The following is a 54,762-nucleotide window of genomic DNA, read 5'->3' on the forward strand; positions in this document are numbered from 1 at the left end:
GAAGGTCGCGGAAGCGGGTCAGCCAGCCGGCCAGTTCCTCGAACCCAGCCTTGTGGGCGGTCGGGTGCATCAGGGCGCGGAAGGACAGATAGCCCTTAAGCGACTGGTCCTGGATCTCGGCGGCGGTGAGCTCGGCGCCCAGGAAATCGCCCTGGTCCACGGCCTCAAAGGCGGCGGCATAGGCGCGGGCGTCGGATTCGGAGAGGGCCTTCAACGACCCGGCGGCAGCGGTGCTGGCGACCGAGGCGGCGGCGACGAGGGACAATACCCCGACGCGCAGGCGCTGTTTTAGCGTCATGCGGCCTTCTTCGCGCACCAGGACTAACGCCAGGTTGAGCGCGATCCCTTTTCTCAAAGTCCCACGAACGGCGAGGCTAGTGGGGTCGCTCGGGGCGATCAAGCCTTTCGGTGAGAGTCAGAAGGTCGCTCCAGGCCCGCTTCTTGGCTCCCGGCTGCCGCAGCAGGAAGGCCGGGTGAAGCGTCGGCATGGCTGGCAGCTCAAGGGATTCGTCGGCTGAACGCCACTCGAACCAGCGGCCGCGAAGCGACAGGATGCCCTCCTCGCGCTTCAGCAGGGACTTCGCCGAGGCGCCGCCCACGAGCAGCAGCATCTTGGGGTCAACCAGCGCGATCATGCGCTCGAGGAAGGGCGCGCATATGGCCTGCTCCGCGGGCGTCGGCGTCCGGTTGCCGGGGGGGCGCCAGAACACGGTGTTGGTGATCAGGACGCGGTCCGTTAGCCCGGCGGCGGCAAGCATCTTGTCCAGCAGCTTGCCGGCGCGGCCGACGAAGGGCGCGCCCTGGGCGTCCTCGTCGGCGCCGGGCCCTTCGCCGATCACCATCAGAGGCGCTGCGGGATCGCCTCGGAACACCACGGCCTTCGTCGCCGCGCCCTCGAACCTCAGCGGGCAGCCCTCGAAGGCGGAGATGGCGGCGACCAGGGCGACGAGGTCCTGTGCGCCCGCGGCGAGCTGCCGCGCGGCCGCGACGGCGGAGGAGATATCGATGGGCGCGGCGCCGGCTCGCGGCGGTGCGACCACGGCCACGGGGGGCGGCTTGACGGGTGGCAGGATCCGCCCGGCCTCGATCCGGTCGACCGGCTCGTCCAGCAGCATGGCGTCGACGCCCGCGTCGGCCCAGAAGGCGAGCAGGCTTTCGGCGATGCGGCTCAGCGACTGGTCGGCGGGCGCCGTCATTCGGGATGTTCACTCCGGCAATGGCTTGCGCCACTCTTCGCGCGAAGCGGCGGACTTGTCAGCCGCGAAGGCGCGAGGAGGGACGATGTTGCGGCGGATCGGGGCGGGACTGGCGCTCGCGCTGCTGCTGGCCGGCCCGGCGCCCGCGCAGACCTCCTACGCCGAGCGGGCGCAGCACGAGGCGATCCTTGCCGAGGTAGGTGGTCGGTACGCGGGGCCCCAGGCGGACTACGTCGCCGCGGTGGGAGAGCGCGTCGCCACCGGCGCGGGTCTGGCCGGCCGGTGCGAGTTCGTCCTGGTGGACAGCAAGGTGGTCAACGCCTTCACCGCCCCGCCAGGCTGCCACGTCTATGTCACCCGCGGGCTGCTCGCGATCATGAATTCGGAGGCCGAGCTGGCCGCCGTGCTGGGGCACGAGCTGGGCCATGTCACGGCGCGGCATGCGGCCCGGCAGCGAAATCAGGAGGTCGTGACCAGTCTGGCGGCGGCGCTGGTCGGCGCGGTTTCGAAGTCGGACATGGTGGGCGGCATCGCCAAGCAGGCGGCGAAGCTCACCAACCTCGGCTACTCGCGGGCCCAGGAGCACGAGGCGGACACGCTTTCGCTGCGCTATCTGCCGGCGGCCGGGTATCCGGTCCGAGGTCTCGCGGATGTGCTTGGCGATCTGCAGCGCGAGGATGCGTACTCGGCCCGCGCGACCGGCCGCGACCCGCGGGCTCTCCCGGCCTGGGCCAGCACCCATCCGCTGACCGCTGACCGCATCCGTCGGGTGCGCCAGCAGGCCGCAGACATGCCAGACGAAGGTGACCTCGCCGGCGACGCCTACCTCGCCGCCCTCGACGGCCTCACCTATGGCGACAGTGCTGATCAGGGGGTTGTGGCGGGGCGGACCTTCACTCATCCGCGCCTGGGGATCGCCTTCGAGGCGCCGGCCGGGTTCCGGCTTACGGACCAGCCGCAGGGCGTGCGTATCGACGGGCCGGACGGAATGCGGGGGGAGTTCGCCGCCGGGCGGGCCACGCCCGATCGTCTGCAAGACTACGCGGTCCAGGTCCTGGGCGCTGTGGCGGGCGGCGCGGCGATCCGGGTGGGGCGGCCGGCGAGGACGCTCGTCAACGGCGTGGACGCGGTCGTGCTACCGGCCCAGGCGGCGACGCGAGCAGGCCCGGTCGAGGTCGTCGTGGCCGCCTATGGCGTCGGCGGTGGGCGCGCCTACCACTTCGCCACCATCGCCCCCGCGGGCCGCGCCAGCCTCTTCGAGCCGATGTACGGATCGTTCCGCCGCCTGAGCGAAAGCGAGGCGGCCGCCCTGGGGCCGACCCGAATCCGAACCGTCACGGTCCGCCGGGGCGACACGATCGAGAGCCTCTCCCAGCGCATGGTCGGCGACGATCCGCTCGGCAGGTTCCTGATGCTGAACGCGCTGTCCGAAGGGGAGGGGCTTACGCCCGGACGGCGTGTGAAGATTGTCACGGCCGGCGCGCCCTGACGCGTAACCGCGCTTCGCGCTTGACCGCCGCTGTGTGACGTCCTGATAAGACGCGCAATCTTGAGGGCAAGGGGACCACGATGAGCGAGCCGATCCAGCGCGAGGCCATGGAGTACGACGTCGTCGTCGTGGGCGCCGGTCCGTCGGGCCTGGCCGCCGCCATCCGGCTGAAGCAGCTTTCCGCCGATCTCACCGTCGCGGTGGTGGAGAAGGGCGCCGAAGTCGGCGCGCACATCCTGTCGGGCGCGGTGATCGATCCGAAGGCCCTCTCGGAACTCATCCCCGACTGGAAGGCCAAGGGCGCGCCGCTGGAGACGCCGGTCACCAAGGACCGGTTCCTGGTGCTGGGTCCGCAAGGCTCCATCGAGCTGCCGATGTGGGCGATGCCGCCCTTCATGGACAACCACGGAAACTACATCGCCAGCCTCGGCAACGTGTGCCGCTGGCTCGCCACCCAGGCCGAGGAACTGGGGGTCGAGATCTATCCGGGCATGGCCGCGTCGGCCCCGATCTTTGAGGGCGACAAGCTGGTCGGCGTCGTCGTCGGCGAGTTCGGCATCGGCAAGGATGGCCAGCCGGGTCCGAACTACGAGCCGGGCATGGAGCTGCGCGGCAAGTATGTGTTCATCGGCGAGGGCGTGCGCGGCTCGCTCGCCAAGGTGCTGAAGGCCAAGTACGACCTGGGCAAGGGCGCCGAGCCCGAGAAGTACGGCATCGGCATCAAGGAGCTGTGGCAGATCCCGGCCGAGAACCACCAGCCGGGTCTGGTGGTGCACACCACGGGCTGGCCGTTGGACATGAACACCGGCGGTGGCAGCTTCCTCTACCACTTCGGAGACAACTACGTGGCCATCGGCTACGTGGTGCACCTGAACTACAAGAACCCCTGGCTGTCGCCCTTCGACGAATTCCAGCGGTACAAGCACCATCCCGAGATCTCGAAGTACCTGGAGGGCGGCAAGCGGATCGCCTACGGCGCGCGGGCCATCAGCGAGGGCGGCCTGCAGTCGATCCCGAAGCTCTACTTCCCGGGTGGCGTCCTGCTGGGCGATTCCGCCGGCTTCGTGAACGTCCCGCGGATCAAGGGCAGCCATGCGGCGATCAAGAGCGGCATGATGGCCGCCGAGGCCGCCTTCGAGGCGATCCAGGCCGGCCGCTCGGGCGACGAACTGAGCGGGTACAAGCAGAAGTTCGACGGCTCGTGGCTGCGCAAGGAACTGCATGTCGTCCGCAACGCCAAGCCGATCCTGTCGAAGTACGGCACCGTTCTGGGCGGCGCGCTGGGCATGTTCGACCTGTGGACCAACCACTTGTTCGGCGGCCTGTCGATCTTCGGCACCATGAAGCATGGCAAGTCCGACTCCGCCTCCACCGGCCTCGCGAAGGACTACAAGCCGATCGTCTATCCGAAGCCCGACGGCGTGATCAGCTTCGACAAACTGTCCAGCGTGTTCCTGGCCAGCACGAACCACGACGAGAATCAGCCGGCCCACCTGAAGCTGCGCGACCCGTCGGTGCCGATCGACGTGAACCTCGCCAAGTACGGCGAGCCGGCGCGGCTCTACTGCCCGGCGGGCGTCTACGAGGTGCTCTACGACGAGCAGGGCCAGAACCCGAAGTTCCAGATCAACTTCCAGAACTGCGTCCACTGCAAGACCTGCGATATCAAGGATCCGTCGCAGAACATCGACTGGACGACGCCGCAGGGCGGGGACGGGCCGAACTACCCGAATATGTGAGCCGGCCGGACTCATGTGACGTCTGGGCGCTTGCGGCCGACCGTCGGCGCGCCCAGAGTCATATGATGCGTCTTGCCCTGCTTGCCTTCGCCGCCCCGCTAGTTCTTCTCGGCGGGTGCGCCACGTCATCCCGCGACGACGCAGCCGCGCCGCCTGCGGCCGCGGCGGCCGACAGCGCCTATGGCATGTTCCTGGCGGGCAACGCCGCGTTGAGCGAGGGGCGCAGCGGCGAGGCGGCGCGGTTCCTGGATTTAGCGCGCGCCGAAAGTGGCGGTGATCCGGCCGTGGCCGAGCGCGCCTTCCAGGCAGCCCTGATGGCGGGAGAGATCGGCAAGGCCGCAGCGCTGGCTCCGGACGGCCCGGCCGCATCGGAGCCCGGCAAGCGGCTCGGCCGGCTGGCCAAGGTCGTGGACGCGCTGTCGCGCGGTCGGGGAAAGGTCGCCAAGGAAGAGTTGGCGGCGGACGGTATCGGCTTCCCGCATCGCAGCGCTGCGGCGCTGCTAGGGCCCTGGGTGGCGGCGGCGGCCGGCGACACCGAGGGCGCCGTCGTGCGTCCCCAGGTCCGCGGCGACGGTGGTGTCGACTACTTCGGTCAGATCGGCCAGGCGCACCTCTTCGAGCGGTATCGCCGCTACGATGAGGCCGAGACGAACTTCAAGGCGCTGACAGGTGTGGCTCGCCCGAGCGAGATCGCGGTCATCGCCCATGGGGCCTTTCTTGAGCGGCGCGGCCGCAGGGCCGAGGCGCAGGCCCTCTATGACGAGGCCCTGCAGCGCAATCCCGCGAATCTCAGCCTGAAGTCGGCGCGGGCTCGGCTGGCCTCGGGCAAGCCGGCTCCCGCCATGCCGACGGTCAAGGAGGGTGCGGCGTTCGCCCTTCTGGCGCCGGCGGCCGCCATGATCAGCGCCAAGCAGGAGCAGGTCGGGCTCGCCTACCTGCGCCTCGCCTTGCACCTGGACCCGACCCGCAACGACGCGTGGCTGATGCTGGGGGATGTCCTCCAGGAGGGCGGCGACGTCGAGGGCGCACGCGCGGCCTACGCCAGGCCGAAGGCAGTCGCAGCCGAGTTTCCCGCCGCCCAGGCCAAGCTGGCGTGGAGCTACCATAACGATGGCGACAAGGAAGGCGCAATCCGCCTGGCCCGGGCGGGCGCGGAGACGGGCGACCGCGAGGCGCGCCTCACGCTGTCCGATCTTCTTCGGGCCAACGAACGCTACGAGGAGGCCATCGGCCTGCTGGACGGCCTGATCGCCGAGACGAAGACTCCTGATTGGACCCTACACTACGCCCGCGGGCAGGCGCTGGAGCGCAGCGGGCGCTGGAAGGAGGCCGAGACCGACCTCAGCCTCGCCCTCAAGCTACGGCCCGACGAGCCGGAACTGCTCAACTACCTCGGCTACGCCTGGATCGACCGGGGGGAGCGGCTTGAGGAAGCCCTCGCGATGGTCGAGAAGGCGGTCGCCGCCAATCCACGCTCGGGCGCCATCGTCGACAGCCTGGGCTGGGCCCACTACCGGCTCGGGAACTACAAGAAGGCGGTCGAGGTGCTGGAGGAAGCGGTCGAACTCGAGGCCGGCGATCCCGAGATCAACAATCACCTTGGCGACGCCTACTGGATGGTCGGCCGCAAGGACGAGGCGGGTTTCCAGTGGCGGCGGGTCCTGACGCTCGACCCGGACGACAAGATCAAGACGGACGCCGAGAAGAAGCTGGCCTCCGGCCTTGGCCCCCAGCCTAAGCTGGCCGGGCAATAGGCGATGGCCGAGGCGTTCGCGCCGGCGAAGGTGAACCTGTTCCTGCACGTCGGCGCGCCGGCGGCGGACGGCTATCACCCGCTCTGCAGCCTGATGGTCTTCGCGGACATGGGTGACCGGGTCCGGATCGAACTGGGCGAGGGCAGCCTCGTCATCGGCGGTCCCTTCGCCCGCGCGCTAGTGGGGCACGAGGCCGACAACCTCATGGTGCGCGCGGTCCGGGCCTTCGTCGAGGAACTCGGCCGGCCGATGGCGGAACTGTCGATGTCCCTCGACAAGCAACTGCCGATCGCCAGCGGCCTGGGCGGCGGGTCCAGTGACGCCGGCGCGTTGCTCCGCCTGATCCGGGATGTCTTCGCGCCTCAGATCGACGATGCGCGGCTGGAGCGGGTGGCGGGTCGGCTAGGCGCGGACGGCGCGGCCTGTCTGTGGGGCCGGCCCGTGCTGGCGGAGGGCTATGGGGAACGCCTGTCGCCCGCGCCGGGGCTGCCTGAGATCCACGCCGTGCTGGTGAACCCCGCGGTGGCGGTCTCGACCCCGGATGTCTATCGGCGTCTCGACGCGTCGGAAGGGTTTGGAGACATCGCGCCGCCGCCGATGCCCGATGCCTTCGAGAGCGTGGCCGAGCTGGCGGGTTGGCTGTCGATCCAGCGCAACGACCTGGAGGCGCCGGCCGTGGCCGCCGCGCCCGAGGTCGGTGCTGTGCTCGAGACCCTGCGCGCGGAGCCCGAGGTCCTGTTGGCCCGGGTGTCGGGGTCGGGCGGCACCTGTTTCGCGCTCTGCGCCGACGACCTGGCCGCCGAGAGCCTGGCCGAACGGGTCGAGGCGCTGGCGCCGCGCTGGTGGGTCCGCCGCTGCCGGTTGGGCGGCCCCTGGGGCTGACGTTGGTCTGATCTGAACGAAGAGGGGGCCCCGCAGGGCCCCCTCGCACTCCATTGCCGCCCGGCGGTGTGTGGCCGGGCGACTGTCTCTCCCCCGAGATCAGGAGTGGTAGGCGCGTTCACCGTGCTCGACGATGTCGATGCCTTCTTCCTCGGTCTCCGGAGAGACCCGAAGGCCGACGGTGAACTTGATGATGTAGAAGACGATCGCCGAGGCGACGGCCGACCAGCTGATGGCGACCAGGACAGCCTTGATCTGGGCCATCAGCTGCACGCCCATGACGTAGGCGGCCGTGTCGCAGGTCGAGATGTCCCCGTCAGCCGCGCAGGTGGTGTAGTCCACCACGCCCGCGCCACCCCATTCCGGATTGACGAGCAGGCCGGTGGCCAGGGCGCCGACGATGCCGCCAACCGCGTGGATGCCGAAGGCGTCCAGGCTGTCGTCGTACTTCAGCGCGTTCTTGATGGTCGAGCAGAAGATCACGCAGATCGGCGACACGATGAGACCGAGGATCATCGCGCCCACCGGACCGGCGAAGCCGGCGGCGGGGGTCACCGCCACAAGGCCAGCGATCAGGCCCGAGGCCAGGCCCAGCATCGAGGCCTTCTTGCGCGTCACCCACTCAGTCATGGTCCACGAGAAGCCGGCCGCCGCGGTGGCGATCAGCGTGTTGACCACGGCGAGCGCCGCATAGCCGTTGGCTTCCAGGTTCGAGCCGGCGTTGAAGCCGAACCAGCCCACCCACAGCAGGCCGGCGCCGACCAGGGTCAGCGTCAGGCTGTGCGGCGGCATCGGCTCGGTGCGATAGCCCTTCCGCGCGCCGAGGATCAGAGCGCCCACCAGGGCGGCGATACCCGCGTTGATGTGGACGACCGTGCCGCCGGCGAAGTCGAGGGCGCCGAAGCTCCACAGCAGACCCGACTGGATCGGAGCCGTCGGATTGGCGGCGACCGAGTCCGGACCGGCCCACCACCACACCATGTGAGCCATGGGATAGTAAGAGAGGATCGGCCACAGGATGGCGAAGATCACGACCGCGGCGAACTTCATCCGTTCGGCGACGCCGCCGAGGACCAGCGCGGCGGTGATGCAGGCGAAGGTCATCTGGAAGGCGATGAAGGCCAGTTCCGGAATGACGACGCCCGTCGAGAACGTCGCGACGTTGCTGGCCGGCGTCACGTCCTTCAGGAACAGCCGCCCGAAGCCGCCGACGAACTTGTCCAGGCCGCCGCCGTCGGTGAAGGCGAGGCTGTAGCCGTAGACCAGCCAGGCCATCATCCCGATCACGGTGACCGTCGAGACCTGCATCAGCATCGACAGCATGTTCTTCTGGCGGACGAGGCCGCCGTAGAACAGCGCCAGGCCAGGCAGGATCATCAGCAGCACGAGGATCGTCGACACGAGCATCCAGCTCACGTCGCCCTTGTCCGGCACGGGCGCCGGCGCCTCGGCGGCGGGCGCCTCAGCCGGAGCGGCTTCGGCCGCAGCCGGCGCTGCGGGCGCGGCTTCAGGCGCAGGGGCCGCGGCCTCTGCGGCCGCTGGCGCGGCAGCGGCCGGGGCCGCCTCCTGGGCGAAGGCTGTCGACGCCAATGGCGCCCCAGCCATCGCGGCGGCGAGCATCAGCCCCGCCAGCCGCTTCTTTCCAAAGAAGTTCATAAGCATATCCCCTTGTCCCCTTAGAGCGCCGCCGCCCCGGTCTCGCCCGTCCGGATGCGCACCGCTTCCGAGACGTCGAGCACGAAGATCTTCCCGTCGCCGATCTTGCCGGTCGCGGCCGCAGCCTTGATGGCTTCCACCGCCTTGCCCGCCGCCGCGTCGTCCACGACCGCTTCAAGCTTCACCTTCGGCAGGAAATTGATCTGGTATTCCGCGCCCCGGTAGATCTCGGTCTGGCCCTTCTGCCGGCCGTACCCCTTGACCTCCGAGACCGTCAGACCCTCCACGCCGGCCGACACGAGCGCTTCGCGCACGTCGTCCAGCTTGAACGGTTTGACGATCGCCATGATGAGTTTCATCCGCTCGCTCCCGCGTCCGGCCCTGTGGGCGGGCCAACCCCTCTCGTTCGTTCGATGACCGCCGCAGACGAAGATCCCCGAGCGACGATCGGCTCGACGCTAAGTCGGGGGAGGGCGGGGGGCTGACCGCTGCCGTAACCGTTCGGTGAAGAAGGGAGTAGGCGCCGAATTGTTGGGCGCTGCGATGTGCGGGCGCCGCGAAAATGGGCAGATATGGAGCCCGGGCGGCGTTTGGACACGCTTGACGCCCCCGCCTGTGGTCGTAAATCCGGCGCCATCAAGGCCTATAGTTTTCATGACGCCGCAGTGCAGCGGCTGATCGCCATTCCAAGGATTCCTGATGTCGCCGACCCGCTTCCTTCTCGCCGCCGCCGCCGTCGCCGCTCTGGCTTCGGCTCCGTTCGCCGCCCAGGCGCAAGACGCCGCTCCGGCGGCCGCCGCCGTCACGGTCCAGGGCGACATGATCGACACCCTGAAGCTCAACGGCGGATTCACGACCTTCGTCGCGGGCCTCGACTCCACGAATCTCTCCGGCCTCGTGAAGGGCCAGAAGGCGTTGACCGTGTTCGCGCCCTCCGACGCAGCCTTCGCCGCCATGCCGGCCGAAGACCTGGCTAAGCTGAAGTCCGACAAGGCCGCGATGCAGAAGTTCCTCCTGCATCATCTGATCAACGCCCCGGTGGACTCCACGAAGATCAAGGGCGCGCGCGGCGAGTGGCCGACCGTCGCCGGCGACAAGGTTCTGCTCGACGGCAGCGAGGATGTGCTGAAGGCCGATGGCGCGACGATCGCCCAGGCCGACATCAAGACCGTGAACGGCGTGCTGCACATCGTCGACAAGCCGCTCGTGGCGGGCCAGGGCGCGCCGGCTCCGACCGCCGCGGCCGACGCACCCACCGCCAACTGAAACTGGAGGGCGAGGCGGAACCAACCGCCCGCCTGAGCCGTACTGCGTCAGCACATCGAGATCGGGCCGTTTTCGCGCGATCGAAGGAGTCCTGACGATGAAGCTCACTCACCTGATGACCGCGACGGCTGCTATCGCCCTTATGGGCGGCGCGGCCGTCGCGCAGACCAAGAACGACATGCCCAAGGGGCCGACCCCCGGGTCGGTGACAGGCGACTGGAACGGCGCCCACGCGCCGTCGGACGACAAGCAGTATCAGGAGAAGGTCGTCGTGCCGGTTGGCTCGGCGTCGTCCGCGGCGGCGGCGCCAGCGCAGTCGGCTGCGGTCAATCCTCCTGTTCCGTCCACCGGTGACGCCACGGTCGCGGCCGACGCCAGCACGACGGCGCCCGCGGCCACCTACACCACCACCATGGTCACCAACGGACCGGTGCCCGACACCGCGGAAAACCGCGCCAAGTACGGGCAACCGCTCTCGCGAGCCGGCAAGAGGACCGCCGCGCGCGGCAACTGACGTGCTGAAAATTCGCGCTCTTTGAGCGTTGAAGCGAAGGTCGGCGGGCCCTATGGTCCGCCGACTTTTTTGCGCCTGCGAACAAATCCATCCGATGCACGACAAGCCGCTCTCGTTTCAGGGCCTGATCCTGAAGCTCCACGACTATTGGAGCCGGCAGGGCTGCGCCATCCTGCAGCCGTACGACGTCGAGATCGGCGCGGGGACGCTGTCGCCCATGACGGTGCTGCGCACGCTGGGGCCGAAGCCGTGGAAGGTGGCCTATGTGCAGCCTTCGCGCCGGCCGGCGGATGGCCGCTATGGCGAGAACCCCAACCGCCTTCACCAGCATCACCAGTACCAGGTGATCCTGAAGCCGAACCCGGAGAACCTTCAGGAGCTGTACCTCGGCTGCCTTGAGGCGATCGGCATTGACCCGGGTCTGCACGACATCCGCTTCGTCGAGGATGACTGGGAGAACCCCACGGTTGGCGCCTGGGGCCTCGGCTGGGAGGTCTGGTGCGACGGCATGGAGATCACCCAGTACACCTACTTCCAGCAGGTGGGCGGCCTGGACGTGTTCCCGGTGGCCGGCGAGCTGACCATCGGCCTCGAACGCCTGTCGCTGTATCTGCAGAACAAAGAGAACGTCTACGACCTGCAGTTCAACGACGAGTTCACCTACGGCGACATCTACCTCGCCAACGAGCAGCAGTTCTCGGCCTTCGAGCTCGAGACCGCCGACGTCGAGACCTGCAAGCGCCAGTTCGCGGACATGGAGCGCGAGGTGCCGCGGATCCTCGCCGCGCGCGGACGGCAGGGCCAGCCGCTGGCCTTGCCGGCCTACGATCATGTGCTGAAGGCCAGCCACCTGTTCAACATCATGGACGCCCGCGGCGCGATCGCCGTGGCCGAGCGCCAGAGCTACATCGGCCGCATCCGCGACCTCTGTAAGATGTGCGCCGAGGCCTGGGTGGCCAGCCAGGGTGGGAACGCGTGATGTTCCGGCGAATTGCCGACCTGTTCAAAGACCGGTCCCCGCTCGATGAACTTGTAGTGGTGGAGGCTGTCGACCAAGCGATGAACGCCGCCATCGACCAAGCGAGGGCGACGCTGGACGTGTTCTGGACGAAGTTCGACGCCGGCGAGGCCGATGAGTTCCAGCTGAAGGCAGGCCTTACGACTCCCAATGGTGCGATCGAGCACGTCTGGCTGAGGGTCTCGGGCCGCCAGAACGGCCGGATTGTCGGCCGACTGGGCAACCAGCCCGTCGACCTTGTGGACGTGAACATCGGCGACGAGATTCAAGTTGAGCCCGATCGGGTTTCGGATTGGGCCTACTTCAAAGCAGGGCGCCAGTATGGGGCGTTCACGCAGCGCGCCATGCTTGATCGGGCAGACCCCCGCACACGACGGCAGATCGAAGCTGTCCTTTCACCGAACCCGCTCGAAACCGACGCCTGATGCCCCAGCTTCTACTCGAACTGCTCTCCGAAGAGATTCCGGCGCGTATGCAGGCGAACGCCGCGCGCGATCTGGAACGCATGGCCCGGGAGCGCCTCCTGGCCGAGGGCCTGCTGCCCGAGGCGCTGAAGACGTTCGGCGGCGCGCGGCGCCTGACGCTGGTCGCCGAAGGCTTGCCCGAGCGCCAGCCGGACCGTCACGAGGAGCTCAAGGGCCCCAAGACCAGTGCGCCCGACCAGGCCCTGGAAGGCTTCCTGCGCAAGACGGGCTTGTCGAAGGATCAGCTCGTCGAGAAGGACGGGGTCTGGTTCGCCACGGTGCACCGGCATGGCCGGGCCACGGCCGAGATCGTCGCCGAGATGGTGCAGGGGATCGTCCGCGACTTCCCCTGGCCAAAGTCGATGGTGTCAGGCGTTTCGAAGCTGCGCTGGGTGCGGCCCCTGCGTCGCATCGTCTGCGTCTTCGACGGCGAGATCGTGCCCTTCCAAATCGAGGGCATCCCGAGCGGCGACGTCACTCAGGGCCACCGGTTCATGGGCTCGGCCCAGCCGTTCCGGGTGAAGGACTTCGACGACTACGCCGAGAAGCTTCAGAAGCATCACGTCGTGCTCGATCCCGAGGAGCGCAAGGCGAAGATCCTGGAGGAGGCGCGCACGCTCTGCTTCGCGCGCAACCTGGAACTGGTCGATGACGCGGGTCTGCTGGACGAGGTGGCCGGCCTGGTCGAGTGGCCGGTTCCCGTGCTGGGTGACATGGACCCAGCCTTCCTGGACCTGCCGCCGGAAGTGATCCGCACCTCGATGCGGGTTCACCAGCGCTATTTCGCCGTCCGAAACCCGGCGACCGGAAAGCTCGCGCCGCACTTCGTGACGATCGCCAACATCGCGGCCAAGGATGGCGGCCGGACCATCGCCACCGGCAACGCCAAGGTGCTGTCGGCGCGCCTGTCCGACGCCCGGTTCTTCTGGAACGAAGACCGCAAGGTCCGCCTGGAGGACCGCCTCGAGAAGCTGAAGGGTGTGACCTTCCACGCCAAGCTCGGCTCGATGTACGACCGCGTGCAGCGGATCGTGTCGATGGCCGAGGCCATCGCGCCGTTCGTGCGCGACGACGACGCGACCCGCTCCAAGGCTGCCGAGGCGGCCAGCCTCTGCAAGGCCGATCTCGTCTCGGGCGTGGTGGGCGAGTTCCCCGAGCTGCAGGGGATCATGGGCGGCTACTACGCCGAGGCCGAGGGGCTGGATCCCGAGGTCGTGGACGCCATCCGCCACCACTACAAACCGCAGGGACCGAACGACGACGTGCCGGTCCAGTCGGTCGCCGCGACGGTGGCCCTGGCCGACAAGCTCGACACCCTGGTCAGCTTCTTCGGCATCGGCGAGAAGCCTACCGGCTCGCGCGATCCGTTCGCCCTGCGCCGCGCGGCCCTCGGCGTCATCCGGATCGTCCTGTCGACGCGCACGCGCCTGCCGCTGAAGCAGTTCGGCTCTGACGACCTGCTCGCTTTCTTCGCCGATCGCCTGAAGGTCCAACTCCGCGATGAGGGACAGCGGCACGATCTCGTGGACGCCGCCTTCGCCCTGGGCGACGACGACCTCGTGCGGATCGTGGCGCGGGTGCAGGCGCTGGGAGAATTCCTGGCTACCGACGACGGCGCCAACCTGCTGGCCGGCTACAAGCGCGCCGTGAACATCCTGCGGGCCGAGGAGAAGAAGGGCCCGCTGCCGACGGGCGTAGCCGCGGCCATGACCGGCCAGCCGGCGGAAGAAGCGGCGCTGATCGCCGCCCGCGACGCCGCCGGCGCGTCGCTCTCCGCGGCCCTCGGCAACGAGGACTTCGTCGGCGCGATGCAGGCCCTCGCGGCGCTACGTGGGCCGGTCGATGCGTTTTTCGACAAGGTGTTAGTGAATTCCGATGTAGAGGCCGAGCGGGAGAACCGCCTGCGGCTTCTGGCGAACGTGCGCGACCTGATGGGTCAGGTGGCGGACTTCTCGCAGGTGACTGGCTAGTAGGGAACGACTGCAAATGGCCGATACGATGGTGAAGACGCGTTGGGTCTATGCCTTCGGCGGCGGCTCGGCCGACGGCGACGCCTCCATGAAGAACCTGCTCGGCGGCAAGGGCGCCAACCTCGCCGAGATGTCTTCGCTGGGCCTCCCGGTGCCGCCGGGCTTCACCATTACGACCGAGGCCTGCGTCCACTATTACGCCAACGAGCGCAGCTATCCGGCCGAGCTCAAGGACCAGGTCGCCGCCGGCCTGAAGAAGGTTGAGGAGATCACCGGCAAGCGGTTCGGCGATCCGTCAAACCCGCTGCTGGTCTCGGTCCGCTCGGGCGCCCGCGCCTCGATGCCGGGGATGATGGACACGGTCCTGAATCTGGGCCTGAACGACCAGACGGTGGAGGGCCTGGCCAAGCTGTCGGGCGACCGCCGCTTCGCCTTCGACAGCTACCGCCGCTTCATCCAGATGTATTCGAACGTGGTCCTCGACCTGGATCACCACATGTTCGAGGAGATCCTCGACGACCATAAGGACCGCCTCGACATACACGTCGACACGGGCCTCTCTGCCGAGGACTGGGAAGCGGTCGTCGCCGACTACAAGCGCGCCGTCGAGGATGAGCGGGGCGAGCCGTTCCCGCAGGATCCGAACGAACAGCTCTGGGGCGCCGTCGGCGCCGTGTTCGCCAGCTGGATGAACGACCGGGCCAAGTTCTACCGCCGCATGCACGACATCCCTGAGAGCTGGGGCACAGCGGTGAACATCCAGTCGATGGTGTTCGGCAACATGGGCGACAAGTCGGCCACCGGCGTCGCCTTCACCCGCAATCCCTCCACCGGCGACAACCGCCTGTACGGAGAGTTCCTGATCAACGCCCAGGGCGAGGACGTCGTCGCCGGCATCCGCACGCCGCAGCCGCTGACCAAGGTGGCGCGCGAGGAGATGGGCGATGTGAACCCCTCGATGGAAGAGGCGATGCCGGAGGTGTTCGCCCAGTTCAAGGGGGTCGTGGAGAAGCTGGAGAAGCACTACCGCGACATGCAGGACATCGAGTTCACGGTGGAGCAGGGCCAGCTCTACATGCTGCAGACCCGCAACGGGAAGCGCACCGCCAAGGCGGCGCTGAAGGTTGCGGTGGACCTGGCCAGCGAGGGCCTGATCGACAAGGCCGAGGCGGTGATGCGCGTCGAGCCCGCCTCGCTCGACCAGCTGCTGCACCCGACCATCGATCCAGCCAGCCCGCGCGACGTGGTCGCCACCGGCCTGCCCGCCAGTCCCGGCGCGGCCACCGGCAAGGTGGTCTTCACCGCCGAGGAAGCCGAGAAGCTGGGCAACGCCGGCGAGGCTGTGATCCTGGTCCGCGAGGAGACGAGTCCCGAGGACATCCGTGGCATGGATGCGGCGCGAGGCATCGTCACCGCCCGCGGCGGCATGACCAGCCACGCGGCCGTGGTGGCGCGCGGCATGGGCCGTCCCTGCGTCTCGGGCGCAGGCGAGATCCATATCGACAACCGCGCGCAGGAGTTCCACGCCCGCGGCCAGACGATCCGGGCCTACGACATCATCACCATCGACGGTTCGACCGGCGAGGTGCTGAAGGGCGCGGTGAAGATGGTCGAGCCCGAGCTGTCGGGCGACTTCGCCAACCTGATGGCCTGGGCCGACGAGGTCCGCCGCCTGAAGGTCCGCGCCAACGCCGAGACCGCGCTCGACGCCCAGACGGCTCGCCAGTTCGGCGCCGAAGGCATCGGCCTCTGCCGCACCGAGCACATGTTCTTCGACCCGGCGCGGATCGCCGCCGTGCGCGAGATGATCCTCGCCGACGACGTCGCCGGCCGGAAGGCGGCGCTGGGCAAGATCCTGCCGATGCAGCGCCAGGACTTCGTCGAGCTGTTCAAGATCATGGAAGGGCTGCCGGTCACCATCCGACTGCTCGACCCGCCGCTGCACGAGTTCCTGCCGCACACGGAAGAGGACGTGCAGGCCGTCGCCGAGGCCACGGGCCTGGACGCCGCCAAGCTGCTGCGCCGGGCGCAGGAGCTGCACGAGGTGAACCCGATGCTCGGCCACCGCGGCTGCCGCCTGGGTGTCTCGTACCCCGAGATCTACGAGATGCAGGTCCGCGCCATCATCGAGGCGGCCTGCGAAATCGTCGCCTCCGGCCGCCCGGCGCCGATCCCCGAGATCATGCACCCGCTGGTGGCCAAGGGCGAGGAGATGCGATTCCTTCGCACGCTCACCGACCGCACCGCCAAGGAAGTGATCGCCGAGAAGGGCGTCACGATCGAATACATGGTCGGGACCATGGTCGAGCTGCCCCGCGCCGCGATCCGCGCCGGCGACCTGGCCGAGCACGCCGAATTCTTCTCGTTCGGCACCAACGACCTGACCCAGACCACCTTCGGCATCAGCCGCGACGACTCGGGTCGGTTCCTGAACGCCTACATCGAGAAGGGCATCTTCGAGAAAGACCCATTCGTCAGCCTCGACCAGGACGGCGTCGGCGACCTGATCAAGATCGCCGCCGAGCGCGGCCGGGCCGCGCGCCCGAACGTCAAGCTCGGCATCTGCGGCGAGCACGGGGGCGACCCGGCCTCGATCCAGTTCTGCGAGAGCGTCGGCCTGGATTACGTGAGCTGCTCGCCCTACCGCGTGCCGATCGCCCGCCTGGCGGCGGCGCAGGCCGCGATCGGCGAGCGCGAGAAGGACCGGTAGGGCCTACCAGCTCCAGTCCTTCGCCGAGGTCCGGCAGCCGCCGTCCTTCCAGCCCGTCCAGCCGCGGCCGCGCACCACCTGGCCGGGGCGGGCGGCCGTGGGCTCGCCGTTCGCCAGGGCGAGTTGGCCGTTGACCACCACCTCGCTGACGCCGGTGGCGAACTGGTGCGGCTTCTCGAAGGTGGCGTGGTCCTGGATCGTGGCGGGATCGAACACCACCGCATCCGCGTAGTAGCCCGCCTTCAGCAGGCCGCGGTCGCGCAGGCCGAGGTTATGCGCCGGCAGGGCCGAGAGCTTTCGCACGGCTTCGGCGAGCGTCAGCCGCTTTTCCTCGCGCACGTACTTGGCCAGCAGGCGCGCGAAATTGCCGTAGGCGCGCGGGTGGGTGGACGAGAGGGTGAAGGGCGGCTCCGGCGCCTGGCTGGCGGCATCCGAGCCGAAGCTCATCCAGGGCAGGGCGACCTGGCGGGCGACATTGGCCTCCAGCATCGAGAAGTAGACCACCTGCACGCGGCTGCCGTCCTCGATCACGAGGTCGATGGCGGCGTCCTCTGGGCTGACGCCGCGGTCCTTGGCGACCTCGGCCAGGGTCTTGCCGGTGAGGGGCTTGAGCTTCGGGTTCTTGAATCCGACCAGCAGCGTGCCCTCGGCGCCGGCGCCGCGCTGGAGGTTCTCGAACGTGGGCGTGCCCGAGCGCATCTCGCCGATGACCTTGGCGCGCGTGGCCGGGTCCTTCAGACGGGTGATCCACTGTTCGACACCTCCCGCCTGGACCCAGGTCGGCATAGCCGCGTCCAGGCCGGTGGAGCTGGCGGGATAGGTGTACATGTCGGCGGTGATCCGCAGGCCTGAGGCGCGGGCGGCCTCGATGCGGGCGAGGGCGGCGTCCAGCTTGCCCCAGTTCTCCTTGCCCGAGGCCTTGAGGTGGTAGATCTCGGCCGGCGCGCCCGAACGGCGGGAGATCTCGATCAGCTCGTCGATCGCCTCAATCAGGCGGCTGCCTTCCGAACGAATGTGACTGATGTAGATGCCGCCGCAACGGCCGGCCTCGCCGACCAGGGCCGCCAGCTCGTCGGTCTCCGCGAAGGTCCCAGGGGCATAGATCAGAGACGAACCGACGCCCAGAGCGCCGTCTTCCATCGCCTTCACGACGAGCGCCCGCATCTCGGCGAGCTGGGCCGGCGTGGGATCGACGTCGCCTTCGCCCAGGACGTTCTCGCGGACGGTGGCCGAGCCGATGAATGAGGCGACGTTCACCGAGACGCCCTTCTCCTCGAGGAAGCGCAGGTATTCGTCCAGGGTGGTCCAGGTGATCGGATACTTGATATCGCCTTGGCGCTGCGTCTCCGTCTGCTTCATCCGCGGCGACATCGGGCCCATGGAGCTGCCTTCGCCCATGACCTGCAGCGTCACCCCCTGGCGCAGCTCGGACTGGCCGCGACCGTCCTCGATCAGGCTCTCGGTGGACCAGGACAGCATGTTGATGAAGCCAGGCGAGATGGCCTTGCCCGTGGCGTTCACAGTCTTCGCGGCCGCACCCGCAGGGCAAGAGCCCACGCAGACGATCCGCTCGCCCTTGATCCCGACGTCGCCCTTCAGAGCCAGACCGCCCGAGCCGTCGTAGATCTCGCCGTCCCGGATCAGCAGGTCGTAGGCGGCAGGCTGAGCCTGGCCGGGACCGCCCAGGGCGACGGCCAGGGCTGCGGCGGCGAACAGAACGCGTTTCATCGGAGACTCTCCACTTGTGGAAGAGCCTAGCCTCAGCGCTTGCGGACGAACACCGTGCCGGCGGAGTAGCCCGCGCCGAATGAGCAGATCAGGCCAGTTTCGCCCGCCTGGAAGTCGTCGTTGGCTTTGTGGAAGGCGATGATCGAGCCCGCCGACGAGGTGTTCGCGTACTCGTCGAGGATGATGACGTTCTCGCCCGGCGCCGGATCGCGGCCCAGGACGCGGCGGCCGATCATCTCGTTCATGTTGATGTTGGCCTGGTGCAGCCACATGCGCTTAAGGCCCGTCGGGTCGATGCCCAGTTCGCCCGCATGCTCGACGATCATCTCCGAGACCATCGGCACCACTTCGCGGAAGACCTTGCGGCCCTCCTGCACGAACAGCTTGTCAGGCTGGCCGATCCCTTCGGGAGCGCAGCGGTTCAGGAAGCCGAAGTTGTTGCGGATGTTGTTCGAGAACTGGGTCTTGAGGCGTGTGCCTAGGATCTCCCAGCCGCCGTCGGCGTCTTCGGTCCGCTCCACGATCACGGCGGTGGCCACGTCGCCGAAGATGAAGTGGCTGTCCCGGTCGCGGAAGTTCAGGTGGCCCGAGCAGATCTCCGGATTGACCATCAGCACCGCCCGGGCCGAGCCGGAGGTCACGAAGTCGGCGGCGGTCTTGATCCCGAAGGTGGCGGACGAGCAGGCCACGTTCATGTCAAAGGCGAAGCCGTCGATCCCCAGCGCCTGCTGCACCTCGATCGCCATGGCGGGATAGGCGCGCTGCATGTTGGAGGCGGCGCAGATCACCGCGTCGATCTGGCTGACATCCTTGCCCCAGCGGGCGATCGCCTGCTTCGCCGCCTCGACGGCGATCTCGGCCAGCACCGAGATCTGGTCGTTGGGCCGCTCCGGGATGTTGGGCGTCATCCGCTCGGGGTCGACCAGACCGGTCTTGTCGATGACGAAGCGCGATTTGATCCCCGAGGCCTTCTCGATGAATTCCGCGGAGGAGGGGGTCAGCGCCTGGAGCTCGCCCTTCGCGATCGAGTCGGCGTTGGCGGCGTTGAACCGTTCAACATAGGCGTTGAAGGTCTCGACCAGCTCGGCGTTGGAGAGGCTGTTCGGCGGCGTATAGAGCCCCGTCGCCGCGATCACCGCTCCCGTCATCTGTCATCTCCGCGAAATAAGAGGCGGGACTGATAGCACGTCCGGCGGGGGCGTCAGCGGCCATTGTGGCCGCAGGGCCACAGATACCGAACGAACACTTCTTGGCCACAGAACCGACCGGGCCCGGTCGCGTTTGGAGGCGACATCGACCGGGCTGGGCGGGCTGTTCAGCAGAGTACGGAGTCACCTCCCCAAAATGAAAAACGCTCTCATCGCCGCGGCCTCGCTGGCCGCGATCGCCACCGTCGTCCCCGCCGCCGCCATGGCCCAGGATACGGCCCCGACCAACACGGGCGCCTATGTGAACCTGCACGCCGGCGCCGTGGACGCCGACAATATCGACCCGAAGGTCATCGGCGGCCGCCTCGGCTACCGCTTCAACGACTGGATCGGCGTCGAGGGCGAACTGGCCACGGGCCTCAAGAGCGACAAGGACACGGTCGCGGGCGTCGACGTCTCTTACAAGCTGAAGCACTCGGCGGACGCCTACCTCGTGGGCTTCGCCCCGATCGCGCCGAACACCGACCTGATCGCCCGCATCGGCTACGGCACGTCGAAGATCCGCGCCAAGGCGGCCGGCGTTTCGGCGTCCGATTCCGAAGAATCGTTCAACTTCGGCGTGGGCGCCCAGCACCACTTCGACGGCATGAACGGCGTGCGCGTCGACTACACCCGCAAGGAGTTCGGTAACGGCGCGCCGGACGCCAACGTCTGGACCGTGGGCTATTCCCGCCGCTTCTAAGGGGCTGACGTCCTAAGGGACTTCGATCGCCAGATGGAGAGGCCGCCGTTGTCGCAACGGCGGCCTTTTCCTTGACCCGGTATCTGGCGCGGACCACGCTGAAAGAAAACGCGGCGGGAGAAGCGTCATGGGCGACGAGGCCCTCATCCAGTTCGCCCTGTCGGCGGCGGCCGTGGCGGCGCTCATCGCGCTGGCGGCCTGGGCGAAAATCGCGCGGCCGGTCGGCCCACTGGACGACGCGCGGGCGCGCGCCCTGCTGGCCGAGGAGTTTCCGGGGCGGTCGGTGGATGCGGTGTGGATCGCCTCCGACGGTGCGGGCGCCCTGGCCCGCTCTGGCGGCATGGCGCTCGTCATCTGCCGGTTCGGCGACGGTTTCGTGGCGCGCCAGATCCCCTGGGCGCAGGCCGTTTCCTCCAGCTTCCGGGACGGCCGCCTGTCCGTGGACCTCGCCGACATCGCCGCCCCGCGCGCGACCCTCTCGCTGCCGTCCTGGCCGCCCAAGAACCTGGCCGCCTGATGAAGCTGGATCCCGTTACGCTCGCGACGCCGCTGTTCATCATCACGATCATCCTGGAGATCGTGGCCGCGCGGCTCGGCAAGGCCCGGGCGAACTACGAACCCCGCGACACCGCCGTGTCGCTGGTCATGGGGCTGGGCTCCACCATGTCGGGCGTGTTCACGGCCGGCGTCGTCGCGGCGTCCACCGTCTGGGTCTACCAGCACCGGCTGTTCGACATTCCCATGACCGCCGTATGGGCCTGGGCGGCGATCTTCGTGCTGGAGGATCTCGTCTACTACTGGTTCCACCGGATCAGCCATGAGCGGCGGTTCTGGTGGGCGGCGCACGTGAACCACCATACGAGCCAGCACTACAACCTCTCCACGGCCCTGCGGCAGACATGGACCGGCGGCATCGCCGGCACCTGGTCTCTGTGGCTGGCTCTGGCCTTTCTCGGCTTTCCGCCGGCGATGATCGCGACGCAGAAGGGGATCAGCCTCGTCTATCAGTACTGGATTCATACCGAGGTGATCGGGCGGATGCCGCGCTGGTTCGAGGCGGTGTTCAACACGCCCTCGCATCACCGGGTGCACCATGCGCGGAACGCCGTGTACCTGGATCGCAACTACGCCGGCATCCTGATCGTGTGGGACAAGCTGTTCGGCACCTTCCAGCCCGAGCTGGACGACGTCCCGTGCAAGTATGGCGTGGTGAAGAACCTCGGCACCTTCAACATCCTGCGCGTGGCCTTCCACGAGTGGATCGCCATGGGCGCGGACGTGCTGAAGCATCCCCGACATGCGCTGGGGTACGTCTTCGGTCCTCCCGGCTGGAGCCATGATGGCAGCCGGGAGACCAGCGCCACGCTGAAGGCGCGCGCGAACGTTTCGGCGGGCGTCGGCGCAAACGCACTGGATGCGGGCGCAGGCGGGCAGGGGGCGGAAGCCCTTTCCTGAGGCGGGTTCAGTCCCTTAGGAGGGGCAGGGCCAGGCCACCCACCGGCCGGGCGCCGAGGACCTCGCGCCGGAAGCGGAACAGTTCGGCCGGGCGGCCGCCGGTGTCGGCGTCGAGGCGGCCCAGGCCTTCGACCAGGTCGGTGCGTTCGAGGCCCCGGCGGAAATTCTGCTTGTGCAGGGGCACGCCGGCGATCGCCTCGACGGTCCGCTGCAGGGCGGAGAGGGTGAAGGCGTCGGGCATCAGTTCGAACACGACCGGCCGGTACTTCAGCTTGCCACGCAGCCGGCCGAGGGCGGTGGCCAGGATGCGCCGGTGGTCCGAGATCATGGGCTCGCCGAGGGCCGCGGTCAGCGCGTCGGTCCGGGTCGGCGCGGCCTCGCCGCGGTCGCGGGCCGCCTCCGGGGCCAGGCCGGCCTCGTAGAGCAACTCGTACCGCTCCAGTACCCGTTCCTCGTTCCAGGGCGCGCCGTCGAGGGCGAACAGGTAGCGTACGCGCGCCAGCCGTTGCGGGTCGTTGCCGGCCCAGGCGCGGAGGGCCGACTCGACCGCGTCGAAGGCCGGGGGGCGGCCGGCGCGCCAGTCCTCCCAGGGGAATATCCGCGACCAGGGCCGCCACTCGCTGCCGGCGAAGTGGGTGTCGACCGCGGCCGGGGCCAGGGCGAGGTAGCCGACCGAGATGACCCGCGCGGCGCCGTCGCCGCCGCCAAGGTCGGCGAGCGGGGCGTCGCGGCCCTTGTCGCCGAAGGTGTAGAGCTGTTCCACGTAGCCGAGGTCGAAGCGCGTCTGCTCGGTCACGAAGGCGCGAAGGGCGAGTTCGAACGTGCGGTGGCCGTCGGGGTCGAAGGGGCCGAACGGCAGTCCAGCCAGGTCGCCGGCGGTTCCCTTGTGGCGCACGATCAGCGCCACGGCCTCGCCGTCCTTGATGGCGACCACCACCGCCGAAAGGCCGATGACGACGGACAGGCTCATTCGGTGTCGAACGCCTGCGCGTGAGGCGTGTAGCCGGCGGCCTCGGACAGCACCTCGAAGCGGCGCAGGTAGTGGGCCTGGGCCTCGGTCGGCGCCTGGGGCTCGATCTTCAGCGCATATCCGGCGGGTGGCGCGCCGAAGAAGTCGAGGGACTCAGCCTGGGTGAAGCCCGCGAGCTGGGTCGCCTCGAAGAAGGCGCAGGCGCGGTCGGCCTGTTTGATCAGCTTCTTGATGTCGGCGGGGGTCTTGGCCGGCAGGCCGAAGCGGACGTGGATGGCCGTCTCCAGCCGCTCCTCGAACAGCTTGTAGTCCATGCCCAGCGCCGCCTTGAACGGACTGATCATGTCGCCGATCACGAATTCCGAGGCGTCGTGCAGCAGGGCGGCCAGGCGCCAGCGCGGCTCCAGGTCGGGCCGGATGTGGGCGGCGATCTCTTCGACCACCACCGAGTGCTGGGCGACCGAGAAGGCGTGCTCGCCGATAGTCTGGCCGTTCCAGCGTGCGACGCGGGCCAGGCCGTGGGCGATGTCCTCGATCTCGATGTCCATGGGCGAGGGGTCGAGAAGGTCGAGACGTCGCCCCGACAGCATGCGCTGCCAGGCCCTCGGTTCCGCCTTCGTGCGACGCAGCCCTTTCCTCACGGACGCATTCCTTTCACAGTCGAGGTGGAGACCTGACCCAGGAGGTGACAAAGATCAATCCGGGGCAGGGGCCGCTGGTTCACTATCGGGCGACATGAGGATGAACGGATGAGCTGGGCGCGGATCATGGCGCCGCTTTCGGGCGGGCAGGGCGACGCGGCGGCGGTGACCGCAGCGGCGATGATCGCCGAGCCGTTCGGCGCGGAGCTGGCGTGCGTCTACACGCCTGCCGACGTGGCCGACGTCATGCCGTGGATGGGCGAGGGTTTCCTGGGCGGGGTGCAGACCACGGCGCTGGAGTCGCTTAAGGAGGCGACAGCCGCGGGCGAGGCCAATGCGCGTAAGGCGGCCGCCGGCTCCGGCTACGCCAAGACCCAGTTCGTCGCGCTGCAGACGCCCGTCTGGGCCGGACTGTCGGCCGAGAGCCGACTTTCGGACGTGGTGGTGTTCACCAACGATCCGGCGCGCGGCCGCGGACCGCTGGCCGAGGCGTTTCAGCAGATGGTGGCCGACGAGCAGCGGCCGGTTCTGGTCGCACGCGAAGGCCTGAAAGTCGGCGGCGTGGCGGTGGTGGCCTGGGATGGCGGCAAGGAGGCCTCGCGCGCGGCGCGACTGGCGACGCCGCTGCTGGAGAAAGCCTCGCGCGTGGTGATCGTCGCGGCGCCCAAGGCCAGTTCCCGCACCTTCGACCCCGCGCGCCTGCAGAGCTATTACGCCGCCCGCGGCGTGAAGGCGGAGGTGCAGCTCCTGTCGGATGGTGGCGACGCCGCTCCGGCGATCCTGCACGCGACGGCGGCCGCAGGGGCCGATATCCTGGTGGCCGGGGCCTTCGGGCATCCGCGCTTGCAGGAGTTCATTTTCGGGGGCACCACCCGGACCCTCTTGAACTCGGACAGCCCGTCCCTGTTTCTTTCGCACTGATTCCAAGTTTTCTGATCTGCCAGGAGGTACCCCATGGCTCTGTCGCGCATCGTGATGCGGCTCGCCCGTAACCCCGGAACTGAGTTCGCCGGCGGCGACGACCATCGCGGCTATACGCTGACGGCGCCGCTGACTGCCGACGGGCATCTGGACGAGGCCGCGTACGCAAAGGCCAAGGACGCCTGCACCGTGCGCCGGTTCGCTCCCGACGAGGACGCCGTCGATGGCCGCCTGGCGCGCAAGGGCCAGCGCTGGTTCTTCGACTATGACCAGGGCGATTCGGCCGACGACGAGCCGGTCTTCCGGCTGGGCGACCACATCTTCGCCGTGGGCGAGTATGTGACCATCACGGACGAGGATGGCCGGCCGCTGACCTACAAGGTGGTCGAGGTGCAGAAGGCGGGGTGATCAGACCCCGCCGTTCTTCCGGACCAGCTTCTTGACGTCGGGATAGATGTCGTCGCCGTCGGGGCCTTCCGTCTTGGATCGCACCGTGGCGACGGTGATCGGGCCCCGCTTCGGGCCACCGGCCTCGTAGCCCACGAAACGGTAGCCGCTGGGAAGGTCCTCGCCGGCATAGATGAACAGGGCGCGGAAGCCGCGCTTCTTGCGGCGGAGCGGTTCGCCGCGCATCCGGACGTCGCGGCGCATGTGGACCTTGGCGCTGTCGCCGGCCGCGTCGATCGACAGGGGACCGATCTTCACCTTGGCGGAGTCGTCGGCGTCGTTGGCGACGATGTGCACGCCGGGGAGTTCGACCCGCGTGGTCCCGCCATCGTCGGTCGTGACGGCCAGTCCGTTGGAGTCGGCTTTGATGCTGACCTCGGCGCCTGCGCCGCGGGCGTCCTGCATCGCCTGCCGGGTCGCCTGCTCGGCTGCGCGGACCGACGCGGCGGCGGCGTCCTTCACCGGAGTCTCGGCCTTCGCCTGCGCCTCTGCGCCTATCGCGGCAGCGGGGGATTCCGCAGGAGCGGCCAGCAGGGCTTTCTCGATGGACGCCAGGGTCGCATCGACATCGCCCTTCACCGGAATGAGCTGCAGCGTGACCTCGGCGCCTGCGCTGTTGGTGTAGGTGCAGGTCTTGCCGTCGGCGGCGGCCGAGGTCCGGGTCAGGTCGCCCTGGGTCGCCGGGCACTCCAGCGCGGCGCGCGCGGCCGGGACCTGCGGACCGCATGCGGCGGCGGCGAGGGCCAGGGTCGAGGCGGCGATCAGCGAGTGAGACTTCATGAAAAAGGGCTCCGTCCAGGTCCTGAGAACCTGAGCGGAGCCCCTTCGAAAGGCGAGTGAATTCGCCGTAACCGCGGAGCCGTTACTGGCCCGGGCGGGCAGCCCCCTCTCGGCGGGCGAGGAACGCCAGGCGTTCGAACAGGTGCACATCCTGCTCGTTCTTGAGCAGGGCGCCGTGCAGCGGCGGGATCAGCTTGGTGGGGTCCTTCTCGGCGAGCGCGTCGCCGTCGATGTCTTCCACCATCAACAGTTTCAGCCAGTCCAGCAGCTCGGACGTGGAGGGCTTCTTCTTCAGACCCGGGACCTTGCGCATGTCGTAGAAGATGCGCAGCGCCTCCGCGACCAGCTTCTGCTTGATGCCCGGATAGTGCACGTCGACGATCGACTGCATCGTCTCGGAGTCCGGGAACCGGATGTAGTGGAAGAAGCAGCGGCGCAGGAAGGCGTCGGGCAGCTCCTTCTCGTTGTTGGAAGTGATGATGACGATCGGGCGGATCTTGGCCTTGATCGTCTCATTGGTCTCGTAGACGTAGAACTCCATCCGATCGAGCTCTTGCAGGAGGTCGTTCGGGAACTCGATGTCGGCCTTGTCGATCTCGTCGATCAGCAGGACCGGGCGCTTGGGGGCGTCGAAGGCCTCCCAGAGCTTGCCCTTCTTGATGTAGTTCTTCACGTCCTTGACCCGCTCGTCGCCGAGCTGGCTGTCGCGCAGGCGGGTGACCGCGTCGTACTCGTAGAGGCCCTGGTGGGCCTTGGTGGTCGACTTGATGTGCCAGGTGATCAGCTCGGCATCGAGGGCCTTGGCGATCTCGTAGGCCAGCACCGTCTTGCCGGTGCCAGGCTCTCCCTTGATCAGGAGCGGACGCTCCAGGGCCATGGCGGCGTTCACCGCCACCTTGAGGTCTTCGGTGGCGACGTAGTTGTCGGTCCCTTCGAAACGCTGGCTCATCTAGGCTCCCCACGCGGCCCGAAGGACCGCATTCGAACGTTTGTTTGTCTCGCCGCAGCCTATAGGCCGGAGCGTCGAGATCAAGCGGGTTCCATCGAGGCGCGGTGTGACGTCCGGTCACCGGTCGCGGGGCGTATGCTTAAAGCGCCCTTAATCCCCACATGCGGTGATGGGGTGAGACGCGCGATCCGGGATCGCGCGACAAGAGTTCGGAGCCGCGCCATGAGCCAGCGCCACGTCGTCATCAACGGCCGCCGCATCGGCCCCGAAGAGCCGCCCTACATCGTGGCCGAGCTGTCGGGGAATCATAACGGCGACATCGGCCGCGCCTTCGCCCTGATCGACGCCGCAAAGGCCGCGGGGGCCGATGCGGTCAAGCTGCAGACCTATACGGCCGACACCATCACCATCGACCACGACGGTCCGGAGTTTCAGCTCCAGGGCGGGCTGTGGCACGGCCGCCGGCTCTACGAGCTGTACGAGGAGGCGCACACGCCCTGGGACTGGCATCCGCGCCTGTTCGAGCATGCGCGGTCCATGGGCATCGACATCTTCTCCTCGCCGTTCGACCCGACGGCGGTGGAGTTCCTGCAGGAACTGGACGCCCCCGCATTCAAGATCGCCTCGTTCGAGCTGGTGGACATCCCGCTGATCGACCAGTGCGCACGCACCGGCAAACCGATCATCATGTCGACGGGCCTGGCCTCGCCCACGGAAATCACCGAGGCGGTCAGCGCGGCCAAGGCCGCGGGCGACGGCGGGGTTATCCTGCTCCACTGTACGAGCGGCTACCCGACCCCGCCCGAGGAGATGAACCTGCGGACCCTGCCGCACCTGGCGCAGGCGCATGACGTCGTGCCGGGCCTTTCGGATCACACTCTCGGGGTCACGGTGTCGATCGCCGCGGTGGCCCTGGGCGCCTGCTTCATCGAGAAGCACTTCACGCTGTCTCGCGCCGACGGGGGCGTCGATTCCGACTTCTCCCTTGAGCCGCATGAACTGGAGCGGCTGGTGAAGGAGAGCCGGGAGGCGTGGCTGGCGATGGGGAGCGTGCGCTATGAGGACGTGCCGTCGGAGGCGGCGAGCCGTGACTGCCGCCGTTCGTTGTACGTCGTGGCCGATGTGGCGGCCGGCGAGGCTTTCACCCCCGCGAACGTGCGCTCCATCCGGCCGGGACATGGCCTTCCGCCCAAGCACCTGCCTGAGATCTTGACGAAGACGGCGAGCCGGAAGCTGTCGCGGGGCCAGGCCCTGGACTGGTCGATGGTGGGCTGAGAGGTCCCTATTCGGCCCCGTAGTGGGCGAAGGGGAGGGCGCGGATGTCGTCGGAGGTGAAGTCCGGCTTCGTCGGATAGAGCGCCTCGTAGACCTTCTCCACGAACGCGAAGTCCTCTGGGGTGTCCACCGTCCACCGCAGGCGGCTGAGGTCGGGCTCCTGGACCAGGTGGCCGACCGTGAACTTGTCCGGGTTCCTGTAGAGGTAGGGCGTCACATGCTCGCGGTCGTAGGGGTCCGTGGCGTCATGCCAGGCGGTCTCGAGGGCCGACAGCGTGAAGGCCTCGACGTCCAGCCCGTGGGGATAGGTCCGCTGGCCGCTGTTCGCACAGTAGTCGACGCCGAGACGCTCGTGCAGCCTCACGCAATCGTCGATGACGACCGGGTCGGCGAGGGGGCAGTCGGCCGTGAGCCTGACGATGCGGCCCGTGACGCCGAATGCGCGGGCGCATCCGACATAGCGATCCAGCACGTCGGTCAGGGAGCCGCGGAACACCTCCACGCCGATCGATCGGAGGTGGTCGGCCAACACATCGTCGGATGGATCATCGCTCGTCGCCACGATGATGCGGTCGAGGGTGTCGCAGCGCCGCAGTCGCTCAAGCTGCCGCTCGATCATCGGGCGACCCAACAGCGGCTTCATCACCTTGCCTGGAAGGCGGGTGGAACTCATCCGCGCCTGCAGGATCGCGACCGTCATGGCGGACATCCTCCGCCCGACCGATGCGCCGAGTCGCGGTCGCGCGTCGACGCCGTCGGCTGATCAGGGCTCCTCGGCGCCCAGCCCGTCGAGATCGTCCTCGCGTTCGGCGGTCACGGCCCGGTAGTCGAGTTCATGATCGTCCTCGAGATCGGCGTCTCCGACCGACTCGGCGTCGAATTCGGCAGCGTCGAGGGCAAGGGCTTCGTCGTCGTCGCGGTCGCCCACGGCACGGGTAAGATCCTCGACGTCGGGCAGATCCTCGAAGCTGCGTGTTTCGATGGTTGTGGGCGGACGATCAGCGCCGACCGTCATCTCTTCGTCGAAAGCCTCGGACTGGTCCTGGTCGTCGAACGTGTTGCCGGGTTCGAAGGGTTCGCCAGACATCGGGGCCTCCTGACTGCGGCGGCCGGAATGGTCGCGGCTGCGTTAGGAAAACCCGCTGACGGGATCAACGTTCCGGACTGTCCACCCAGGCGGCGAGCTGTTGTGCGACCTCGCCCATCACCGGCTCCCATTCGTCGAGACTCGGCGACGAGAAGACCCGTGCCCGAGGGTACCACGGGTAGTTTTCCCGCTGCCCCAGCCGGGTCCATGACCCCGGGTTCGAAATCAGCCAGGACTTGGCGCCCGTGGCCGCTCCAAGGTTGAATGTCGCATTGGAGAAGCCGATCACGAGGTCGGTCGCGCAGCAGAGCGCGGCGACGTCGTCGAGATCCTGCCGAAGGTCGATCTCAGGCGGTTGCCAGATCTTCACGCCCAGTTCCCGCTCGGCGAGTTCGATCTCCGCCGAGCAGTCCCCGTATTGCAGGTTCACGAAGGAGACCCCCGGCGTCTGCAGGATCGGGGCCCAGAGCTCGAAGGGCGAGAAGTAGCGGTGACGGGCGTCCTTGCTGATCAGGCTCTTCCATAGGAGGCCGACCTTGGGGCCCGGCCCGGCCTGCTCGAGGGTCGCTTTCCAGTGGGCGACTCGCTCGGGGTCGGCCGTGAGGAACTGCGGTCGTGCCGGGAACGCCTCCACCGAGGGGCGGAACTCCCGCAGCAGGCTGCCGATCGGCGTCCATAGGTCGACATTCGACAGGTCGGCCTCGGGCAGGCTCCGCAAGGGACGGGTCGCATAGGCGATGGTCCGGTGATGCGTGACGTCGGCGTCCGGATAGGTGCGCTGGAATAGCGGGATCAGGCGCTTCTCCACGCCCAGCCGCAGCTTTCCGTTCGGTCCAAGCTTTTCCAGAAGATCGGGCAAGACGTTGGCGAACAGGACTTCGTCGCCCAGGCCCTGCTCGCCCACCACCAGGAAGGTCTTGCCCGCGACGTCCATGCCGGGCTTCCACCGCGGCCGGTCGATCGCGAAGTGAGTGACATCGGCGAACTGCGAGGACAGGCGGGCCTCGTATTCGTCCCACCCCTCCTTGAGACGGCCCAGGGCGACCAGGTAGTTGCTCCGGGCGAGCCGCATCATCTCCCGGTCGTCGGCGGTCGAGCCACGCAGCTTCAGAGCCGTGTCGCAGTCCTCCAGCGCGCCGGTCGGATCACCGAGCGCGATCTTGACCTGACTGAGATTGTACCGCGCCTTCGCGAACTTCGGATCCAGCCTGCAGGCTTCGCCGAAGAAGAGGGCGGCGTTCTTCAACTCAGCCTGCTCGTTCATGATCGTGCCGAGCGTGTTCCAGAGCAGGGCCGACTCGGGGTGTTGGGCGAGCGCCTCCTTGAGGATCTCGATGGATTCCTCGTGCCGCCCTTGCTCGCGAATGGCGCTGGCGAGGTTGTTGATGCCGTCGACCTTCTCGGGCGACTGGGCCATGAAGTGGCGAAACAGCTTCTCCGCCTGGACCGGCATCCCCATCCGGAAGGCGAGTCGCCCCAGGTCGTTGGCCACATCGGCGTGGTTGGGGAGAAGTTGCAGCGCGGCCTCGTAGGCCTTGATCGAGCTCTCGAAATCGCCGGCCCGTTCGCGGGCGATGGCCAGAAGATACCAGCCGACCCCGTTGCGCTCGTCCTTCTCCAGGGCCTTGAGCGCCCACTTGCCTCCATTGACGAAGTCTTCTCGGTTGAGAGCGTCGATCGCCCTCTTGAGAAGCGGCGCGGCGGCGACGGCCTTCAGTTCCTTGAGCGCTTCATTGAGACGGGCGAGGGCGTCTTTCCCGCCCGCTTCGCCCATTTCACCCATCGAGCCCTTCGGAGGGGTGGCGACCGCCTCCTGCAGGGCCAGGGGGGAGGAGGCGCTATTGAAGGCGTTCGCCGCCATGCTGAGGCTCCTGAAGACTGGAGACATCTACCTCCCGTGTTATGCTTAATGCGCTCTTAAGCTGCGCTATTCGGCCGCAGCCGTGCTCAGGGCATGTTCGACAAGGGGCCGTTAACCGCCGCCCATTAAGCCTCTTGATGCGGTCGTTCGCGACCGGCGCGAATATGTCGATATCGAATCGCGCCATGCGGGCGTCGACGCAACGAGGGGACGGGACTTGCCGCTCAAACTGTCTCTGAAGCCGGGCGAGAAATTCGTCCTCAACGGCGCGGTTGTGCAGAACGGAGACCGCCGTGCGGTGCTGGTTCTGCAGAACAAGGCGTCGGTCCTGCGGGAAAAGGACATCATGCAGGAAACGGAGGTCCAGACGCCGGCGCGTCGGATCTATTTCCCTGTGATGATGATGTACCTCGATGGCGGTAACGCCGAGCGGTACTATTCGGAATTCGTTCGTCGGCTCACCGAGTTCATGGGGGTCATTGCGAACCCCTCGGTGCTGGCCGACTGCGTGGATATCTCCAAGCATTGCATGGAGCGCGAGTACTACAAGGCGCTGATGCTGTGCCGGAAGCTCATCGAATACGAAGACGAAAGGCTGGGGAATGTCCCTTCAGGCGTACCAGCAGGCGGCGACGCGGGCTGAGAGCCCGCGCGACCTCGAATACCGCCTGTTCGCGCAGGTGACCCGGGCGCTCATGGAGGCGCAGAAGCTCGACGCCAACGACATCGGTGGCCGGGCCGACGCGCTCGACTGGAACCGGCGCGTCTGGTCGACGCTGGCTTCGGAATGCGGCAAGCCGGAGAACGGGCTGCCCCCGCCGCTTCGCGCCTCGATCATCTCGCTGAGTATCTGGGTGGGCAAGCACACCAGCCTGGTGATCCGTAAGCAGGAAGAGATCGAGCCGCTGATCGAGATCAATCGTATGATCATGCAGGGCTTGTCGGGAGGCGCTCAGGCCGCCGCCTGACCATCTGCCGACGACGTGTTGCGAGGGGCCGCGGGAGACCGCGGCCCCTTTTGTTTGCGCGCGAGGCGGCAGTTGCAGGGCATTGCCGGGGCCGTCGCGGCAGGTTCTGCCGGGCGGCAGGAAATGGCTAACGTCGATGATCGGCGTTCTTCATAATATTAAGCAAAAACAATGTGCTTGACGCCCAGATCGTGGTTACCGCGCTGGCCCGCGTCTTGCGTGGCGTTCCTCGGCGAAGAACCGCCGCCTGGCAAAAGCCGGGATGCTTATTCCAGAATGGAAGGAACTACCCATGCCGATGAACTCGGTTAACACCAACGTGGGCGCGATGGTCGCCCTGCAGAACCTCAACGCCACCAACACGGAGCTGGCCACCACCCAGAGCAGGATTAACACCGGTAAGCGGGTCGCCTCGGCCAAGGACAACGGCGCCGTCTGGGCCATCGCCCAGAACCAGCGCGCGACGTCCAACGCCCTGAACTCCGTCAAGGAATCGCTGCAGCGCGGTCAATCGACCGTGGAAGTGGCGATCTCGGCGGGCGAGAGCATCTCCGATCTGCTGCTGCAGATGAAGGAGAAGGCCCTCGCGGCGGCTGACGCGGGTCTGGATTCGACGAGCCGTACGGCTCTGGACGATGAGTTCAAGTCGCTGAAGGCCCAGATCTCCAAGGCTGTGAACAATGCCGAGTTCAACGGCTCCAACCTGATCAAGGCTGGGGGCGTGGACGTGAAGTCGCTGGCGAACGCCGACGCCTCGTCGGTGATCACCGTGTCGGCTCAGGACTTGACCATCACTGCCCTGGCGATCGTCAGCAACTCGCTGACCACCAAGACCAACGCCAGCACGGCGATCGGTGCGCTCAACGCGGCGATCACCGATGTGTCGAGCAAGCTGTCGAAGCTGGGCACCGGCGCCAAGGCGCTCGGCTCGCACCTGAACTTCATCAGCAAGCTTCAGGACACGGTCGACGCTGGTATCGGCAACTTGGTCGACGCCGACCTGGCGAAGGAAAGTGCGAAACTCCAGGCGCTGCAGACGAAGCAGCAGCTCGGGGTCCAGGCGCTTTCGATCGCCAACCAGTCGTCCGGCATCCTGCTGGGTCTGTTCCGATAGGTCGCGCTACCGCTGGGCGGGCTTCGGCCCGCCCAGCGGCACCTTTTTGACCCGCCGGGACGATATTGCCGCCCGGACCGGGCAATTTTTGCCGACCAGGCCGCCCACTGGGCAGAAAATGCCGATTGACGGCAACCCTAACAGCTCTATAATGCAATAAAATCAGCTAGATGCACGCATTCCGGCTGATCCCTCCGCTGGCGCGGAACTTGCTCCCTTCTCTCCGGGCAAAACGCCCTCGGCCCTCAGAATGATGGTCGATCCTGAGAAGAAGGACTCAACCGATGAATTCGGTGAACACCAACGTCGGGGCTATGATCGCCCTGCAGAACCTGAACTCCACCAACTCCGACCTCGCCTCTACCCAGTCGCGTATCAACACGGGTAAGCGGGTCGCCTCGGCCAAGGACAACGGCGCCGTCTGGGCCATCGCCCAGAACCAGCGCGCGACGTCCAACGCCCTGAACTCCGTCAAGGAATCGCTGCAGCGCGGTCAGTCGACCGTGGAAGTTGCGATCTCGGCCGGTGAAAGCATCTCCGATCTGCTGCTGCAGATGAAGGAGAAGGCCCTCGCGGCGGCTGACGCGGGTCTGGATTCGACGAGCCGTACGGCCCTCAACGACGAATTCACCTCGCTCAAGGCCCAGATCTCCAAGGCCGTGAACAATGCCGAGTTCAACGGTTCGAACCTGATCAAGAACGGCGGCGTCGACGTGAAGGCGCTGGCGAACGCCGACGCTTCGTCGGTGATCACCGTGTCGGCTCAGGACCTGACCGTGACGGCGCTGGCGATCGTCGGCAGCTCGCTGACGACCAAGACCAACGCCAGCACCGCGATCGGCGCGCTCAACACCGCGATCGCCGGCGTGTCGAGCAAGCTGTCGAAGCTGGGCACCGGCGCCAAGGCGCTCGGCTCGCACCTGACCTTCGTGAGCAAGCTGCAGGACACGATCGACGCCGGGGTGGGTAACCTCGTCGACGCCGACCTGGCGAAGGAAAGCGCAAAGCTCCAGGCGCTGCAGACCAAGCAGCAGCTGGGCGTCCAGGCGCTTTCGATCGCCAACCAGTCGTCCTCGATCCTGCTGGGCCTCTTCCGTTAAAGGCCCGCGCGGCCGCGGAGCCTGACCGGGCTCCGCGGACGGCAACATGCGTCGGCGGGCGAGGGGGTTCTTGTGAGCTTCCTCGCCCGTCTCCGCTTCATCCGGAGCGCTGCGCAGAAGCGTGGCGAGAGGAGAGATGGACACCAAGGCCGCGGCCAACGCGCCCCAGCCTGATCCGGCCAAGCTACAGACGCCAAGCCTGCCCACGGCCCAGAGCCGTGAGTCGGAACCCGCGCCTAAGCCCAAGCCAGAAGCGCCCCCGGCGCCCGATCAGGTCGAAATGCGACTGGTCATAGAAATGGATCAAGCCAGCGGATCCTACGTCTACAAGACCATCAACCGGCTCACCGGCGAGGTCATCCTGCAACTGCCCAGGGCCGAGGTCCTGCGGATGAAGGATGGCGCCGAGTACGAGACCGGTTCGGTGATCCGCACCAAGGCCTGATCAGTAAAGAGGGCGCGGCGATCCCGCGCGCCTAGGACATATTGTCCCGACCGCCCCGGCCGCGCCGGCGGCGGCGCTTATGGTTAAGCGTGTTAACCATCTGCTCACCACGAGTTCCTAGGGTCACGGTAACGCCGGGTTGCGAGTCGCGCCGCCCGGAGCACCGCTAGGAGAGCGTGATGACCCTCAGCGTCCACACGAACAAGGCTGCGCTGACGGCCCTGCAGAACCTGAACAAGACCAACAACGAGTTGGGCGACGTTCAGAACAAGATCAACACGGGTCTGAAGATCAACAACGCCAAGGACAACGCGGCGGTCTGGGCCATCGCCCAGGGACAGCGGGCCGACATCGGCGCGCTCGGCGCCGTCCGGATGAGCCTGGAGCGCGCAAACTCGATCGCCGAAGTCTCGCTGTCTGCCGGTGAAACCATCTCCGACCTGCTGGTGCAGCTGAAGGAGAAGGTGGTCGCGGCGATGGACACGTCGCTCGACACGGCGTCGCGGACCGCGCTGGACTCCGACTACAAGGCCATCCTCCGCCAGATCACCCAGGTGGTGACCAATTCCTCGTTCGACGGGGCGAACCTGCTCACCGGTTCGGGCGGCGACATCCAGTTCCTCGCCAATGCTGAGGCCACCTCGCGACTGACGCTGTCGACCCGGACCCTGGCGCTGGGCGGCGGCAACATCACCATCCCCGCGACGTCGTCGATCAGCACCGTGGCCCTCGCGTCTGCGGCTCTGGCGCAGCTCAGCGCCTCGATCGGCAACGTGAACCAGGCGCTCGGCAATCTCGGCTCCCAGGCCAAACAGCTCGAAGCGCACCTCGAGTTCGTCTCCAAACTGACCGACGTGCTCGAATCGGGGGTCGGAAACCTGGTGGACGCCGACCTGGCCAAGGAGAGCGCCAGGCTGCAGGCGCTTCAGGTGCAGCAGCAGCTCGGCGCCCAGGCGCTCTCGATCGCCAACTCCGCGCCACAGATCGTGCTGCAGCTCTTCCAGGGCGGCTAACTCCTTTCCGTTGGGGCGTAGAAGAGGGCTCGGTCGCGCGGCGACCGGGCCCTTTTTCTTTCGCGGGTTAACGGGCGGTAAGGGATGTCCGCCTAAGGTGAGATGGCGGAGGTGTGCTCCGCGGAACCGGGTCGCATGGTCACATCGATCGATTCGAGCCTGCTGTTGGGCATCTACCAGTCGCGCTATGGCGCGGCGGGGAGCGCCGTGGCCGCAAGCACGACGACCACGAGGCGAACCACGCCGACGGCGCCCTGGAACCAGGAAACGTCCGCCGCCGACACGAGCGCTGCGGTCAAGGCCGCCCTTGCCGGCCGCAAATTCGTCAACGAAGGCGGCACCGTCCTCGATATCAAGGGCGCCAGCGCCGACTACAGGAAGCTGTTCGCGCTCTACCAGGGCCTGGGCGCCCTGATGGGCGTGGCCGAACGGGCTGGGGCCAAGGGGCTCACCAGCCTCGAACAGACCAAGTTGAGCCAGACCTTCGCGCGCGGGCTCAGCGAGATTTCGGGCTATGTCGCGGACCTCGACGTCGACAAGTTCCGGATGATCCAGGGCGAGACCGCGATCTCCGCAAAGACCGTCGGCGTGCCGCGGACCAAGACCGAGTATGTCACCCCGCCGCTGGTCAGCGGGTCCAGCGAGAACGTCGTGCCGGCCTTCACCGGCAATGTTCAGTTCGACATTTCCATCAAGCGGTCTGGCTCCACGGTCAATGTGCCCATCGACCTTGCGGGCATGGGCGGCCAGACCCGCTCGATGGGCAATGTTGTCAGCTACATAAATCAACAACTTCAGGCCGCGGGCGTCGACGCACGCGTGGCCTCGCAACGCATCGCAGGCACGGCAAAGACGACCACGGTCGGTGGCAAGACGATCGAGATCGGCAAGAATCCCGACCAGTGGGCCCTGAAGGTCAAGGTGGCCGCCGGCGAGACGCTGAGCTTTGCGGCCTCGGCCACGGCAGGCGCCGTCTACGTGGCGCAGAACGCCGGCAATCCCGATCCCGACGGCAAGAGCACGACCCAGGACAGCACCGAGGCTGCGCAGTTCCTCAAATTCCAGACCGACACGACCAACGTCCCGTCGCCCCTGCAGCCGACGGCCGAGGCGAACTGGGTCGACGGGCGGGTGTTCGCCAAGACACTCGGGCCTGAGGTCAAGACCATCCGAGAGCAGGTCGTCGGGTCCGACGGGTCGATCTACATGCTGGCCGACGTGACCGACAAGGTCGCCGGTCAGGAGATCAAGGGCGACCAGGATGTCGCCCTGCTGAAATATGACGCCGCGGGCCAGTTGGTCTTTGCTCGGACGCTGGGCGCGTCGGACGAAGCCAGCGGACTGGGCCTGGCGCTCAGCGCAGACGGGAAGATTGCGGTGGCCGGCTCGGTCAAGGGGGAACTTGCCGGTTCGACGAACGGCCCGCTCAATTCCACAGGCGCATTTGCGGCCAACACCGATAGTTTCGTCACGCTCTTCGACGCCGAGGGGCAGGAACTCTGGACCCAGCGCCGCGGGGCGCGCCAGGGGGACGAGGCCAGCGAGGTGGCGTTCGGCGCCGACGGCACGGTTTACGTCTCGGGCCGCGCGGACTCGGCGATGCCGGGGACCTCCGCCATCGGGGGGACCGACGGCTACATCGAGGCCTTCAAGGCCGACGCGACCGGCAAGGTGCAGACGCTGTTCACGACCAGCTTCGGCACGGCGGGCGCCGACAAGCCCGCGGGCCTAGTCGTCGACGGGACGTCGATCGTCGTCGCCAGCAATGAGGACGGCCGGGGCGTCCTGCGCCGCTATGACGTCTCGGGCGGAACGCCGGTGCTCACCTCGACGCGAGACCTGGGCGACCTGCAGGGTGGCCAGATCACCGGCCTGGCGATGGATGGCGGCAACCTGATCGTCGCGGGGACCGCAGGCAATCCCAGCCTCAACGGGCTCACTGTCACCAACGCCCACGCCGGCGGCAGCGATGCGTTCGCCGCCCGCATGTCCGCCGACCTCAGCGGGGGCGGGCAGGTCGCGTACTACGGCGGGGCAGGGGACGATAGCGCCACCTCTCTGGCGGTGAGCGGGGGCCAGGTCTGGATCGGCGGCTCCGCCGGGACCGACCTGCCGGGCTATCCCGACAAGGTCGGCGTCAAGGACGGCTTCCTGGCGCGTCTCGACATCGGGACCGGAACCGTGGCCTGGTCGCGGCGCTTCACGGGCAAGGACGGCCGCGCGGCGCCGACCGCGATCGCGGTGGACACCACGGGCGCCAGTGTTCTGGACCGCATCGGCCTGCCCAAGGGCGAGCTGGACATGACGGATTCCTCGCGCCTCACGGCGGCGACCAGCCTCCGCGGCGGCGACCAGTTCACGCTGAAGACCGGGCTTGGCCGCAACTCGACGATCACCATCGACGAGGGCGAGACCCTGGACACCCTGGCCCAGAAGATCCGCCGCGCCAGCGGCTTCCAGGCCAAGGTCACCATCGCCACGGCTGAAGGGCGTCGCTATCTCCGGATCGAGCCGACCACGGATCGCGTGACGCTGGAATTCGGGCCGGGCAAGACGGACAAGAACGCCCTGGAAATGCTGGGGATTCCCGAGGGCATCGTCCGCAAGACCAAGATGGCGGACGGCAAGACCGTGCCCGCCGACGGCAAGTCGATGCTGTACGGCCTGGGGCTGCCCAGCGACCTCAACCTGAAGGACGATCTCGAGCGCAAGCATGCGCTCGCCGAGATCGGTTCGGCGATGGGTATCGTCCGACAGGTCTACAAGGATCTCGCTGCAGCGGCCAATCCACGGTCGGCCCAGGCGGCGGCGGCGGCGGCCAGCGGCCCCGTCCCGGCCTACCTCAGCAACCAGATCGCCAACTACCAGGCCGCGCTCGCACGCCTGGGCGGCTGATCCTCGCCGCTTGAAAGCCGTCCCCGAGGGCGGTAGCCAAGCCCCATGGCGACCCCAGACCCCGCGCCCGAGCCCAAACCGCGTCGCGGCCCGCCGCTGGTGGCGATCGGCGCCGTGGTTGCGTTGCTCGCGGGCGCGGTCATCGCGTGGCTGCTGGTGTCGGGCGACAGTAGCCGCCGGGCGCCGCCGCCCGCATCGGAAGGCGGGCTGGTGATCGACTCCAGCGGCGAGGGGGACGGGACGGCCGAGGCCGGCAAGCCGCTGCGCTGCTTCGTGCAGGGTCGGTACGTCGGTGAACTCAGTCTCGCCGCCTGCGCCCAGCGGAACGGCGTGGCTACGGACGCGCTCGACGTGGGCATCGACGAGACCGGCGCGCTCGCTGCGGCCGATGAGGCTGGGCAGATGCTCATTCCACTGCCGCCGCAGGAAGACGATGTGGAGGCCGCTCCCGAGCCGGAGATCGTCGAGCCCGCAACGGACGCCGAGGCCCCTGCGCCCGATGGGGCGGTCGCCACCTGTCGTCGCTATGAAGGCGGCCGCTGGCGGCGTCTGGGGGACATGGACCTGGACGCCTGTGTCCAAACACTGTTCGCCGGGCGCTGCGAGAAGCCCGGCCAGGCCAGCTATGGCCGCCACGGCCAGCAGACCCTGCGTCTGGTCACCGGGCGTCTGGAGGTCTCGGACGACAACCGCACCTTCCGGCCGATCGCCCCTCAGGCGCCCGATTGCAGTCTCCCGCCCGTGCAATGAGCCTGTTAGGCTGACGGCATGACCCTGAAGCCCGTCATCCTCCTCGCTGTCACCCTGGCGCTAAGCGCCTGCGCCAAGAAGACCACGCCGCCGGGCGAGCCTGGTGTCTGCTATCACGTGGTTCCGCAGGCCGATGGTTCGCTGAAATACAACAAGCTGGTCACCACCGAGAGCCTGGAGAAGTGCGCCGCCAACCTTGAGGCGATGCGGATCAAGTTCCTCCGGATGGGCGGGACGCAGCAGGAACTCTACGGCGCCTATCAGTCCAATTTCCTGTTCCTGCAAAAGGAGGGGATCTTCACGTCCACCTCGCTGGAGGGGCCCCGTTATGTGGCCCTGGTGCGGACGGGAGACGGCCGGCTGGCCATTCCAGGCGCCATGCCGCAGCAATAGCTGTGGACGGCCTGGAACGAAAATAGAACATATGCTTGTTAACGGATCGGCGCGGCGCTAGCGTGGCGTCCGGGCGTTCGGCCCGCTTCTACGGAAACCAAGGCACGAGATCGAAATGGCGGGCAGCGTCAACAAAGTCATACTGGTGGGCAACCTCGGCGCGGATCCGGAGATCCGCGCGCTGGGCTCTGGCGATCGGGTCGCCAACCTGCGGGTCGCCACCTCCGAAACCTGGCGCGACCGCTCGAGCGGCGAGCGCAAGGAAAAGACCGAGTGGCATCGGGTGGTGATCTTCAACGAGAACCTCGTGAAGGTGGCCGAGAACTACCTGCGCAAGGGCTCTAAGGTCTACATCGAGGGCAGCCTCCAGACCCGGAAGTGGACCGACCAATCGGGCCAGGAGAAGTTTTCCACCGAAGTGGTGCTGCAGAAGTTCCGCGGCGAACTCACCATGCTCGACGGCCGGGGCGGCGAGGGCGAGCGGGACGAAGGCGGCTATTCCAGCGGCGGCGGTTTCTCGTCTGGCCCCCGCGCCGGCGGCTCCGGCCCACGGGAAGACTTCTCCGCCAACCTGGACGACGAAATTCCCTTCTAGGATCAAGCCGCGAGGGGGACGCCGTCGAGCGTGATGCGGTGCATCAGCCGACGGTGGCCCTGATAGTCGTTCATGGCGTTGTGCCAGGTGCAGCGGTTGTCCCAGATCGCCATCGAGCCTGGGCGCCACTGGAAGCGGCGAACGAAACGAGGCTGAACGGCGTGCTCGTAGAGTTCGAGCAGCAGGGCGCGACTCTCCTCCGGCGGGACGCCCACGATTTCCACGGTGAAGGCGGGATTGACGTACAATGCCTGTCGACCGCTGCCGGGGTGGGTGATCACGACTGGGTGCACCGCCTCCGGCGTCTCTGCGTGCCCCGACAGTTCCGGCCGGTCGCTCCGGGCGTATCCGCCGCCCTCGCCGAAGACGTGAGCCGAGGCGTGGCGCGCGCGTAGGCGCGAGATGCGCGCCCTGGTCGACGGTGGGAGAGCCTCGTAGGCGGCGTACATATCGGCAAACAGGGTGTCGCCGCCGCTGGGCGGTGTATCGACGGCAAGAAGGACCGAGCCCATGGCCGGCGCGGCGTCATAGCTGTGGTCTGTGTGCCAGCCACCGCCGATGTTCGTCACCTGGGTCTCGGACTTCTCGACCTTGGCGATTTCGGGGTGTTTCTCGGTCTTCGGGAAGTAGCGGTTGACGACGATCGGGGCGATGCGCCGGGCGAAGGCGATCTGGTCTTCCGGGGTCAGGGTCTGCTCGCGCAGGAATACGACGCCGCGATGAAAGATCGCTTCGCGCAGGGCCTTGATGTCCTGGTCTGAAGCTTGGCGGACGTCCAGTCCTTCCACCATCGCCCCACAGCCCTCCAGCGGGCGAATCCGCAACGTCGTCGTCGTCATCGGCGCGTCTCCCATTTCGTCGAACCATCGCGTGGGGGATGACGTGGGACTGTAACTTTCGTTACGATTTTGGATGGACGCTGCAGATCGGGCGCTCGCGCGCCACCATCTCGAACGCGCGGCTTGGCTCGCAGGCGATCGGTCCGACCTGGTTAAGGCGCTTCTCGCGCACGGCAGGATCGTACGTCTGGCGCCGGGCCAGTGGGCTCACGCCGAGGGCGATGATGAAGCCGGAGTGCTCGTCGTGCTCGCCGGCGTGGCGCAGCTTCTCTGCAAGGCGCCTGGAGACCGGGAGGTGCTGATCGGTCAGGCCGGGCCCGGCGCGGCCATCGGTCAGACGACGCGGTTCGGCGGTGGGCCGCGGCTGGTGACGGTGATCTGCCAGGCGGAATGCGTGCTGTTGCAGGTGTCCGATCGGGCGCTTGGGCGTATCGCCACTGAAACGCCGAGGATCTGGGAGGCCGTCGCGGGGCTGCTGTATCTCCAACTGCGGGGGCTGCTGCAGCTTGCGGCGGAGACCATCGCCCTGGCGCCCCGGCAGCGATTGGCGGCGCGGCTGGACCTGTTGAGCGGGACCGAGGCGGGCGCCCTGCAGCTCAGCCAGGAAGCGCTGGCGGAAATGCTGGGCCTCAGCCGCAAGACCGTGAACGGGTATCTGGGCGACTTCGAGCGGCAGGGGCTTGTCCGCCGTCGCTACGGGGTGGTGGAGGTGGTCGACCGCGCGGCGCTGCGCCGGATCGCCGGGAGCTGAGGATCAGAGCTGCGTCCTGAGCGACCAGAGCTCCGGGAAGCAGCGTCTTTCGAGCGTGCGTTGCAGATAGCCCCGCCCTTCGGTGCCGCCTGTGCCACGCTTGCCGCCGATGACCCGCTCGACCGTCAGGATATGCTTGTGGCGCCAGGTGAGGAGGGCGTCGTCGAGGTCCATCAGCTTCTCGGCGAGCTGGTAGAGCTCCCAGTAGCGGGCGGTGTCGCGATAGACGGCGAGCCAGGCGGTCTCGACGGCGGGCGACGGCGCATAGGGTTGGGACACGTCGCGCGCCAGGACCTCGGCCGGGATCGCCAGTCCGTGTGCGGCCAGGCGATGGATGGCGTCGTCGTAGAGGCTAGGCGCTTCGAGGGCGGCCTTCAGGACCGCCATGGCCTCGGAGCCCTCGTCCTGAAAGGCGAGGAACGAGGCGTCCTTCAGGCCCAGCAGGTACTCCAAGGTGCGGAACTGCCACGACTGGAAGCCGGAGCTGCTGCCGAGGCCATCGCGGAAGCTGAGGTAGTCGGCAGGCGTCAAGGTCGCCAGGACGTCCCACGACAGCGTCATGATCGTCTGGATGCGGGAGACCCGCGCCAGGGCCTTGTAGGCCGGCTCCACTTCGCCCGAACGGACCAGCGCCTTGGCCAGGCGCACCTCGTGGATGATCTCCTTGAGCCACAGCTCCTTCGTCTGGTGGATGACGATGAACAGCAGCTCGTCGTGGCGGTCGGTCGTGGGATGCTGGGCGGCGAGCAGCTGCTCCAGGCCCAGGTAGCTGGCGTAGGTGATGCGGGGCTGAGTCACGCAGGGGAGGGAGGCTGGTCAGCCGTCCCAAGTCAAGGCGTGGTGGTCAGTTCCCGGCCTCCGTCTTCGGCTCGGGCGGCGGGCAGACGTCCGCGATCCGCCGGGCCTCGGTGCTGGCCTTCCCCGCGATGTCGAGGCCGAGAAACTCGGTGGCGATCTCGGCCGTCAGGTTGAAGCTGGTGGGCGTGTAGGCGCCCGAACCCTGCACCGCCACCTTGCGTCCCTTCTTGCTGACGCAGGTGCCCTTGAGGCGGATCTGGCCGCCGGAAATGACCTTGGTGGGGTAGGTGCAGGCATAATGTCGGTTGGACGGGCCGGCCATGAACTTGTCCACGTCCGCGGGAGTGATGCACCGCTTCTCGGTCTTGCTCTGTTTGATGGGCGAGAGAAGGCGATTGGTGGATTCCCAGTAGCCTGGCTTGATCGCCGGCGCGCTCGCGGCCGGCGTGGGGGCGGCGAGGGCAAGCGCCAGGAGGGCGGGGGGCAGGCGGGTCATGGGGCGGACTCTGCGCAGGATTCCGGCGGCATGGTGGCGGGCTCAGGCCACCGACTCGACGGCCGGGCGGCTGTTGTCGATGAAGCCCCGGTTCTGGTCGCGGATCTTCTGCGCCGCCTCATCGTGCAGAAACGGAAGGAAGGCATACCGCTGACCCCGGGTTACCGGTGTGGCCTCATGCTGGAGGCTGCAGCAGAACACGACCGCGCCGCCGACGGGGGGGCGGTAGGTGCGCCGGCCGAACTCGGGAAACCGCAGGTCGCCGCCGTCGAAGTCGTCGTTCAGGTTGATTGAGCAGGCGAAGCGCCGGTGGGCGGTGCCGAGCGTCTCATTGTCGCGATGGGCCTTGAAGTATCCCCCTTCGTCGGCGGCGTACCGGGCGACCAGATAGCGTTCGAGCCGCGTGGCCCGGAATTGCAGGGCCCGCCGGATCATCGGCGTGAGATTGCGGCTGATGGCGCCGACGACCTCCCTCTGCAGGGATTCATCCTCGATGATTGCGTCCCGCCGGCTCTTCATCGGGTCCAGCACGCCGACCGTCTTGCCATCGATATCGCGCATCACGCCCGATCGCAGGCCGCCGCGCTCGTCATAGTAGCCGATCAGGCGCTGGCAGAGGTCGACCGTGAAAACCCGCGGCGCGATGAGCACCGGCGCGACGAGCGGGACGCCGGCGTAGTCTTCCACGGACGGCAGCGCGAGGATCTGGTCGAACAGTCCTTCGGCCGCGTCGAGCGGCGCCTGGGTGATCAGACGGAGCGCGGGGTCGAGGAGGAACCAGGCGCCCTGGTCCTCGCCGAGATGATAGCGGCGGCGAACCTCACCGTCGGCGTCGAACAGCCAACGCTGGCCCGGGATTCGGTCGGCTGGCGTGTCCTCGCCGGGCGCGGACGGCGTGACGAAGAAGGCCGCGAGCCGGTGGCCGTCGAACTGGGGGCTGATCCGCTGGAAGGCGGCGAGGGCGGCGCCGCGGCGAGCCTGGTCGGCCGGCATGAACGCGAGCAGCACGTAGCGCCCGGCCGCCGTGTTGAAATGGTAGGTCGGGTTGGTCCGGGTGGACGCCATGAAGTTGGGGGCGATCTCGCCGATGGTGAACGGCGGGAGGGTCCAGCGGGAGCTCATGCGGGTGTTCCTTCCGCGGGAGCCAGGCCGGCGACGCGGGCCTCATAGGCAGCCCTCACGGTCGCGCCGTCCTCGTCGAAGAGGAAAGGCAGGAAGGCGTAGCGGCGGCCGCGCGTCACCCGGGTCGCTTCGTGCAGGATCGCGCACGAGAACACCACGGCGCCGCCGACCGGTGGGCGGTAGGTGCTCATCCCGTATTCCCCGAACCGCAGGTCGCCGCCGTCGAAGTCGTCGTTCAGGTTTATCGAGCAGGCAAAACGGCGGTGGGCGGTTCCCTGGGTGGTGTTGTCGCGGTGGGGGTGAAACACGGCCTCGTCGGCCGCGTCGTAGCAACTGACGAGGTAGCGCTCGATGCGGGTGGCGGCGAAGCCCAGGGCCAGCCTGATGAAGGGAAAGAGGCGGCGATGCAGTCGTTCGGCGATCGCATCGCGGAGTTCGGGGTCCTCAAGCCAGATGTCCCGGCGCTTCTTCAGCTCATCCATGACCGCCACAGTGCGGTCGCCCTGATCGCGCATGACGCCGGTGAAGGCTCCGCCTTGCGCCTGATGGCGCTGGATCAGTTCCTCGCAGAGCTCGGGTTCGAAGACTCTCGGCGCGATCAGGGCGGGCGCGTGCATCGGGACGCCCGCGTGTTCCGCCGGCGGCGGAAGGGTGGGCAGGCGCGCCAGCAGCGCGGCGCCGTCCGCGATCGGCGCCGAGGCCATCACCCGCAGGGTCGGATCGAGCAGCAGCCAGTGCGGCTCCGGACCGAACAGCTCGGTGATCCGGCCGCTGGAATCGTGGACCCATCTCAGGCCCCGAATGTCTCGCGCGCCCTGGACCCAGCTGGGGTCGCGGAGCACGACCACGGCGGTGGTCCGACTGTCGTCGAACATCCGCTGATGCGTGGCGAGGGTCCGAATGGCCTCGCTCCTGGCGGCTGGCTCCTCGGGGAGAAGCAGCAGCACGACATAGCGTCCGGCCGCGCTGTCCAGCACGAAAGCCGGGCTGGATGCGGTCGGAGCCGTGAACCAGGGCACGGGCTGGCCAGGAAGGTAAGCCATGGGGCGGAACCTAAGGGCTTGCGGGGCAAACGTCACGGGCCCCGGCCGTACCCCAGCCGCGCGCGCGTACGCGTGCGTGCACGCGCGAATTTGGCGTAGGCGGGTTCAGGGTGTTAATTGAGGGACGTATCTAACCAGTCCGATTCGAACGGCGTTTCCCTCCCTTGACCGACAACAGCACCACGACCCCTCCCGAGCACGGGCCCGGGGGTATCGCCCCTATCGCGATCGAAGACGAGCTGAAGCGCTCGTACCTCGATTACGCCATGAGCGTGATCGTCAGCCGCGCGCTGCCCGACGTGCGCGACGGCCTGAAGCCGGTGCACCGGCGGATTCTGTTCTCCATGGGCGAGCAGGGGCACACCCCTGACCGGAGCTATGTGAAGTCTGCCCGCGTCGTCGGTGACGTGATGGGTAAGTATCACCCGCACGGCGACGTCGCGATCTACGACACCTTGGTCCGCCTGGCGCAGCCGTTCTCGATGAACCTGCTGCTGATCGACGGCCAGGGCAACTTCGGCTCGGTCGACAACGACCCGCCCGCGGCCATGCGCTACACCGAGAGCCGCATGACCCGCGCCGCCATGGCGATCCTGGCGGACCTCGACAAGGACACGGTCGACTTCAAGGACAACTACGACGGCTCCGAGCAGGAGCCGGTGGTGCTGCCTTCGCGCATCCCGAACCTGCTGGTGAACGGCGCCGGCGGCATCGCGGTGGGTATGGCCACCAATATCCCACCGCACAACCTTGGTGAGGTGGTCGACGCCTGCCTGGCCTATGTGGACAACCCTGATATCGGCCTCGACGACCTGCTCGATATCGTGCCGGGCCCCGACTTCCCGACGGGCGGCCAGATCGTGGGCCGCACGGGCCCGCGGACGGCGCTGATGACCGGCCGCGGCTCAGTGATCATGCGCGGCATCGCCAACGTCGAGGAGATCCGTAAGGATCGTGAGGCGATCATCATCACGGCCATCCCGTACCAGGTGAACAAGGCCGCGCTGGTCGAGCGCATCGCCGAGCTGGTGCGCGAGAAGCGCGTCGAGGGCGTCGCCGACCTGCGTGATGAATCCGACCGCCAGGGCATGCGCATCGTCATCGAGATGAAGCGCGACGCCTCGGCCGACGTGCTGCTGAACCAGCTCTACCGCTTCACGCCGCTGCAGACCTCGTTCGGGGTCAACATGCTGGCGCTGAACCGCGGCCGGCCCGAGCAGATGGGCCTGAAGGACATGATCACCGCCTTCGTGGATTTCCGCGAAGAGGTGGTCGTCCGGCGGGTGAAGTTCGAGCTCTCCAAGGCCCGCGACCGGGGCCATGTCTTGGTGGGCCTGGCCATCGCCGTGGCCAACATCGACGAATTCATCCACATCATCCGCTCGTCCAAGGACCCGACCGAGGCTCGCGAGCGTCTGGTGGCGCGCGACTGGCCGGCGGGCGACATGCTGCCGCTGGTCGAGCTGATCGCCGACCCCCGCACCATCGTGGTCGATGGCAAGGAGATCCGGCTCACCGATGAGCAGGCCCGTGCGATCCTGGCGTTGACGCTGTCGCGTCTCACAGGCCTCGGCCGGGACGAGATCTTTGGCGAGGCGCGCGAGCTGGCCGACACCATCCGCGGCCACCTGGAGATCCTGGCCAGCCGCGAGAAGGTCATGGCCATCGTCCGCGAAGAGCTGGAGGAGGTGAAGGCCCAGTTCGCCGTTCCTCGCCGCACCGAGATCGTCGAGGGCGACGCGGACGTCGAGGACGAGGATCTCATCGCCCGCGAGGACATGGTCATCACCGTGACCCACGGCGGCTATGTGAAGCGCACGCCGCTCGCGATCTACCGGACCCAGCACCGGGGCGGGAAGGGCCGCTCGGGCATGGCGACGAAGGAAGAGGACGCCGTCACTCGGGTCTTCTCGGCCAACACCCACACGCCGATGCTGTTCTTCTCGTCGGGCGGCAAGGCGTTCCAGCTCAAGGTCTGGCGCCTGCCCGTCGGCACGCCGACGTCGCGCGGCAAGGCCTGGGTGAACCTGCTGCCGATCGAGCCGGGCGAGAGCATCACCTCGATCCTGCCGTTGCCCGAGGACGAGGCGACCTGGGACCAGTACGACGTGATGTTCGCGACGCGGTCGGGCAATGTCCGCCGGAACAAGCTCTCCGACTTCATCGGCATCAAGCGCAACGGCAAGATCGCCATGAAGCTGGACGAGGGTGACTCCATCATCGGCGTGGGCGTCTGCAACGCCACGCAGAACGACATCCTGCTGACGACGGCCCTGGGCCGCTGCATCCGCTTCGCCACCGAGGAGGTTCGGGTGTTCGTCGGCCGTGATTCGACGGGGGTCCGCGGCATCCGCCTGGCCGAGGGCGACAGCGTCATCTCGATGGCGATCCTGCGCTCGGTGGCCGCCACTGCCGACGAGCGCGCGGCCTATGTGAAACACGCCAACGCCATGCGCCGTGCGGCCAGCGGCGAGGCGGAGGACGTCGAGGACGCCGCGGGGACCGAAGACGAGGACGAAGCCGTGGGCGAGGCCGCCCTGTCGCCAGAGCGCATCGCCGAGCTGGGCGCCGCCGAGGAAGTGATCCTCACCGTCTCGACTGAAGGCTACGGCAAGCGGACCTCGGCCTACGAGTTCCGGCGCACCGGTCGTGGCGGTCAGGGCCTCCTGGCCCAGGATCTCACCAAGCGGGGCGGCCGCCTGGCGGCTTCGTTCCCGGTGGACGAAGGCGATCAGATCCTGCTCGTCACCGACCAGGGCCAACTCATCCGCACGCCGGTCAGCCAGGTCCGCATGGTCGGGCGCAACACCTCGGGCGTCATCATCTTCCGGACCAGCGCCGACGAGCACGTGGTGTCGGTGGAGCGCCTGGCCGATCAAGGAGAGGATGAAGTCGACGCCGACACGACCGAGGGTGGCGACGAATCGACTCCGGAGGGCGAGGCCTGACCCCCGGACGCCGGGGGTCCCGTTGCGGCAGGTCGTTTTCCGCTTGCCAGATGACGCTTCCACGGCGAAAGGGCGACAGGTGGTGTTGGGGGACCCTTTGCGTATGACCCGCGTCGGCCTCTATCCGGGTACGTTCGATCCCATTCACAATGGGCACACGGACATCATGGGCCGTGCGGCCAAGCTGGTGGACCGACTTGTGATCGGTGTGGCCATCAACGCTGGCAAGGGCCCGCTGTTCGACCTCGACGAGCGGGTCGCCATCGTCGAGGAGGCGGTCGCTCCCCTCCGCAATCAGGCCGAAATCGTGGTCCAGCCCTTCGAGGGCCTGACCATGCACTTCGCCCGCGAGATGGGCGCTCAGGTGATCGTGCGCGGCCTGCGGGCCGTGGCGGACTTCGAGTTCGAATTCCAGATGACCGCCATGAACCAGCAGCTCGATCGCGAGATCGAGACGGTGTTCTTCATGGCCGACCCGCGGCACCAGGCGATCGCCTCGAAGCTCGTCAAGGAGATCGCGGTCCTGGGCGGGGACGTGACGAAATTCGTCAGCCCGTCGGTCAAGGAACGCCTGCTGGCCAAGGTCGGCCGGGCCTAGCCGCCGCCGCAATCGGCGGCTACGAGAGCGCCATGAAGCTTGCGACCGCCCTGATCGCCGCCGCCGTGGCGGCGACCCCCGCCTTCGCCCAGAAGAAGCCGTCAGCAGCCCCTGCGCCCGTGCCGGCCGGCGCGCCCACCGCCGCCGACTGGCGGACGCCCGATCCCGACGACGTTCTGGTGATCGACACCAACAAGGGCCGGATCATCGTCGAGATGGTCCCCGAGGTGGCGCCGCTGGCCACGACGCGCTACCGCGAGCTGGCGCGCGAGCACTTCTACGACGGCCAGACGTTCTTCCGGGTCATCGACGATTTCATGGCCCAGACGGGAGATCCGGAGAACCGCGGCACCGGCTCGTCGAGCAAGCCGGACGTGAAGGCCGAGTTCCAGTTCCGGCGCGGGCCGCAGACCCCCTTCACGCTGGCGCAGGATCAGAGCGTGGCCGAGATCGGCTTCGTGAAGTCGCTTCCGGTCGCCACCCAGTCGTTCATGCTGGCCCCGATGACGCGCGACGGAAAGGTCTCGGGGTACGCGCTGTACTGCCCCGGCGTCGCCGGCGCTGCGCGGGGCGAGGCCGAGGATTCCGCCAACAGCCAGTTCTTCCTGATGCGCGCCAACTATCCGAAGCTGGAGCGCCGGTACACGGCATGGGGCCGGGTGATCTCCGGGCAGTCGGTCGTCACGTCGATCAAGGCCGGCGAGCCCGTCCCCGAGCCGCAGGATCGGATGGAACGGCTGCGCCTGCTCAGCGATATTCCTGAGAAGGAACGGCCGAAGATCCGGGTCATCGACCCGGCCGGCCCATGGTTCAAGGCCGAGATCGCCCGGGCCCGCGCGGCCGGCGGGGCGAACTTCTCGGCCTGTGACGTCAATATTCCAGTCGAGGTGAAGTGATGGACGCTGAAAATACCCTGGTCATGGAGCTGGAAAGCGGCCCCGTGACGATCAAGCTTCGGCCCGACCTGGCCCCGAAGCACGTGGAGCAGATCAAGTCGCTGGCTCGCGAGGGCTTCTATGACGGCGTGGTGTTCCATCGCGTGATCCCGGGCTTCATGGCCCAGGGCGGCGACCCGACCGGCAGCGGCATGGGCGGCTCCAAGAAGCCCGACCTGCCGGCGGAATTCAGCCGGGAGCCCCACGTCCGGGGCGTCTGCTCGATGGCGCGAACCGCCAATCCGAACTCGGCCAACAGCCAGTTCTTCATCTGCTTCGACGACGCCCGTTTCCTGGACGGCCAATACACCGTCTGGGGCGAGGTGACCGAGGGCATGGAACACGTCGACGCCCTGCCGAAGGGCGAGCCGCCGCGCCAGCCCGGCAAGATCGTCTCGATGAAGGTCGCCGCGGACGCCTGAGGCCTCGAGCGAACGTCAGTTTGGCGTCAGGATGACGACCAGCGGGTAGTGGTCCGACCCCAGGGACGGACCACGCTCGATGCTGACTATCCGCCAGCCGCGGCCGACGTACACGTGGTCTATCGGCAGGACAGGAACGGGCCAGGCCTTTCCGTGGACGCGGGCCGGCCAGGAGAATATGGCCCGGTCCACCCGATGGAGCCCGAGCGCCGCATCGGTGCGCCGTAGGGCCCTGGACCACGGCGTCGTGTTGAGGTCGCCGGTGACGATCATCCGGTCGCGCGGCAGGGCGGCCGTCAGGCCTGCGAGGTCCTCGTGCTGGCGCCGGTAGGTCGGCGATGTCGGCCAGTCGAAGTGGGTCGTGATGACCTCGTAGGGGCCGGTCGGGCCGGCGTAGGTCGCATTGAGATAGGTGAGGCCGCCGTGCTTGAGGGGAGGCCGCACCATCCGAATTCGGCGGGCGCGGCTGAAGATCATCACATGCTCCTTCGCCCCGGCGACCTGCCAGTCCGTGCGGCGCATCAGCTCGTCGCGCAGGTCGTGGCGGGCCTCCTGCAGGGTGACGATGTCGGGGTCCTGGGCGATCAGCCAATCGGCGACCCGGCGGATGTCGGCGTTGCGCTTATAGGCGTTGAGCTGGATCAGCTTGATCTGGCCGGCGGTACTCGCGGGCGCCTGTTGCGCCGGCTCGCGACGAAATTCGGGCGCCATCAGGGCCCCGGCGCCGAGAGTCGCGATCAGGCCGCAGGCCAGGATGAAACGGCTAGTCTGCAGGCGACGCAGCGCGACCGCCGTCAAGCCCCCGCCCAGTCCCACCGCGAGGTAGACGGGCGCAAAGTGCGACAGCACGTCAAACCCGAACGCAGCCACCGCGAGCAGGGCCGCGAGCCCGACGACTACGGCCAGCAGCGCCAGGGCGATTGGCCCAACGACCCGACGAAGCGACCCCAACCCGACACCCCGATCTTGACGCGGACGCGCCCACATGCGCTTGACCTCGCCCTTCATGAAGCTTGCCGACTTCGATTTCCACCTGCCCGAAGAGCGGATCGCGCTCCGGCCCGCGATCCCGCGTGATTCCGCGCGACTTCTGCTGGTCGAGCCCGGCGCGGCGCTCCGGGATCTGCACGTTCGCGATCTTCCCGGCCTGCTGCGCGCCGGGGACGTGCTGGTGGTGAACGACACCCGGGTGATCCCGGCGCGGCTCAAGGGCGTGCGGCTGCGCGGGGAGAGCCGGGTGGCGGTCGAGGCGACCCTGCACCGCCAGCTTTCCGGGCATGTCTGGACGGCGTTCATGCGGCCCGGAAAGAAGCTGGCCCCCGGCGATCGGATCAGCTTCGGAGAGCCGTCCGATCGGGCCTGCCTGCTGGGGGCGCTAGACGCGACGGTGCGGGAAAAGGGTGAAGGCGGCGAGGTGACCCTGGCGTTCGACCTCTCCGGGCCGGATCTGATGGCCGCCATCGCCGAGCGCGGGATGATGCCGCTGCCCCCCTACATCGCGGCCAAGCGAGGTGAGGACGCCCAGGATCGGGCGGACTACCAGACGATCTATGCGGCCGAGGACGGTTCGGTCGCCGCGCCGACCGCCGGCCTCCATTTCACCCCGGAACTGCTGGGACGGCTCGAAGCCATGGGCGTGGGATTCGAGCGTGTGACCCTGCACGTGGGCGCCGGCACCTTCCTGCCGGTGAAGACCGACGAACTGGCGGATCACCGCATGCACGCCGAGTGGGGCGAGATCGACGCGGCCACGGCTGACCGACTGAATGCTGCGCGCGCCGCCGGCGGCCGGGTCATCTGTGTCGGCACCACATCCCTGCGCCTGCTGGAGAGCGCTGCGGACGAGACCGGCGCCATCCGGCCGTTCGCCGCGGAGACGGCGATCTTCATCACCCCCGGCTACCGCTTCCGGGCCGTGGATGGGCTGATGACCAACTTTCACCTGCCCAAGTCGACCCTGTTCATGCTGGTCTGCGCCTTCGCGGGCTTCGAGACCATGAAGGCGGCTTACGCCCACGCCATTGCCGACGGCTACAGGTTCTACTCCTACGGCGACGCGAGCCTGCTCTGGAGGGAGGTCTGATGGGGGCGTTTCCGTTCACGGTCGCGGCGAGCGATGGCCGCGCGCGGACCGGCGTGCTGTCCACCCCGCGCGGCGAGATCCGCACGCCCGCCTTCATGCCCGTTGGCACCGCGGGCACGGTGAAGGCGCTGACCGTCGAGCAGGTGGCCGCCACCGGGGCGGACATCATCCTGGGCAATACCTACCACCTGATGCTGCGACCGACGGCCGAGCGGGTGCGGCGGATGGGGGGCCTCCACCGCTTCATGCGCTGGGAGAAGCCGATCCTCACCGACAGTGGCGGCTTCCAGGTGATGTCCCTGTCCAAGATCTCGAAGGTCACCGAGGAGGCCGTTACCTTCCAGAGCCACCTCGACGGCAGTCGGCACGTCCTGTCGCCCGAGCGGTCAATGGAAATCCAGGCCGACCTGCTGGGCTCGGACATCGTCATGCAACTCGACGAACTCGTGGCCCTGCCGGCCGACGAGACGCGGGCGGCCGACGCCATGCGCCGCTCGGCCCGGTGGGGTGATCGCTCGAAGGCCGCGTTCGGCGCGCGGGAGGCGCAGGCGCTGTTCGGCATCCAGCAAGGCGGCACCTGGGAGCACCTTCGCCGCGAGTCGGCCGAGCGGATGATCGAGACCGGCTTCGACGGCTACGCCATCGGCGGCCTGGCGGTGGGGGAGGGGCACGAAGCCATGGTGGAGGTGCTGGACTTCGCCCCCGCCATGCTGCCCGCCGACCGGCCGCGATACCTTATGGGTGTGGGCAAGCCGATCGACATCGTCGAGGCGGTCTACCGCGGCGTGGACATGTTCGACTGCGTGCTGCCGACCCGTTCGGGCCGCCACGGCCAGGCTTGGACCTGGGATGGTCCGATCAACCTCAAGAATGCGCGCTTCGCCGAGGATGACACCCCGCTGGATGCGGCGAGTCCGGTCTCGGCGAGCCGGGACTATTCCAAGGCCTACCTGCACCACCTGGTGAAGGCGAACGAGATTCTGGGGCAGGTGCTGCTGTCCTGGCACAACCTGGCCTTCTTCCAGGCGCTGATGGCCGAGATGCGGGCGGCGATCGCCGAGGGTCGCATGGAGGCGTTCCGGGCAGGCTTCGCCTCCCGGCAGTTGCGGAACGCGCCCTAGCGGGTCGGATACTTAGGCGCAAAGCGGCCACCGGGGCCGACGGGCTTCGGCGGCGGGGTTCCGGCCCTTTCGTGGGAGGGGGTCGCCGGAGGCATGCAGCCCCGCGATTCGCCCAGGCCCTTCAGGTAGGCGCGGCGCACATTGCCGGCGATGATCGCCGACTGGACAAGCTTGTCGTGGGCTTCCGCGCCCGTGAGCTTGCGCACCCAGCCGCGGAACGGGATGGCGTCGGACGCGAGGTCCGCTGCGGCGCCCAGTGCGGTGGACTTGCCGCGGTCCATCAGATTTTCGTCGCCAGGCAGGATGCGGTCGATGTCCGGACCCAGGGCCTCGTCCAGCGGTCTCACCAACGCGATGATCTGGCTGCAACGCCACTTGGCCGGTGGGCGCTCGTAGGGATCGGCGAGGGCGTCCAGCAACACCTCGGGAATCTTCGCCCGCACGACATTGAGGTCTCGCAGCGGAGCCGTGACGGCGCCCTGCACGCTTTCGCGCTTGAGCTGGTCCGACGTCTTCACCTGGTTGTCGGGATCGGGCGGCGGCGGAGGTGCGGGCGCGGCCTTTGCCGCCGGCCTGACCGTCGACCTGGTCTGGCTGGCGGCGTCGCCCGCCACGCTGACGGCGAGGGCGGTCGTGACGGCGAGACGAAGAGCGATCCAGCGCATGTCATTCAGCATGGCGCCGCCCTGTGGCGCTGTTAAGGCCAAGCCCTGAAGATGCGGGCTTTCCCTTTGCCTCATAGCCCTCTAGTTTCCGCGCCGCTTCGCTGCGCCGCTCAGGGAATGGGTGGTCGCGATGCGGGCCGGTAGCTCAGTGGTAGAGCATTCGACTTTTAATCGAATGGTCCTGGGTTCGAGTCCCAGCCGGCCTACCAATCCTGTCCGCCGCCGAAGAAAAAGGGCCGGCGGAGAGACCTCCACCGACCCTGGCGTCTGCTTAGCCTGTGATGACGTCTGTCAGTTCGGCTGGGGGGCCGAACCTGTCTTGGCGAGGTAGGCGTCGAGGGCCTGGCGGGCGACGGTCTTGCAGCCGCTGGTTTCTGCCACGCGGACGATGTCATCCAGGGTCGTGAGCGTTTCCAGCGCCGGGCAGATGCCGCCACGGCGGGCTCCGAACGTGCGGCCCTGCGGCGGGGGCTCCACCAGGGCGCGGAGGGTTTCGAAACGGGCGGCGTCGGCCGCCGCGAGCTTGCTCCCCGGGATGGTTGCGCCGGAGGCGGCGCCGCGGACGGTCACCACCTCGCCGGACGCGCGCATCAGGGTCAGGGTCTTGCCCGCGCCCAGCGCCACCCGGGCGCCGGCGTCGAAGGCCTGGCCCCGCTTGATCGCCGGATCGCTGGAGCTCACCACGATGTAGTCGCTGGCGAGCGCAGTACCGGAAAACGCGAAGGAGAGAGCAATGCCGATCAGTAGTTTACGCATTCAGTTCACCCCTGTGAGGCGTAGTGTTTCGATGTGCGCAGGTCGTCCGAGTATCACATCGGCGCCGTGAACGGTACCTGAACCTGACGCTTACACCCTCATGTACGCGGCATTGTGACGCGCAGACGCAGAATTCCGAACTTGGCCATCCACAGCAGTCCCCTTTCAAGGAAAGCCCGTCGTTCCGGCGGCGCCTCGGCAAGCAGTTCGCCGACAGAGCGGGGGGCGAGGGCGAGAGCCGCCGTCAAGG

The 54,762-nt window shown here is 67.9% G+C and carries 55 protein-coding genes and 1 tRNA gene (2 of these 56 cut by a window edge); 34 read left to right on the forward strand and 22 right to left on the reverse strand.

The window, feature by feature from the left end; translation table 11 throughout:
- Together DJ019_RS00265 and DJ019_RS00270 are read right to left on the reverse strand one after the other, a co-directional pair.
- A protein-coding gene (locus DJ019_RS00265) for a lytic transglycosylase domain-containing protein (protein WP_111274719.1) crosses the window boundary here: on the reverse strand, positions 1–298 show its beginning. 1,301 nt of this gene lie to the left of the window's left edge; the window shows 298 of its 1,599 coding nt (coding positions 1–298); it begins with the start codon at positions 296–298; its stop codon lies off the left edge, out of view.
- Positions 299–374: 76 nt separating this feature from the next.
- Complete coding sequence (locus tag DJ019_RS00270; protein WP_111273992.1) at positions 375–1,196, reverse strand: uracil-DNA glycosylase; 822 nt, start codon at positions 1,194–1,196, stop codon at positions 375–377.
- 85 nt (positions 1,197–1,281) lie between these two features.
- On the opposite strand from DJ019_RS00270, the gene DJ019_RS00275 reads away from it, so the two are divergent.
- From DJ019_RS00275 to DJ019_RS00290, 4 genes are all read left to right on the forward strand, one after another.
- Positions 1,282–2,685 carry a M48 family metalloprotease gene (locus tag DJ019_RS00275; protein ID WP_165843840.1) on the forward strand — a complete coding sequence of 468 codons (1,404 nt, stop codon included), beginning with the start codon at positions 1,282–1,284 and terminating at the stop codon, positions 2,683–2,685.
- An 80-nt stretch (positions 2,686–2,765) separates the two neighbouring features.
- The gene (locus tag DJ019_RS00280; protein ID WP_111273994.1) at positions 2,766–4,424 is read left to right on the forward strand and encodes an electron transfer flavoprotein-ubiquinone oxidoreductase; all 1,659 of its coding nucleotides are present in this window, start codon (positions 2,766–2,768) and stop codon (positions 4,422–4,424) included.
- A gap of 62 nt (positions 4,425–4,486) precedes the next feature.
- Positions 4,487–6,178: a tetratricopeptide repeat protein gene (locus DJ019_RS00285; RefSeq protein WP_240606321.1), complete on the forward strand. Its 1,692-nt coding sequence runs from the start codon at positions 4,487–4,489 to the stop codon at positions 6,176–6,178.
- Between the two features lie 3 nt (positions 6,179–6,181).
- Entirely contained in the window at positions 6,182–7,060 is an 879-nt protein-coding gene (locus DJ019_RS00290; RefSeq protein ID WP_111273995.1) for a 4-(cytidine 5'-diphospho)-2-C-methyl-D-erythritol kinase, read from the forward strand.
- Positions 7,061–7,159: 99 nt separating this feature from the next.
- Here DJ019_RS00290 and DJ019_RS00295 read toward each other — a convergent pair whose 3' ends face one another.
- Both DJ019_RS00295 and DJ019_RS00300 read right to left on the reverse strand, forming a co-directional pair.
- On the reverse strand, positions 7,160–8,716 hold the full coding sequence (locus DJ019_RS00295) for an ammonium transporter (protein WP_420849818.1): 1,557 nt from the start codon (positions 8,714–8,716) through the stop codon (positions 7,160–7,162).
- 20 nt (positions 8,717–8,736) lie between these two features.
- Positions 8,737–9,075, reverse strand: a complete 339-nt coding sequence (locus tag DJ019_RS00300; RefSeq protein ID WP_111273997.1) for a P-II family nitrogen regulator — start codon at positions 9,073–9,075, stop codon at positions 8,737–8,739.
- A gap of 340 nt (positions 9,076–9,415) precedes the next feature.
- Here DJ019_RS00300 and DJ019_RS00305 point away from each other — a divergent pair, with 340 nt between their 5' ends.
- From DJ019_RS00305 to ppdK, 6 genes are all read left to right on the forward strand, one after another.
- Complete coding sequence (locus tag DJ019_RS00305; RefSeq protein WP_111273998.1) at positions 9,416–9,982, forward strand: fasciclin domain-containing protein; 567 nt, start codon at positions 9,416–9,418, stop codon at positions 9,980–9,982.
- A 97-nt stretch (positions 9,983–10,079) separates the two neighbouring features.
- Complete coding sequence (locus tag DJ019_RS00310; RefSeq protein WP_111273999.1) at positions 10,080–10,496, forward strand: hypothetical protein; 417 nt, start codon at positions 10,080–10,082, stop codon at positions 10,494–10,496.
- 94 nt (positions 10,497–10,590) lie between these two features.
- On the forward strand, positions 10,591–11,475 hold the full coding sequence (locus DJ019_RS00315; RefSeq protein WP_111274000.1) for a glycine--tRNA ligase subunit alpha: 885 nt from the start codon (positions 10,591–10,593) through the stop codon (positions 11,473–11,475).
- Positions 11,475–11,939 (forward strand): DUF2314 domain-containing protein, encoded by a 465-nt coding sequence (locus DJ019_RS00320; RefSeq protein WP_111274001.1) that lies wholly within the window; start codon positions 11,475–11,477, stop codon positions 11,937–11,939. Before DJ019_RS00315 ends, DJ019_RS00320 begins: the two co-directional genes overlap by 1 nt.
- Positions 11,939–13,948, forward strand: a complete 2,010-nt coding sequence (gene glyS / locus DJ019_RS00325) for a glycine--tRNA ligase subunit beta (protein WP_111274002.1) — start codon at positions 11,939–11,941, stop codon at positions 13,946–13,948. Before DJ019_RS00320 ends, glyS begins: the two co-directional genes overlap by 1 nt.
- Positions 13,949–13,964: 16 nt before the next feature.
- Positions 13,965–16,658, forward strand: a complete 2,694-nt coding sequence (gene ppdK / locus DJ019_RS00330) for a pyruvate, phosphate dikinase (protein ID WP_111274003.1) — start codon at positions 13,965–13,967, stop codon at positions 16,656–16,658.
- 3 nt (positions 16,659–16,661) lie between these two features.
- Here the strand turns inward: ppdK and DJ019_RS00335 are convergent, their stop codons facing one another.
- Together DJ019_RS00335 and DJ019_RS00340 are read right to left on the reverse strand one after the other, a co-directional pair.
- Positions 16,662–18,386: an N-acyl-D-amino-acid deacylase family protein gene (locus tag DJ019_RS00335; RefSeq protein ID WP_111274004.1), complete on the reverse strand. Its 1,725-nt coding sequence runs from the start codon at positions 18,384–18,386 to the stop codon at positions 16,662–16,664.
- A 32-nt stretch (positions 18,387–18,418) separates the two neighbouring features.
- Positions 18,419–19,534, reverse strand: a complete 1,116-nt coding sequence (locus DJ019_RS00340) for a beta-ketoacyl-ACP synthase III (protein WP_111274005.1) — start codon at positions 19,532–19,534, stop codon at positions 18,419–18,421.
- A gap of 196 nt (positions 19,535–19,730) precedes the next feature.
- Here DJ019_RS00340 and DJ019_RS00345 point away from each other — a divergent pair, with 196 nt between their 5' ends.
- The 3 genes from DJ019_RS00345 (at position 19,731) to DJ019_RS00355 (ending at position 21,731) form a co-directional block, all read left to right on the forward strand.
- Positions 19,731–20,276 carry a porin family protein gene (locus DJ019_RS00345; protein WP_111274006.1) on the forward strand — a complete coding sequence of 182 codons (546 nt, stop codon included), beginning with the start codon at positions 19,731–19,733 and terminating at the stop codon, positions 20,274–20,276.
- Positions 20,277–20,403: 127 nt separating this feature from the next.
- Entirely contained in the window at positions 20,404–20,793 is a 390-nt protein-coding gene (locus tag DJ019_RS00350; protein ID WP_111274007.1) for a hypothetical protein, read from the forward strand.
- A complete protein-coding gene (locus DJ019_RS00355) occupies positions 20,793–21,731 on the forward strand; it encodes a sterol desaturase family protein (protein ID WP_420849820.1) in 939 nt (312 codons plus the stop codon). The genes DJ019_RS00350 and DJ019_RS00355 overlap by 1 nt, the downstream gene beginning before the upstream one ends.
- A 7-nt stretch (positions 21,732–21,738) precedes the next feature.
- On the opposite strand, the gene DJ019_RS00360 is transcribed toward DJ019_RS00355, so the two are convergent.
- Positions 21,739–22,701 (reverse strand): NUDIX hydrolase, encoded by a 963-nt coding sequence (locus tag DJ019_RS00360; protein WP_111274008.1) that lies wholly within the window; start codon positions 22,699–22,701, stop codon positions 21,739–21,741.
- A complete protein-coding gene (locus DJ019_RS00365) occupies positions 22,698–23,342 on the reverse strand; it encodes a YfbR-like 5'-deoxynucleotidase (protein WP_420849821.1) in 645 nt (214 codons plus the stop codon). The genes DJ019_RS00360 and DJ019_RS00365 overlap by 4 nt, the downstream gene beginning before the upstream one ends.
- 108 nt (positions 23,343–23,450) lie before the next feature.
- Here DJ019_RS00365 and DJ019_RS00370 point away from each other — a divergent pair, with 108 nt between their 5' ends.
- Both DJ019_RS00370 and DJ019_RS00375 read left to right on the forward strand, forming a co-directional pair.
- Positions 23,451–24,263, forward strand: a complete 813-nt coding sequence (locus DJ019_RS00370; protein WP_111274010.1) for a universal stress protein — start codon at positions 23,451–23,453, stop codon at positions 24,261–24,263.
- A gap of 33 nt (positions 24,264–24,296) precedes the next feature.
- The gene (locus DJ019_RS00375) at positions 24,297–24,671 is read left to right on the forward strand and encodes a hypothetical protein (RefSeq protein ID WP_111274011.1); all 375 of its coding nucleotides are present in this window, start codon (positions 24,297–24,299) and stop codon (positions 24,669–24,671) included.
- On the opposite strand, the gene DJ019_RS00380 is transcribed toward DJ019_RS00375, so the two are convergent.
- Together DJ019_RS00380 and DJ019_RS00385 are read right to left on the reverse strand one after the other, a co-directional pair.
- Positions 24,672–25,490 carry a hypothetical protein gene (locus DJ019_RS00380; RefSeq protein WP_111274012.1) on the reverse strand — a complete coding sequence of 273 codons (819 nt, stop codon included), beginning with the start codon at positions 25,488–25,490 and terminating at the stop codon, positions 24,672–24,674.
- Between the two features lie 82 nt (positions 25,491–25,572).
- Entirely contained in the window at positions 25,573–26,439 is an 867-nt protein-coding gene (locus DJ019_RS00385) for an AAA family ATPase (RefSeq protein WP_111274013.1), read from the reverse strand.
- 222 nt (positions 26,440–26,661) lie between these two features.
- Here DJ019_RS00385 and pseI point away from each other — a divergent pair, with 222 nt between their 5' ends.
- Positions 26,662–27,714, forward strand: a complete 1,053-nt coding sequence (gene pseI / locus DJ019_RS00390) for a pseudaminic acid synthase (protein ID WP_111274014.1) — start codon at positions 26,662–26,664, stop codon at positions 27,712–27,714.
- A gap of 7 nt (positions 27,715–27,721) precedes the next feature.
- On the opposite strand, the gene DJ019_RS00395 is transcribed toward pseI, so the two are convergent.
- The 3 genes from DJ019_RS00395 to DJ019_RS00405 all read right to left on the reverse strand — a co-directional run bounded on the left by DJ019_RS00395 (position 27,722) and on the right by DJ019_RS00405 (position 30,662).
- Positions 27,722–28,414: a cytidylyltransferase domain-containing protein gene (locus DJ019_RS00395; RefSeq protein WP_111274015.1), complete on the reverse strand. Its 693-nt coding sequence runs from the start codon at positions 28,412–28,414 to the stop codon at positions 27,722–27,724.
- Positions 28,415–28,477: 63 nt separating this feature from the next.
- Positions 28,478–28,801 (reverse strand): hypothetical protein, encoded by a 324-nt coding sequence (locus tag DJ019_RS00400; RefSeq protein ID WP_111274016.1) that lies wholly within the window; start codon positions 28,799–28,801, stop codon positions 28,478–28,480.
- A gap of 64 nt (positions 28,802–28,865) precedes the next feature.
- Positions 28,866–30,662, reverse strand: coding sequence for a tetratricopeptide repeat protein (locus tag DJ019_RS00405; protein WP_111274017.1), 1,797 nt, complete (start codon positions 30,660–30,662; stop codon positions 28,866–28,868).
- A gap of 217 nt (positions 30,663–30,879) precedes the next feature.
- Here DJ019_RS00405 and flbT point away from each other — a divergent pair, with 217 nt between their 5' ends.
- The 10 genes from flbT to ssb all read left to right on the forward strand — a co-directional run bounded on the left by flbT (position 30,880) and on the right by ssb (position 39,935).
- The gene (gene flbT / locus DJ019_RS00410) at positions 30,880–31,305 is read left to right on the forward strand and encodes a flagellar biosynthesis repressor FlbT (protein ID WP_111274018.1); all 426 of its coding nucleotides are present in this window, start codon (positions 30,880–30,882) and stop codon (positions 31,303–31,305) included.
- The gene (gene flaF / locus DJ019_RS00415) at positions 31,265–31,630 is read left to right on the forward strand and encodes a flagellar biosynthesis regulator FlaF (RefSeq protein ID WP_111274019.1); all 366 of its coding nucleotides are present in this window, start codon (positions 31,265–31,267) and stop codon (positions 31,628–31,630) included. Before flbT ends, flaF begins: the two co-directional genes overlap by 41 nt.
- Before the next feature lie 292 nt (positions 31,631–31,922).
- Positions 31,923–32,744, forward strand: a complete 822-nt coding sequence (locus tag DJ019_RS00420; protein ID WP_111274020.1) for a flagellin — start codon at positions 31,923–31,925, stop codon at positions 32,742–32,744.
- A gap of 284 nt (positions 32,745–33,028) precedes the next feature.
- Positions 33,029–33,844, forward strand: coding sequence for a flagellin (locus DJ019_RS00425; RefSeq protein ID WP_111274021.1), 816 nt, complete (start codon positions 33,029–33,031; stop codon positions 33,842–33,844).
- Positions 33,845–33,980: 136 nt separating this feature from the next.
- Positions 33,981–34,289 (forward strand): flagellar protein FlaG, encoded by a 309-nt coding sequence (locus DJ019_RS21110; RefSeq protein ID WP_111274022.1) that lies wholly within the window; start codon positions 33,981–33,983, stop codon positions 34,287–34,289.
- A 179-nt stretch (positions 34,290–34,468) separates the two neighbouring features.
- The gene (locus DJ019_RS00435) at positions 34,469–35,302 is read left to right on the forward strand and encodes a flagellin (RefSeq protein ID WP_111274023.1); all 834 of its coding nucleotides are present in this window, start codon (positions 34,469–34,471) and stop codon (positions 35,300–35,302) included.
- Between the two features lie 135 nt (positions 35,303–35,437).
- A complete protein-coding gene (locus DJ019_RS00440) occupies positions 35,438–38,197 on the forward strand; it encodes an NHL repeat-containing protein (RefSeq protein WP_111274024.1) in 2,760 nt (919 codons plus the stop codon).
- A gap of 45 nt (positions 38,198–38,242) precedes the next feature.
- A complete protein-coding gene (locus DJ019_RS00445) occupies positions 38,243–38,947 on the forward strand; it encodes a hypothetical protein (RefSeq protein ID WP_111274025.1) in 705 nt (234 codons plus the stop codon).
- Positions 38,948–38,965: 18 nt separating this feature from the next.
- Positions 38,966–39,340, forward strand: a complete 375-nt coding sequence (locus DJ019_RS00450) for a hypothetical protein (protein WP_111274026.1) — start codon at positions 38,966–38,968, stop codon at positions 39,338–39,340.
- Between the two features lie 115 nt (positions 39,341–39,455).
- The gene (gene ssb / locus DJ019_RS00455) at positions 39,456–39,935 is read left to right on the forward strand and encodes a single-stranded DNA-binding protein (protein ID WP_111274027.1); all 480 of its coding nucleotides are present in this window, start codon (positions 39,456–39,458) and stop codon (positions 39,933–39,935) included.
- A 2-nt stretch (positions 39,936–39,937) separates the two neighbouring features.
- On the opposite strand, the gene DJ019_RS00460 is transcribed toward ssb, so the two are convergent.
- Positions 39,938–40,774, reverse strand: coding sequence for a TauD/TfdA dioxygenase family protein (locus DJ019_RS00460; RefSeq protein ID WP_111274028.1), 837 nt, complete (start codon positions 40,772–40,774; stop codon positions 39,938–39,940).
- 73 nt (positions 40,775–40,847) lie between these two features.
- On the opposite strand from DJ019_RS00460, the gene DJ019_RS00465 reads away from it, so the two are divergent.
- Positions 40,848–41,525 carry a Crp/Fnr family transcriptional regulator gene (locus DJ019_RS00465; protein WP_111274029.1) on the forward strand — a complete coding sequence of 226 codons (678 nt, stop codon included), beginning with the start codon at positions 40,848–40,850 and terminating at the stop codon, positions 41,523–41,525.
- A gap of 3 nt (positions 41,526–41,528) precedes the next feature.
- Here DJ019_RS00465 and DJ019_RS00470 read toward each other — a convergent pair whose 3' ends face one another.
- The 4 genes from DJ019_RS00470 to DJ019_RS00485 are packed head-to-tail and all read right to left on the reverse strand — an operon-like array spanning position 41,529 to position 44,984.
- Entirely contained in the window at positions 41,529–42,323 is a 795-nt protein-coding gene (locus DJ019_RS00470; RefSeq protein WP_111274030.1) for a tryptophan 2,3-dioxygenase, read from the reverse strand.
- A 46-nt stretch (positions 42,324–42,369) separates the two neighbouring features.
- Complete coding sequence (locus DJ019_RS00475) at positions 42,370–42,819, reverse strand: DUF3617 domain-containing protein (RefSeq protein WP_111274031.1); 450 nt, start codon at positions 42,817–42,819, stop codon at positions 42,370–42,372.
- A 42-nt stretch (positions 42,820–42,861) separates the two neighbouring features.
- Positions 42,862–43,941 (reverse strand): 2OG-Fe(II) oxygenase, encoded by a 1,080-nt coding sequence (locus tag DJ019_RS00480; protein WP_111274032.1) that lies wholly within the window; start codon positions 43,939–43,941, stop codon positions 42,862–42,864.
- Positions 43,938–44,984 (reverse strand): 2OG-Fe(II) oxygenase family protein, encoded by a 1,047-nt coding sequence (locus DJ019_RS00485; protein ID WP_111274033.1) that lies wholly within the window; start codon positions 44,982–44,984, stop codon positions 43,938–43,940. Before DJ019_RS00485 ends, DJ019_RS00480 begins: the two co-directional genes overlap by 4 nt.
- 164 nt (positions 44,985–45,148) lie before the next feature.
- Here DJ019_RS00485 and gyrA point away from each other — a divergent pair, with 164 nt between their 5' ends.
- From gyrA to DJ019_RS00505, 4 genes are all read left to right on the forward strand, one after another.
- On the forward strand, positions 45,149–47,932 hold the full coding sequence (gyrA, locus tag DJ019_RS00490; RefSeq protein WP_111274034.1) for a DNA gyrase subunit A: 2,784 nt from the start codon (positions 45,149–45,151) through the stop codon (positions 47,930–47,932).
- A gap of 103 nt (positions 47,933–48,035) precedes the next feature.
- Positions 48,036–48,530 carry a pantetheine-phosphate adenylyltransferase gene (coaD, locus tag DJ019_RS00495; RefSeq protein ID WP_111274035.1) on the forward strand — a complete coding sequence of 165 codons (495 nt, stop codon included), beginning with the start codon at positions 48,036–48,038 and terminating at the stop codon, positions 48,528–48,530.
- 32 nt (positions 48,531–48,562) lie between these two features.
- Positions 48,563–49,426, forward strand: coding sequence for a peptidylprolyl isomerase (locus tag DJ019_RS00500; RefSeq protein WP_111274036.1), 864 nt, complete (start codon positions 48,563–48,565; stop codon positions 49,424–49,426).
- A complete protein-coding gene (locus tag DJ019_RS00505) occupies positions 49,426–49,887 on the forward strand; it encodes a peptidylprolyl isomerase (RefSeq protein ID WP_111274037.1) in 462 nt (153 codons plus the stop codon). The genes DJ019_RS00500 and DJ019_RS00505 overlap by 1 nt, the downstream gene beginning before the upstream one ends.
- Before the next feature lie 15 nt (positions 49,888–49,902).
- Here DJ019_RS00505 and DJ019_RS00510 read toward each other — a convergent pair whose 3' ends face one another.
- Positions 49,903–50,838 carry an endonuclease/exonuclease/phosphatase family protein gene (locus tag DJ019_RS00510; protein WP_165843841.1) on the reverse strand — a complete coding sequence of 312 codons (936 nt, stop codon included), beginning with the start codon at positions 50,836–50,838 and terminating at the stop codon, positions 49,903–49,905.
- 55 nt (positions 50,839–50,893) lie between these two features.
- On the opposite strand from DJ019_RS00510, the gene queA reads away from it, so the two are divergent.
- Both queA and tgt read left to right on the forward strand, forming a co-directional pair.
- The gene (gene queA / locus DJ019_RS00515) at positions 50,894–51,970 is read left to right on the forward strand and encodes a tRNA preQ1(34) S-adenosylmethionine ribosyltransferase-isomerase QueA (protein ID WP_111274039.1); all 1,077 of its coding nucleotides are present in this window, start codon (positions 50,894–50,896) and stop codon (positions 51,968–51,970) included.
- Entirely contained in the window at positions 51,970–53,091 is a 1,122-nt protein-coding gene (gene tgt, locus DJ019_RS00520) for a tRNA guanosine(34) transglycosylase Tgt (protein WP_111274040.1), read from the forward strand. The genes queA and tgt overlap by 1 nt, the downstream gene beginning before the upstream one ends.
- Here tgt and DJ019_RS00525 read toward each other — a convergent pair.
- Positions 53,088–53,768, reverse strand: coding sequence for a hypothetical protein (locus DJ019_RS00525; RefSeq protein WP_205854055.1), 681 nt, complete (start codon positions 53,766–53,768; stop codon positions 53,088–53,090). The genes tgt and DJ019_RS00525 overlap by 4 nt on opposite strands.
- 122 nt (positions 53,769–53,890) lie before the next feature.
- Between DJ019_RS00525 and DJ019_RS00530 the strand changes: the two genes are divergently transcribed.
- A tRNA-Lys gene (locus DJ019_RS00530) sits at positions 53,891–53,965 on the forward strand.
- Positions 53,966–54,047: 82 nt separating this feature from the next.
- Here the strand turns inward: DJ019_RS00530 and DJ019_RS20715 are convergent.
- Together DJ019_RS20715 and DJ019_RS00540 are read right to left on the reverse strand one after the other, a co-directional pair.
- Complete coding sequence (locus tag DJ019_RS20715; RefSeq protein WP_133255207.1) at positions 54,048–54,512, reverse strand: hypothetical protein; 465 nt, start codon at positions 54,510–54,512, stop codon at positions 54,048–54,050.
- A gap of 98 nt (positions 54,513–54,610) precedes the next feature.
- Positions 54,611–54,762, reverse strand: partial view of a glycosyltransferase family 4 protein gene (locus tag DJ019_RS00540; RefSeq protein ID WP_111274042.1) — the end only. The gene runs 1,504 nt beyond the window's last position; only the last 152 of its 1,656 coding nucleotides appear in the window; the start codon falls outside the window, past its right edge; it ends in the stop codon at positions 54,611–54,613.

Origin of the sequence: Phenylobacterium kunshanense, assembly GCF_003254525.1 — a bacterium.
GTDB lineage: Bacteria > Pseudomonadota > Alphaproteobacteria > Caulobacterales > Caulobacteraceae > Phenylobacterium > Phenylobacterium kunshanense.

What these genes read in the sequence shown, in the direction of transcription:
- DJ019_RS00425 (WP_111274021.1), top strand. Translation starts at nt 33,029, where the DNA reads ATGAATTCGGTGAACACCAACGTCGGGGCTATGATCGCCCTGCAGAAC.
- ppdK (WP_111274003.1), top strand. Translation starts at nt 13,965, where the DNA reads ATGGCCGATACGATGGTGAAGACGCGTTGGGTCTATGCCTTCGGCGGC.
- DJ019_RS00435 (WP_111274023.1), top strand. Translation starts at nt 34,469, where the DNA reads ATGACCCTCAGCGTCCACACGAACAAGGCTGCGCTGACGGCCCTGCAG.
- DJ019_RS00395 (WP_111274015.1), bottom strand. Translation starts at nt 28,414, where the DNA reads ATGACGGTCGCGATCCTGCAGGCGCGGATGAGTTCCACCCGCCTTCCA.
- DJ019_RS00375 (WP_111274011.1), top strand. Translation starts at nt 24,297, where the DNA reads ATGGCTCTGTCGCGCATCGTGATGCGGCTCGCCCGTAACCCCGGAACT.
- DJ019_RS00290 (WP_111273995.1), top strand. Translation starts at nt 6,182, where the DNA reads ATGGCCGAGGCGTTCGCGCCGGCGAAGGTGAACCTGTTCCTGCACGTC.
- DJ019_RS00285 (WP_240606321.1), top strand. Translation starts at nt 4,487, where the DNA reads ATGATGCGTCTTGCCCTGCTTGCCTTCGCCGCCCCGCTAGTTCTTCTC.
- DJ019_RS00480 (WP_111274032.1), bottom strand. Translation starts at nt 43,941, where the DNA reads ATGAGCTCCCGCTGGACCCTCCCGCCGTTCACCATCGGCGAGATCGCC.
- DJ019_RS00385 (WP_111274013.1), bottom strand. Translation starts at nt 26,439, where the DNA reads ATGAGCCAGCGTTTCGAAGGGACCGACAACTACGTCGCCACCGAAGAC.
- DJ019_RS00400 (WP_111274016.1), bottom strand. Translation starts at nt 28,801, where the DNA reads ATGTCTGGCGAACCCTTCGAACCCGGCAACACGTTCGACGACCAGGAC.
- DJ019_RS00270 (WP_111273992.1), bottom strand. Translation starts at nt 1,196, where the DNA reads ATGACGGCGCCCGCCGACCAGTCGCTGAGCCGCATCGCCGAAAGCCTG.
- DJ019_RS00295 (WP_420849818.1), bottom strand. Translation starts at nt 8,716, where the DNA reads ATGAACTTCTTTGGAAAGAAGCGGCTGGCGGGGCTGATGCTCGCCGCC.
- DJ019_RS00370 (WP_111274010.1), top strand. Translation starts at nt 23,451, where the DNA reads ATGAGCTGGGCGCGGATCATGGCGCCGCTTTCGGGCGGGCAGGGCGAC.
- DJ019_RS00485 (WP_111274033.1), bottom strand. Translation starts at nt 44,984, where the DNA reads ATGGCTTACCTTCCTGGCCAGCCCGTGCCCTGGTTCACGGCTCCGACC.
- DJ019_RS00340 (WP_111274005.1), bottom strand. Translation starts at nt 19,534, where the DNA reads ATGACGGGAGCGGTGATCGCGGCGACGGGGCTCTATACGCCGCCGAAC.
- DJ019_RS00525 (WP_205854055.1), bottom strand. Translation starts at nt 53,768, where the DNA reads ATGCTGAATGACATGCGCTGGATCGCTCTTCGTCTCGCCGTCACGACC.
- DJ019_RS00305 (WP_111273998.1), top strand. Translation starts at nt 9,416, where the DNA reads ATGTCGCCGACCCGCTTCCTTCTCGCCGCCGCCGCCGTCGCCGCTCTG.
- ssb (WP_111274027.1), top strand. Translation starts at nt 39,456, where the DNA reads ATGGCGGGCAGCGTCAACAAAGTCATACTGGTGGGCAACCTCGGCGCG.
- DJ019_RS00460 (WP_111274028.1), bottom strand. Translation starts at nt 40,774, where the DNA reads ATGACGACGACGACGTTGCGGATTCGCCCGCTGGAGGGCTGTGGGGCG.
- DJ019_RS00475 (WP_111274031.1), bottom strand. Translation starts at nt 42,819, where the DNA reads ATGACCCGCCTGCCCCCCGCCCTCCTGGCGCTTGCCCTCGCCGCCCCC.
- tgt (WP_111274040.1), top strand. Translation starts at nt 51,970, where the DNA reads ATGGGGGCGTTTCCGTTCACGGTCGCGGCGAGCGATGGCCGCGCGCGG.
- DJ019_RS00380 (WP_111274012.1), bottom strand. Translation starts at nt 25,490, where the DNA reads ATGAAGTCTCACTCGCTGATCGCCGCCTCGACCCTGGCCCTCGCCGCC.
- DJ019_RS00310 (WP_111273999.1), top strand. Translation starts at nt 10,080, where the DNA reads ATGAAGCTCACTCACCTGATGACCGCGACGGCTGCTATCGCCCTTATG.
- DJ019_RS00450 (WP_111274026.1), top strand. Translation starts at nt 38,966, where the DNA reads ATGACCCTGAAGCCCGTCATCCTCCTCGCTGTCACCCTGGCGCTAAGC.
- DJ019_RS00275 (WP_165843840.1), top strand. Translation starts at nt 1,282, where the DNA reads ATGTTGCGGCGGATCGGGGCGGGACTGGCGCTCGCGCTGCTGCTGGCC.
- DJ019_RS00500 (WP_111274036.1), top strand. Translation starts at nt 48,563, where the DNA reads ATGAAGCTTGCGACCGCCCTGATCGCCGCCGCCGTGGCGGCGACCCCC.
- DJ019_RS00335 (WP_111274004.1), bottom strand. Translation starts at nt 18,386, where the DNA reads ATGAAACGCGTTCTGTTCGCCGCCGCAGCCCTGGCCGTCGCCCTGGGC.
- DJ019_RS00405 (WP_111274017.1), bottom strand. Translation starts at nt 30,662, where the DNA reads ATGGCGGCGAACGCCTTCAATAGCGCCTCCTCCCCCCTGGCCCTGCAG.
- DJ019_RS00355 (WP_420849820.1), top strand. Translation starts at nt 20,793, where the DNA reads ATGAAGCTGGATCCCGTTACGCTCGCGACGCCGCTGTTCATCATCACG.
- DJ019_RS00350 (WP_111274007.1), top strand. Translation starts at nt 20,404, where the DNA reads ATGGGCGACGAGGCCCTCATCCAGTTCGCCCTGTCGGCGGCGGCCGTG.
- DJ019_RS00465 (WP_111274029.1), top strand. Translation starts at nt 40,848, where the DNA reads ATGGACGCTGCAGATCGGGCGCTCGCGCGCCACCATCTCGAACGCGCG.
- DJ019_RS21110 (WP_111274022.1), top strand. Translation starts at nt 33,981, where the DNA reads ATGGACACCAAGGCCGCGGCCAACGCGCCCCAGCCTGATCCGGCCAAG.
- DJ019_RS00280 (WP_111273994.1), top strand. Translation starts at nt 2,766, where the DNA reads ATGAGCGAGCCGATCCAGCGCGAGGCCATGGAGTACGACGTCGTCGTC.
- DJ019_RS00345 (WP_111274006.1), top strand. Translation starts at nt 19,731, where the DNA reads ATGAAAAACGCTCTCATCGCCGCGGCCTCGCTGGCCGCGATCGCCACC.
- glyS (WP_111274002.1), top strand. Translation starts at nt 11,939, where the DNA reads ATGCCCCAGCTTCTACTCGAACTGCTCTCCGAAGAGATTCCGGCGCGT.
- DJ019_RS00445 (WP_111274025.1), top strand. Translation starts at nt 38,243, where the DNA reads ATGGCGACCCCAGACCCCGCGCCCGAGCCCAAACCGCGTCGCGGCCCG.
- DJ019_RS00315 (WP_111274000.1), top strand. Translation starts at nt 10,591, where the DNA reads ATGCACGACAAGCCGCTCTCGTTTCAGGGCCTGATCCTGAAGCTCCAC.
- DJ019_RS00505 (WP_111274037.1), top strand. Translation starts at nt 49,426, where the DNA reads ATGGACGCTGAAAATACCCTGGTCATGGAGCTGGAAAGCGGCCCCGTG.
- flaF (WP_111274019.1), top strand. Translation starts at nt 31,265, where the DNA reads ATGTCCCTTCAGGCGTACCAGCAGGCGGCGACGCGGGCTGAGAGCCCG.
- queA (WP_111274039.1), top strand. Translation starts at nt 50,894, where the DNA reads ATGAAGCTTGCCGACTTCGATTTCCACCTGCCCGAAGAGCGGATCGCG.
- DJ019_RS00420 (WP_111274020.1), top strand. Translation starts at nt 31,923, where the DNA reads ATGCCGATGAACTCGGTTAACACCAACGTGGGCGCGATGGTCGCCCTG.
- pseI (WP_111274014.1), top strand. Translation starts at nt 26,662, where the DNA reads ATGAGCCAGCGCCACGTCGTCATCAACGGCCGCCGCATCGGCCCCGAA.
- coaD (WP_111274035.1), top strand. Translation starts at nt 48,036, where the DNA reads ATGACCCGCGTCGGCCTCTATCCGGGTACGTTCGATCCCATTCACAAT.
- DJ019_RS00440 (WP_111274024.1), top strand. Translation starts at nt 35,438, where the DNA reads ATGGTCACATCGATCGATTCGAGCCTGCTGTTGGGCATCTACCAGTCG.
- DJ019_RS20715 (WP_133255207.1), bottom strand. Translation starts at nt 54,512, where the DNA reads ATGCGTAAACTACTGATCGGCATTGCTCTCTCCTTCGCGTTTTCCGGT.
- DJ019_RS00360 (WP_111274008.1), bottom strand. Translation starts at nt 22,701, where the DNA reads ATGAGCCTGTCCGTCGTCATCGGCCTTTCGGCGGTGGTGGTCGCCATC.
- DJ019_RS00320 (WP_111274001.1), top strand. Translation starts at nt 11,475, where the DNA reads ATGTTCCGGCGAATTGCCGACCTGTTCAAAGACCGGTCCCCGCTCGAT.
- DJ019_RS00300 (WP_111273997.1), bottom strand. Translation starts at nt 9,075, where the DNA reads ATGAAACTCATCATGGCGATCGTCAAACCGTTCAAGCTGGACGACGTG.